57 protein-coding genes and 1 tRNA gene (1 of these 58 running past the window's edge) are annotated in these 57671 nt (G+C 46.1%); 4 read left to right on the plus strand and 54 right to left on the minus strand.

Features of this window, described 5'->3' with window-relative positions:
* Positions 1-455: 455 nt before the first annotated feature.
* Complete coding sequence (locus WJQ40_RS00020; protein ID WP_337537499.1) at positions 456-1313, minus strand: Rpn family recombination-promoting nuclease/putative transposase; 858 nt, start codon at positions 1311-1313, stop codon at positions 456-458.
* A gap of 355 nt (positions 1314-1668) precedes the next feature.
* Between WJQ40_RS00020 and WJQ40_RS00025 the strand changes: the two genes are divergently transcribed.
* The 4 genes from WJQ40_RS00025 to WJQ40_RS00040 all read left to right on the plus strand — a co-directional run bounded on the left by WJQ40_RS00025 (position 1669) and on the right by WJQ40_RS00040 (position 6249).
* The gene (locus WJQ40_RS00025; RefSeq protein WP_118797654.1) at positions 1669-3309 is read left to right on the plus strand and encodes an ATP-binding cassette domain-containing protein; all 1641 of its coding nucleotides are present in this window, start codon (positions 1669-1671) and stop codon (positions 3307-3309) included.
* 8 nt (positions 3310-3317) lie between these two features.
* Positions 3318-4997 carry a Cof-type HAD-IIB family hydrolase gene (locus tag WJQ40_RS00030; protein WP_337537500.1) on the plus strand — a complete coding sequence of 560 codons (1680 nt, stop codon included), beginning with the start codon at positions 3318-3320 and terminating at the stop codon, positions 4995-4997.
* A gap of 120 nt (positions 4998-5117) precedes the next feature.
* Positions 5118-5189, plus strand: a tRNA-Glu gene (locus WJQ40_RS00035).
* A gap of 172 nt (positions 5190-5361) precedes the next feature.
* Positions 5362-6249, plus strand: coding sequence for a DegV family protein (locus WJQ40_RS00040; RefSeq protein WP_337537501.1), 888 nt, complete (start codon positions 5362-5364; stop codon positions 6247-6249).
* Positions 6250-6299: 50 nt separating this feature from the next.
* Here WJQ40_RS00040 and WJQ40_RS00045 read toward each other — a convergent pair whose 3' ends face one another.
* The 53 genes from WJQ40_RS00045 to fliJ form a co-directional block, all read right to left on the minus strand.
* Positions 6300-6854: a manganese efflux pump MntP family protein gene (locus WJQ40_RS00045; RefSeq protein ID WP_337537502.1), complete on the minus strand. Its 555-nt coding sequence runs from the start codon at positions 6852-6854 to the stop codon at positions 6300-6302.
* Between the two features lie 41 nt (positions 6855-6895).
* Positions 6896-11464, minus strand: a complete 4569-nt coding sequence (locus WJQ40_RS00050) for a PolC-type DNA polymerase III (protein WP_337537503.1) — start codon at positions 11462-11464, stop codon at positions 6896-6898.
* Positions 11465-11481: 17 nt separating this feature from the next.
* The gene (gene ispG, locus WJQ40_RS00055; protein ID WP_118797650.1) at positions 11482-12540 is read right to left on the minus strand and encodes a flavodoxin-dependent (E)-4-hydroxy-3-methylbut-2-enyl-diphosphate synthase; all 1059 of its coding nucleotides are present in this window, start codon (positions 12538-12540) and stop codon (positions 11482-11484) included.
* Positions 12541-12588: 48 nt separating this feature from the next.
* Positions 12589-13962 (minus strand): serine/threonine-protein kinase, encoded by a 1374-nt coding sequence (locus WJQ40_RS00060; protein WP_337537504.1) that lies wholly within the window; start codon positions 13960-13962, stop codon positions 12589-12591.
* Positions 13943-14686 carry a PP2C family serine/threonine-protein phosphatase gene (locus WJQ40_RS00065; protein ID WP_118797648.1) on the minus strand — a complete coding sequence of 248 codons (744 nt, stop codon included), beginning with the start codon at positions 14684-14686 and terminating at the stop codon, positions 13943-13945. The genes WJQ40_RS00060 and WJQ40_RS00065 overlap by 20 nt, the downstream gene beginning before the upstream one ends.
* A gap of 195 nt (positions 14687-14881) precedes the next feature.
* Positions 14882-15940, minus strand: coding sequence for an RIP metalloprotease RseP (rseP, locus tag WJQ40_RS00070; protein WP_337537505.1), 1059 nt, complete (start codon positions 15938-15940; stop codon positions 14882-14884).
* 6 nt (positions 15941-15946) lie between these two features.
* A complete protein-coding gene (dxr, locus tag WJQ40_RS00075) occupies positions 15947-17095 on the minus strand; it encodes a 1-deoxy-D-xylulose-5-phosphate reductoisomerase (RefSeq protein WP_337537524.1) in 1149 nt (382 codons plus the stop codon).
* 55 nt (positions 17096-17150) lie between these two features.
* Positions 17151-17975 (minus strand): phosphatidate cytidylyltransferase, encoded by an 825-nt coding sequence (locus tag WJQ40_RS00080; RefSeq protein ID WP_337537506.1) that lies wholly within the window; start codon positions 17973-17975, stop codon positions 17151-17153.
* A gap of 3 nt (positions 17976-17978) precedes the next feature.
* Positions 17979-18704: an isoprenyl transferase gene (locus WJQ40_RS00085; protein WP_118797645.1), complete on the minus strand. Its 726-nt coding sequence runs from the start codon at positions 18702-18704 to the stop codon at positions 17979-17981.
* Between the two features lie 80 nt (positions 18705-18784).
* Positions 18785-19333: a ribosome recycling factor gene (gene frr, locus WJQ40_RS00090; RefSeq protein ID WP_262573441.1), complete on the minus strand. Its 549-nt coding sequence runs from the start codon at positions 19331-19333 to the stop codon at positions 18785-18787.
* A gap of 14 nt (positions 19334-19347) precedes the next feature.
* Positions 19348-20043 (minus strand): UMP kinase, encoded by a 696-nt coding sequence (gene pyrH, locus WJQ40_RS00095; RefSeq protein WP_262573443.1) that lies wholly within the window; start codon positions 20041-20043, stop codon positions 19348-19350.
* Between the two features lie 12 nt (positions 20044-20055).
* Positions 20056-20817, minus strand: coding sequence for a polymer-forming cytoskeletal protein (locus WJQ40_RS00100; RefSeq protein ID WP_337402982.1), 762 nt, complete (start codon positions 20815-20817; stop codon positions 20056-20058).
* A 50-nt stretch (positions 20818-20867) separates the two neighbouring features.
* Positions 20868-21806, minus strand: a complete 939-nt coding sequence (locus WJQ40_RS00105) for a polysaccharide deacetylase family protein (RefSeq protein ID WP_118797641.1) — start codon at positions 21804-21806, stop codon at positions 20868-20870.
* 123 nt (positions 21807-21929) lie between these two features.
* On the minus strand, positions 21930-23618 hold the full coding sequence (locus tag WJQ40_RS00110) for a peptide ABC transporter substrate-binding protein (RefSeq protein WP_262573446.1): 1689 nt from the start codon (positions 23616-23618) through the stop codon (positions 21930-21932).
* Positions 23619-23665: 47 nt separating this feature from the next.
* Complete coding sequence (locus WJQ40_RS00115) at positions 23666-24655, minus strand: ABC transporter ATP-binding protein (RefSeq protein WP_337402978.1); 990 nt, start codon at positions 24653-24655, stop codon at positions 23666-23668.
* Entirely contained in the window at positions 24648-25649 is a 1002-nt protein-coding gene (locus WJQ40_RS00120; protein WP_118797638.1) for an ABC transporter ATP-binding protein, read from the minus strand. The genes WJQ40_RS00115 and WJQ40_RS00120 overlap by 8 nt, the downstream gene beginning before the upstream one ends.
* Positions 25650-25666: 17 nt before the next feature.
* Positions 25667-26713, minus strand: a complete 1047-nt coding sequence (locus WJQ40_RS00125) for an ABC transporter permease (protein ID WP_337537507.1) — start codon at positions 26711-26713, stop codon at positions 25667-25669.
* 12 nt (positions 26714-26725) lie between these two features.
* A complete protein-coding gene (locus WJQ40_RS00130) occupies positions 26726-27643 on the minus strand; it encodes an ABC transporter permease (protein ID WP_337537508.1) in 918 nt (305 codons plus the stop codon).
* A 119-nt stretch (positions 27644-27762) separates the two neighbouring features.
* A complete protein-coding gene (gene tsf / locus WJQ40_RS00135) occupies positions 27763-28701 on the minus strand; it encodes a translation elongation factor Ts (RefSeq protein WP_118797635.1) in 939 nt (312 codons plus the stop codon).
* 31 nt (positions 28702-28732) lie between these two features.
* Positions 28733-29497 (minus strand): 30S ribosomal protein S2, encoded by a 765-nt coding sequence (gene rpsB, locus WJQ40_RS00140; RefSeq protein WP_118797634.1) that lies wholly within the window; start codon positions 29495-29497, stop codon positions 28733-28735.
* A 198-nt stretch (positions 29498-29695) separates the two neighbouring features.
* Positions 29696-30280 carry a hypothetical protein gene (locus tag WJQ40_RS00145; protein ID WP_337537509.1) on the minus strand — a complete coding sequence of 195 codons (585 nt, stop codon included), beginning with the start codon at positions 30278-30280 and terminating at the stop codon, positions 29696-29698.
* A gap of 22 nt (positions 30281-30302) precedes the next feature.
* Entirely contained in the window at positions 30303-31148 is an 846-nt protein-coding gene (locus tag WJQ40_RS00150; RefSeq protein ID WP_337537510.1) for a DUF6115 domain-containing protein, read from the minus strand.
* A gap of 16 nt (positions 31149-31164) precedes the next feature.
* On the minus strand, positions 31165-31476 hold the full coding sequence (locus WJQ40_RS00155; RefSeq protein WP_118797632.1) for a hypothetical protein: 312 nt from the start codon (positions 31474-31476) through the stop codon (positions 31165-31167).
* A gap of 18 nt (positions 31477-31494) precedes the next feature.
* Entirely contained in the window at positions 31495-33096 is a 1602-nt protein-coding gene (locus WJQ40_RS00160) for a FapA family protein (protein ID WP_337537511.1), read from the minus strand.
* Positions 33097-33157: 61 nt separating this feature from the next.
* Positions 33158-33922, minus strand: a complete 765-nt coding sequence (locus tag WJQ40_RS00165) for a FliA/WhiG family RNA polymerase sigma factor (protein ID WP_118797630.1) — start codon at positions 33920-33922, stop codon at positions 33158-33160.
* A gap of 35 nt (positions 33923-33957) precedes the next feature.
* The gene (locus tag WJQ40_RS00170; protein ID WP_337402803.1) at positions 33958-34233 is read right to left on the minus strand and encodes a hypothetical protein; all 276 of its coding nucleotides are present in this window, start codon (positions 34231-34233) and stop codon (positions 33958-33960) included.
* Entirely contained in the window at positions 34230-34715 is a 486-nt protein-coding gene (locus WJQ40_RS00175; protein WP_118797628.1) for a chemotaxis protein CheD, read from the minus strand. Before WJQ40_RS00175 ends, WJQ40_RS00170 begins: the two co-directional genes overlap by 4 nt.
* A gap of 21 nt (positions 34716-34736) precedes the next feature.
* Positions 34737-35372 (minus strand): chemotaxis protein CheC, encoded by a 636-nt coding sequence (locus WJQ40_RS00180; protein ID WP_118797627.1) that lies wholly within the window; start codon positions 35370-35372, stop codon positions 34737-34739.
* Positions 35373-35396: 24 nt separating this feature from the next.
* Positions 35397-35867, minus strand: a complete 471-nt coding sequence (locus WJQ40_RS00185) for a chemotaxis protein CheW (protein WP_337537512.1) — start codon at positions 35865-35867, stop codon at positions 35397-35399.
* Between the two features lie 18 nt (positions 35868-35885).
* Complete coding sequence (locus WJQ40_RS00190; RefSeq protein WP_337537513.1) at positions 35886-37958, minus strand: chemotaxis protein CheA; 2073 nt, start codon at positions 37956-37958, stop codon at positions 35886-35888.
* 1 nt (position 37959) lies between these two features.
* Positions 37960-38562, minus strand: coding sequence for a CheB methylesterase domain-containing protein (locus tag WJQ40_RS00195; RefSeq protein ID WP_118797624.1), 603 nt, complete (start codon positions 38560-38562; stop codon positions 37960-37962).
* A gap of 71 nt (positions 38563-38633) precedes the next feature.
* Positions 38634-39362, minus strand: a complete 729-nt coding sequence (locus WJQ40_RS00200) for a flagellar brake protein (RefSeq protein WP_118797623.1) — start codon at positions 39360-39362, stop codon at positions 38634-38636.
* Positions 39362-40258 carry a MinD/ParA family protein gene (locus tag WJQ40_RS00205; RefSeq protein WP_118797622.1) on the minus strand — a complete coding sequence of 299 codons (897 nt, stop codon included), beginning with the start codon at positions 40256-40258 and terminating at the stop codon, positions 39362-39364. Before WJQ40_RS00205 ends, WJQ40_RS00200 begins: the two co-directional genes overlap by 1 nt.
* Positions 40259-40297: 39 nt before the next feature.
* Positions 40298-41530: a flagellar biosynthesis protein FlhF gene (flhF, locus tag WJQ40_RS00210; protein WP_262573460.1), complete on the minus strand. Its 1233-nt coding sequence runs from the start codon at positions 41528-41530 to the stop codon at positions 40298-40300.
* Positions 41527-43560 (minus strand): flagellar biosynthesis protein FlhA, encoded by a 2034-nt coding sequence (gene flhA, locus WJQ40_RS00215; protein WP_337537514.1) that lies wholly within the window; start codon positions 43558-43560, stop codon positions 41527-41529. Before flhA ends, flhF begins: the two co-directional genes overlap by 4 nt.
* A 22-nt stretch (positions 43561-43582) precedes the next feature.
* On the minus strand, positions 43583-44695 hold the full coding sequence (gene flhB, locus WJQ40_RS00220; RefSeq protein WP_337537515.1) for a flagellar biosynthesis protein FlhB: 1113 nt from the start codon (positions 44693-44695) through the stop codon (positions 43583-43585).
* A gap of 12 nt (positions 44696-44707) precedes the next feature.
* On the minus strand, positions 44708-45490 hold the full coding sequence (fliR, locus tag WJQ40_RS00225) for a flagellar biosynthetic protein FliR (RefSeq protein WP_118797618.1): 783 nt from the start codon (positions 45488-45490) through the stop codon (positions 44708-44710).
* Positions 45491-45493: 3 nt separating this feature from the next.
* Entirely contained in the window at positions 45494-45763 is a 270-nt protein-coding gene (fliQ, locus tag WJQ40_RS00230; protein WP_118797617.1) for a flagellar biosynthesis protein FliQ, read from the minus strand.
* Between the two features lie 17 nt (positions 45764-45780).
* A complete protein-coding gene (fliP, locus tag WJQ40_RS00235; RefSeq protein WP_337402819.1) occupies positions 45781-46620 on the minus strand; it encodes a flagellar type III secretion system pore protein FliP in 840 nt (279 codons plus the stop codon).
* A 42-nt stretch (positions 46621-46662) separates the two neighbouring features.
* Positions 46663-47031, minus strand: a complete 369-nt coding sequence (locus WJQ40_RS00240; RefSeq protein ID WP_118797615.1) for a flagellar biosynthetic protein FliO — start codon at positions 47029-47031, stop codon at positions 46663-46665.
* 1 nt (position 47032) lies between these two features.
* Positions 47033-47395, minus strand: a complete 363-nt coding sequence (locus WJQ40_RS00245) for a response regulator (protein ID WP_118797614.1) — start codon at positions 47393-47395, stop codon at positions 47033-47035.
* A 20-nt stretch (positions 47396-47415) separates the two neighbouring features.
* Positions 47416-48765: a flagellar motor switch phosphatase FliY gene (gene fliY, locus WJQ40_RS00250; RefSeq protein WP_337537516.1), complete on the minus strand. Its 1350-nt coding sequence runs from the start codon at positions 48763-48765 to the stop codon at positions 47416-47418.
* 6 nt (positions 48766-48771) lie between these two features.
* Positions 48772-49752, minus strand: coding sequence for a flagellar motor switch protein FliM (fliM, locus tag WJQ40_RS00255; protein WP_118797612.1), 981 nt, complete (start codon positions 49750-49752; stop codon positions 48772-48774).
* Between the two features lie 45 nt (positions 49753-49797).
* Positions 49798-50310, minus strand: a complete 513-nt coding sequence (locus WJQ40_RS00260) for a flagellar basal body-associated FliL family protein (protein WP_118797611.1) — start codon at positions 50308-50310, stop codon at positions 49798-49800.
* Between the two features lie 20 nt (positions 50311-50330).
* Positions 50331-51137, minus strand: coding sequence for a flagellar motor protein MotB (locus tag WJQ40_RS00265; protein ID WP_118797610.1), 807 nt, complete (start codon positions 51135-51137; stop codon positions 50331-50333).
* Positions 51130-51927, minus strand: a complete 798-nt coding sequence (locus WJQ40_RS00270; protein WP_337537517.1) for a motility protein A — start codon at positions 51925-51927, stop codon at positions 51130-51132. Before WJQ40_RS00270 ends, WJQ40_RS00265 begins: the two co-directional genes overlap by 8 nt.
* A gap of 20 nt (positions 51928-51947) precedes the next feature.
* The gene (locus WJQ40_RS00275; RefSeq protein WP_118797609.1) at positions 51948-52133 is read right to left on the minus strand and encodes a flagellar FlbD family protein; all 186 of its coding nucleotides are present in this window, start codon (positions 52131-52133) and stop codon (positions 51948-51950) included.
* 115 nt (positions 52134-52248) lie between these two features.
* Complete coding sequence (locus WJQ40_RS00280; RefSeq protein WP_337537518.1) at positions 52249-53604, minus strand: flagellar hook-basal body complex protein; 1356 nt, start codon at positions 53602-53604, stop codon at positions 52249-52251.
* Between the two features lie 82 nt (positions 53605-53686).
* Positions 53687-54082, minus strand: a complete 396-nt coding sequence (locus tag WJQ40_RS00285; protein ID WP_262573470.1) for a TIGR02530 family flagellar biosynthesis protein — start codon at positions 54080-54082, stop codon at positions 53687-53689.
* Positions 54083-54117: 35 nt separating this feature from the next.
* Complete coding sequence (locus tag WJQ40_RS00290; protein WP_337537519.1) at positions 54118-54840, minus strand: flagellar hook capping FlgD N-terminal domain-containing protein; 723 nt, start codon at positions 54838-54840, stop codon at positions 54118-54120.
* A gap of 26 nt (positions 54841-54866) precedes the next feature.
* The gene (locus WJQ40_RS00295; RefSeq protein WP_337537520.1) at positions 54867-56258 is read right to left on the minus strand and encodes a flagellar hook-length control protein FliK; all 1392 of its coding nucleotides are present in this window, start codon (positions 56256-56258) and stop codon (positions 54867-54869) included.
* Between the two features lie 81 nt (positions 56259-56339).
* Positions 56340-57221, minus strand: a complete 882-nt coding sequence (locus WJQ40_RS00300; RefSeq protein WP_262573474.1) for a hypothetical protein — start codon at positions 57219-57221, stop codon at positions 56340-56342.
* Positions 57222-57224: 3 nt separating this feature from the next.
* Positions 57225-57671 carry the 3' portion of a flagellar export protein FliJ gene (gene fliJ / locus WJQ40_RS00305; RefSeq protein WP_337404010.1) on the minus strand. 9 nt of this gene lie beyond the right edge of the window, so 447 of the gene's 456 nt are visible here — the last part of the coding sequence; its start codon lies off the right edge, out of view — the gene reads right to left on this strand; its stop codon occupies positions 57225-57227.

Here is a 57671-nt window from a genome sequence, read left to right on the forward strand (position 1 = left end):
GGCATAAAATGTATCTATTTTGATGTATTTCCTGCCATTCCATTTTGCCTTATACCCTAACTGTCTTGTCAGCTCATACCATGAAACATCAATTATAGACCATGTTCCCATAACGCAAGTATAGCACAAGCCACCACTTTAGGCTACCTTAACCCACCGTCTAAAGCCAGTGGGTTAAGGTAGCCCTATTTCAAGCTGTTTTTCTTACTGGTGAAATTATCCAGTATAATCTGCAGGATCTTTTTCAGTCTCTTCCACAATTTCAGATATTGCCCTCTGATCCTGTCCTCTCTTCCAAGCTGAAAGTTGATCAGGGTGGCTACGGCATATCATGATCGGATGATCTGGATTTCGATGCAGAAACCATCTGGGAAAATGAAAATCTCATTTATCTCTAAATAAAGAAAAGGAAAGTCTCACCTTTGTGTGACTTTCCCTCTTTACCTAATTCATGGTCATTCCTTCCAGTATTTTTCTACATAATTCCTTGCTGTTTCCTCAGACAGTTCAAACTTCTTCATAATAGAAGAAACTGTCTCTTCTTTCGTGTGTTCAAACTCATGGCAGGTCTCAATTAATGCTATGATGCCCTGTTCTATACCCTGTTTGCGTCCAAGTTCCATTCCCCGCTGAATTCCTACGTCCAGAATATCCATCTTTACTGCCTCCCACTCTTCCGATTCTTTCACTTCATTCACAATCCGATCCAGTTCCAACAGTCTTTCATCTTTCACTTCAATCTCCGGATTATCTATATCCATATTTTTCATATATTGTAACAGACTGATCAGCTCCGGGGAACCTTTTTTACTGGTCATGTTCAGAAATATTTTAGTGATGCCATCATCCAGTTTCAGTCCTGCCACTTCTTCGCATTGCTCTGTAAATGTGTATCTGGCTAAATCCTTTTGAAAAATATCTTCCTGCGTAATAAAAATAATCGTTGTAGATGGCAAATCCCTGTATCTGGTACGTTTCCCTGATCTGAGAAGCGGCCTGTCCAGCATTCCCTGATAATACCGGGATCTCTTTGGCATAGAATCCTGATGTCCCTCATTCTGCATTTCCATATCAAAAATCCTCTGATCTTTTGTTTTTGCCCATGCATCCAGACGGATTGCCCTCTTACCACTTTTATTCAAAATAACTTCTTCCACCTTGACCTGTTCAATCTCAATTTCCGGCTCATCCATGATAATACTCAGTGTATTTCTATAGGCCTCCCTATTCTTCATAACAGTCAGAAACAGAGCAAAATCACTGAGATTGGAAACAACCTCCTCTGCATTAATTCTTTGTTTTTCTTTTGTCATATACCTTCCCTTCTGCAGGAAGTCTGCCAAAAGATTCTTCACACTTCCTGCCCTATTCATGATAAAAATATGTGTAATGCGACAGAAACTGCCAAGTGTGCGATATGCACAGTTAAAAGTAAAAAGATAAACAGATTCTTTTATGTTTACAGATTATCAAAATACAGGTTGTCTGTCAACTCTTTTTTCCTCTTGCATAACCATTTTATCTTAGTGCAGAAAAATCGCTCTGTCCTGTCTGGAACAGAAAAGAAAAATTCCCTCCAGTGCTTATTTTCCTTGAAAATCCGGCATTTTTATGTATAATGAATAAGGTGACTTTATCAACAGTTATGAAAGAAAATGAGGTTTTGACATGATACAGGCAATCAATGTAACCTACAGAGTTGGAAAAAAAGCATTATTTGAAGATGTAAACATCAAATTTACCGAAGGCAACTGCTACGGACTGATCGGTGCCAATGGTGCCGGAAAATCTACCTTTTTAAAGATCCTCTCCGGACAGCTTGAAACTACAAACGGTGAAATCGTGATCACACCAGGGCAGCGTCTCTCCGTTCTTGAGCAGGATCACTTTAAATATGACGAATATCCTGTTATGGATGTTGTTATCATGGGAAATGAACGCCTTTATGAGATCATGAAAGAAAAGGATGCCATCTATGCCAAGGAAGATTTCTCCGATGAGGACGGTATCCGTGCCAGCGAGCTGGAGGCTGAATTTGCAGAAATGGACGGCTGGGAGGCAGAATCCAATGCCGCTACCCTGTTAAACGGTCTTGGCATTGATCCAGAGTACCACTACTCCCTGATGAAGGATCTGAATGGTAATGAAAAGGTAAAGGTTCTCCTTGCAAGAGCCCTCTTCGGAAATCCGGATATCCTTCTTCTCGACGAGCCTACAAACCACCTGGATCTGGATGCGATTGCATGGCTGGAGGAATTCCTGATCAATTTCGAGAATACAGTCATTGTTGTATCCCATGACCGTTACTTCTTAAATAAGGTATGTACCCATACCGCAGACATCGACTATGGCAAGATCCAGCTCTATGCCGGAAACTACGATTTCTGGTATGAATCCAGCCAGCTGCTGATCAAGCAGATGAAGGAAGCCAACAAGAAAAAGGAAGAAAAAATCAAGGAGCTGCAGGAATTTATTTCCCGTTTCTCCGCAAATGCAAGTAAATCCAAGCAGGCTACCAGCCGTAAGCGTGCACTGGAAAAAATTGAGCTGGATGAGATCAGACCCTCCAGCAGAAAATATCCTTATATTGATTTCCGTCCGGAACGTGAAATCGGAAATGAAGTTCTTTCCGTTGACAATCTGACCAAGACCATCAATGGTGAAAAGGTACTGGATCACATTTCCTTTATCCTCGGACACGATGACAAGGTCGCTTTTGTAGGCGGAAATGAACAGGCCAAAACCGTTCTTTTCAAGATCCTTATGGGTGAAATGGAGCCGGATGAAGGTACCTACAAATGGGGAGTTACCACTTCCCAGGCTTACTTCCCCAAGGACAACACAGAAGAATTTGACAATGATTATACGATCGTAGACTGGCTTACCGGCTACTCTCCCATCAAGGACGTTACCTATGTCCGTGGGTTCCTGGGACGTATGCTTTTTGCCGGAGAAGACGGTGTGAAAAAGGTAAAGGTTCTATCCGGAGGTGAGAAGGTAAGATGTCTTCTTTCCAAAATGATGATCAGCGGTGCCAACTGCCTGATCCTGGATGAGCCCACTAACCACCTCGACATGGAATCCATCACTGCCCTGAACAACGGACTGATCAAATTCCCCGGCGTGGCTCTTTTCTCCTGTCATGACCACCAGTTTGTCGAGACAACCGCAAACCGTATTATGGAGATCCTTCCAAACGGAACCCTGATCGACAAGATCACTACCTACGACGAATATCTGGCAAGTGATGAAATGGCCAGAAAGAGAACCGTTTATACCAAACAGGACGAAGACGAAGAGGATAACTAAAAGCTTTTATGAATATTGTAGATTTACATGTACATTCCACCAAATCCGATGGCAGCTATACCCCTTCCGAGCTGGTTGAACATGCCATAGAAAAGGGACTTTCTGCCTTTGCTCTGACAGATCACGACACCACCGCCGGTATTGATGAAGCCATTGCGGCTGCGGCAGGCAAACCCATTGAAGTAATTCCCGGCATCGAATTTTCTTCTGAATATGAGGGACGGGATATCCACATCATAGGCCTGTATCTGGACTATAAGAGTGACTTCTTTCAAAGAAGGCTGGTGAACTTTGTCAATGGCAGGATCATGCGGAATCAGGAAATGTGCAGGCGGCTTCAGGAGCATGGAGTTGCCATTACTTATGAAGAACTGGTTGCAGAATTTCCGGGCAGTGTCATTACCAGAGCCCATTACGCCAGATATCTGCTTTCCCACGGCTATGTTAAAAGCCTGAAGGAGGCCTTTGACCGCTATGTTGGTGACAACGCCCCCTGCTTTGTTCCAAGGAAAAAGATCACACCCATGCGGGCTGTGGAAATCATCCTGAAGGCAGGCGGTATTCCCATACTGGCGCATCCAATTCTGTATCATATGAGCAGCGCCCGCCTTGATAAGCTCGTTGCTTCCCTGAAGGAAGTCGGTCTTATCGGGATCGAGGCCATTTACAGTACCTATGCTCCCAGCGAGGAAAGGGAAATACGCCGGCTGGCTGAAAGGTATGATCTCTGTATCAGCGGTGGCTCCGATTTTCACGGCAGTGCCAAGCCCGGCCTTGATCTGGCTACCGGTTATGGCAGGCTGTTTATCCCGGAGGAGGTTCTTGTGAACCTGAAAAAGAAACACGCAGAAATGAAAGCCCATCCGGAAGCTTTCCACAGAAATAAAATACTCTTTACCGATCTGGACGGTACCTTTTTAAATAAGGAAAAACAGATCGGCGATTATACCAGGGAGGTCATGGATACCTTTACAAAAGCCGGCAACAAGCTTGTGCTCTGCTCCGGTCGGGATATCAACAGTGTCCGCAGCGTAAAGGAATATCTGCACCTAGATTACCCGGGAATGTATCTGATCGGCTATAACGGCGGTCAGATCGTGGAATGTGATACTGGAAAGACCCTTTACCGGGTTGCTCTTACCTATGAACAGGTATGCCACATCCGGGAAGCTGCCAGCCAGCATGGTCTCCACTTCCATACCTACAGCGATACCAATATCCTCTCTCCCTGCGATGATGAGGAGCTGCACTTTTATCAGCGTACGATCAAGACCCCTGTCATCTTCAGCCAGGATCTCCATGAGATCAGGGACTGTGGTGCCTGCAAGTGTCTTGTGATCGCCATTGACAGACATGAAGAGCTGGAAGCCTTTGTCAGGGATCTTTCGTCGTGGGCTGAGCAGGAACAGATCACCATGGTATTTTCCAATAATAACTACCTGGAGATTTTCCCCTCTGCTTCAGGCAAGGGAGCTGCTGTCAGAAAGCTCTGCGAGCTTTTAAATATCAGTCCGCTGCTGTCTATTGCTGCAGGGGATGCGGAAAATGATATTTCCATGATCGAGGCAGCCGGGATCGGTATCGCCATGTACAATGCCTCTGATGATGTCAAAGCAGCTGCTACCATGGTCACTGCTTTGGATAATAACCACGATGGCCTTGCCCGGGAGCTGCTTGATTTGGTCTAATTATTATATTTTTCCTGTTAATTTGTGAGATTCAAAAAATTTTATATTTTTTTGTAATTTCCTCTTGCATTATTCTTCTAAGTATAGTAATATAAGCAAGTACGGTACGTGAGTACCTGTGGCTCGTTGGTCAAGCGGTTAAGACGCTGCCCTCTCACGGCAGAATCAGCGGTTCGATTCCGCTACGAGCTGCTAAAGCACTGAAAGAGATTTCAGTGTTTTTTTTGTGTAACAATACAGACAGACTGATCTGCTGTTTTTCCCCTCAGAGTTTCTACTCAGATTTTCATCTACTGTTTGCGATGTACCAGGGAATATGTTACACTTTATGTGTTAATGTAACTGAAAGGAGCTTACTTAGACTATGGCTGATTACGTACTGAGCTGCTGTTCCACAGCAGATTTATCAAAAGAATACTTTACCGCACGTGATATTAAATATGTCTGCTTCCATTTTGAACTTGGAGGCACTGAATATCTCGATGATCTTGGAATTTCCGTTCCCCCGGCAGAGCTATACCGCCGCATGGTTGCCGGTGAAGGCACGAAAACCTCTCAGGTTCCCGTCAAGGAATATGAAGATTTGTTTGAAGAATCCCTTTCCCAGGGAAAAGATGTGATCCATCTTACCCTCTCCTCCGGTATTTCCGGAAGCTACAATTCTGCCTGTATCGCCAGGGACGAAATGCAGGAGAAATATCCGGACAGGAAGATTTATGTAATCGACTCTCTTGCTGCTTCCAGCGGTTATGGTCTTTTAGTTGACGCCGCTGCTGACAGACGTGACGAAGGAATGAGCATTGATGACCTGTATGCATGGATTGAAGAAAACAAGCTTCGTGTCCACCACTGGTTCTTCTCCACTGATCTGACCTTCTATATCAGGGGCGGCCGTGTTTCCAAAACAGCCGGTTTTATCGGAACGATCATGAACATATGTCCTCTCTTAAATGTGAGTAATGAAGGAAAGCTGATCCCCAGGGAAAAGATCCGTACCAAGAAAAAGGTGATCAGACGGATCGTTGATCTGATGAGAGAAAATGCAGATAACGGTACTGACTATTCCGGCAAATGCTTTATCAGCCAGTCCGAGTGCGTGGACGATGCCAGAGCTGTTGCTGATCTCATTGAAGCCGAATTTCCAAAGCTTGACGGCAAGGTGCAGATCTACCCTATCGGTGCTACGATCGGCAGCCACACAGGTCCCGGAACTGTCGCACTGTTCTTCTTTGGTAAAAAGAGAGAAAATTAGAAGTAAAAGGCATAGCCGCACTAGTGACTATGCCTTTTTCCAGATTCTGTTTATAAAATTCCAAGTCCTTCCAGCAGGATCTTCGCTCCGATCACGATCAGGATGATTCCTCCGCAGACCTCCGCCTTTGCCTTATATTTCAGTCCAAACAGGCTTCCGATCTTGACTCCGGCCGCTGAACACAAGAAGGTGATCGTTCCAATGAACAGAACCGCATAAATGATATTTACCTCAAGAAAAGCAAAGGTAACACCTACCGCCAGTGCATCGATGCTGGTTGCAATTGCAAGAAGCAGCATTGACTTCACAGTCATGGAATTGTCTACCTTTTCCTCACTCTTTGACTCCCGGATCATATTCACACCGATAAATGCCAGCAGCACAAAGGCAATCCAGTGTGCGTACTTTGTAACCATGTCTGTGAAAAAGCTTCCCAGAAAATACCCGGTCAGCGGCATCAGTGCCTGAAAGCCGCCAAACCATGCGCCTGCAATGCACATGTGCTTCCAGCTGATTTTCCCCAGTGACAAGCCCTTACAGATCGATACAGCAAATGCATCCATTGACAATCCGATTGCCAGTACAAACAACTCTGTAATTCCCATTTTCAATTCCTCACAATCCACGGACAGCAGCTGAACCGTCATCATACAAAATCAAACAGACTGATCTGATTGGACTCCGGCAGCTTGCCGAGAAGGTTCAGGGAATCCATCAGCTCCACAATCGTCTTGGACACCTTGGTCCGTTGTCTGAAATCATCCTTTGACAGGAATGGGCCGTCCTTGGCAGCTTCCACGATCGCATCTGCCGCAGCTTCTCCGAGCCCATCAATACTGTTTAAGGAAGGCATCAGCTTACCATCTACGATCTGAAAGCTTCTGGACTTGGCTGAAAAAATATCGATCGGAATAAAGTCATAGCCTCTGGCATACATTTCCAAAACGATCTTCATATCCTTTAAAGACGCCTGTTCCTTTTGGGAAAGGGTATCCTCTCTCTTCTTGTAATCCGCCATGACATTTTTCAGATGCTGCATGCCCTGGCACATCAGCTCATAGGAGAAGGCCTTGGCACGTATGGAGAAAAAGGCTGCATAATATGCCAGCGGATAATTGATCTTACAGTATGCGATCCTCCATGCCATCATAACATAGGCCGCCGCATGAGCCTTAGGGAACATGTACTTGATCTTCTTACAGGAAGCAATATACCAGTCCGGCACATCCTTTTCCTTCATGGCTGACTCGAATTCAGGCTTTAAGCCCTTACCCTTTCTTACACTCTCCATAATGGTAAAGGAAAGGGCACTGTCTACCCCCTTATTGATCAGATAGATCATAATATCATCACGGCAGCAGATGCAATGGGAAATATCTGCTGTTCCTTCCAGGATCAGTGTCTGGGCATTGCCAAGCCATACATCCGTACCATGACCAAGTCCTGAAATACGGATCAGGTCAGAGAAGCATTTGGGCTTGGTATCAAGGAGCATCTGGATAACAAAATCTGTACCAAACTCCGGAATTCCAAGGGATCCCACAGGGCATCCGTCAATATCGTCCGGTGTGATCCTAAGGGCACTGGTATTCTGAAACAGAGACATGACACCCGGATCATCCAGTGGGATCGTGGTCGGATCGATCCCGGTCAGATCCTGCAGCATACGGATCATGGTAGGATCATCATGGCCGAGAATATCAAGCTTTAACAGGTTATGGTCAATGGAGTGATAATCAAAATGAGTCGTGACAATATCTGTCGTCATATCATTTGCCGGATGCTGCACCGGCGTAAAGGAATTGATATCCTCTCCCACAGGCAGCACGATAATACCGCCTGGATGCTGACCGGTACTTCTCCTGACACCGGTACATCCAAGCACGATCCGGTTGATTTCACAGGAACGTTTCCTCTTTCCCCTTTCCTCATAATAATTTTTCACATAACCATAAGCCGTCTTATCTGCCAGGGTTCCTACTGTACCGGCACGATATGTCTGTCCGGCGCCAAAAATAACCTCTGTATATTTATGAGCCTTACTCTGATACTCTCCAGAGAAATTCAGGTCAATATCCGGCTCCTTGTCTCCCTTGAATCCAAGAAAAGTCTCAAAGGGAATATCAAATCCATCCTTTACAAGGGGTTTTCCGCATACCGGACAGATCTTATCCGGCATATCGCACCCGGCATTTCCGGCAAAGGCCTTTACCTCCGGGGAATCAAAATCATAATAGTGGCAATTCGGACACCGGTAATGGGCGCTCAGGGAATTAACCTCTGTAATACCAGCCATGAATGCCACAAGAGAGGATCCTACCGATCCTCTGGAGCCTACCAGATAACCATCCTCCACAGACTTCCACACCAGCTTCTGGGCAATGATATACATAACTGCAAATCCGTTGCTGATAATGGAGTGCAGCTCCTTGTCCAGACGATCCTTTACGATAGCTGGCAGCTCCTCGCCATACAGCTCGTGTGCTTTATTGTAACAGATCTCCGTCAGTGTCTTATCACTGTCCGGAATGACAGGCGGACACTTATCCGGTCTTACCGGACTCATGACATCGATTCTGTCGGCAATCTTATTGGTATTGGTGATCACCACTTCCCTTGCCTTGTCACTGCCAAGGTATTCAAACTCCTTCAGCATTTCCTCTGTTGTCCTAAGATACAGCGGCGCCTGGTTATCAGCATCATCAAAGCCCTTTCCTGCCATGATGATCCTCCGGTAGACCTCATCCTCCGGATCCAGGAAATGGACATCACAGGTTGCCACCACAGGCTTGTTGAACTCTTCTCCAAGTGCTACGATTCTGCGGTTAAAGTCCATGATATCCTCTTCACTGTTTACTGCAGGAACCTTGGGAGAATCAATCATAAAATGATTATTGCCAAGAGGCTGGATCTCCAGATAGTCATAAAAGTTCACGATCCTGGCAATCTCCTCCTCTGCCTTGCCATCCAGAAGCGCCCTGTACAGCTCGCCGGCCTCACAGGCACTGCCAAGGATAAGACCCTCCCTGTATTTCAAAAGAAGGCTCTTTGGCACCCTGGGATGTCTGTTAAAATACTGAAGATGGGAAGCCGAAACCAGCCTGTACAGATTTTCCCTCCCGATATTATTCTCTGCCAGGATGATCGCATGATAACTGGTCAGCTTTTTGATGATATCCGGACTGGATTCCCCAAGGGCATTGATTCTGGAAAGAGTGTCCGCTCCCCGTTCTCTCAGCATGGCTGAAAACTTCAAAAAAATATGAGCCGTACACTCTGCATCATCCACAGCACGGTGATGATTCTCCAGCGAGATGGAAAGTGTCTTTGCTACTGCATCCAGTGTATGCTTGGCCTGGTGTGTCAGAAGCACTCTGGCAATTCCCAGTGTATCCACGAAGGTAAACTTACGTGAAAGCCCCTGTCTTTTGGCATTTTCCATGATAAAGCTCATATCAAAATTGGCATTATGCGCTACCAGTACAGCATCCTGACAGAAATCCAGGAACTGTGGCAGTATCACCTCAATGGGAGGGGCATCCATGACCATGGAATCATTGATGCTGGTCAGCTTTTCTATTTCAAAGGGGATCGGCACCCCCGGGTTCACGAAAACAGAAAACCGGTCTGTGATCTCACCCTGCCGGATCTTAACCGCACCGATCTCTATGATCTTATTATTCACCGGAGAAAATCCCGTTGTCTCGATATCAAATACGACAAAATCTGCATTCAGATCCTGTCCCTCATCTCCGGTAACGATCTCCTTGAGATCATCTACCAGATAGGCTTCCATTCCATATATGACCTTAAAGAAATCCTGCTTATCCGGACTCTGGTCACCTGCTTCGATCCGCTTTGCCTTTTCTGCCTTCCACAGATCCTCCCACACATGATTGGCATCCGGGAAGGACTGCACAACCCCATGATCCGTAATGGCAATCGCCGGGTGTCCCCATTTATAGGCACGTTTTACAATATCCTTGGCTTCGGATACGCCATCCATATCACTCATCTTGGTGTGGCAGTGAAGCTCCACCCTCTTCTGCACACTGGTATCACTTCTTGATGTTGTAAAGTCCGGGATCTTCTTAATACCGGCTATAGATCCAATAGTCAGCTCATTATCAAACCGGTCGATCATGGTCACACCCTTCAGCTTGACAAAGGCTCCTGCCTTCATCTCTGCTGTGATCTCCTTCACCTGATCATTTCTGGCAAACATCTTGATCGTCATGGTATCGGTAAAATCTGTCACATCAAACATCAGAATGGTCTTCTCATTCTTGATCTCACGGCTGTCATAACGGATGATCTTACCACGGATCACTATCTCTCCCATATCTCCGATAATTTCTTCAATGGGTACCGCCTCTTCTTCAAAGTCACGTCCATAGATCACATCCGGATTATCAGAACGCTTTACAGACCGGTTAAAATCACCCTTCTTAAAGTCACCTTTTTTGAATTCACCCTTTTTAAACTCCTGTTTTCCGGGTGCACCTTCGGAAGGTCTTCCAGATGCTTTCATCTCCGGTGTCCCTGCTTTCACTTCCACATCTCCTGGCTTACCTTCTGTGCCGGTGCCTGTCATCACTGGCTGCATATCTCCTTTAGACAGTCCGTCTTTACTGCCGTAAACTCTCGCCGTGATCTCTGCTACCTGTCTGGCGATCTGAAGCTCATCCTCTTCCTTATATTTACCGGTCTTCTTTGCCTTATAAGCTGCTGTAATATGAACTGCAAATCCACACCTCTCATTAAGGATCTTCTGCAGGATACGGATCAGTTCATCCTTCCGGCTTCTTGCCGGAACCGTATCATCAATGGTCAGATGGATCTCCCTCTCGTCAGGATAGGAAATATCTGCCCCTTTGAAAATATTATATTCTACCGGACTGTAATTCTTCAGTTCAAGCAGAATGCTGTCCCTGTACAGCTCCATCAGCTTCTCCGGCGTATACTGACCTGAAAGCTGGAACCTTTCATACAGCTTTACCCTGACTGTATAATCCTGGAAAAACTGCTTTTTTATCTCGTTTTCAACCTTCAGGACATTTTCCTTCTGGATCAGATGACGGGAAAGAAAGGTGACCCTGATAAGCTCCCTGCTCTTTGTCGTGGTCACCTTTTCGATCTCAGTCTGTTCAAACAGATCCTGATTTTTCTGATCTAATTTCAGTTTAGGAAATACCTCAAAAAACTGTTTTCCCATACCTTACCTCTGTTTCTTTAGTTCTGCCAATGATCCAGCTCATCCTTAAGCGCCGCCAGAAGCTCCTTCTCCGGTACCTTCCTGATGATCTCACCCTTTTTGATCAGAAGACCTTCAGAAAGTCCTCCTGCTATACCAAGATCCGCCTCTTTCGCTTCACCAGGGCCATTTACCGCACAGCCCATGACAGCTACCTTGATATCCAGTGGGTAATCTGCTACCAGTTTTTCTACCTGATTGGCCAGTCCGATCAGATCGATCCTGGTTCTTCCACAGGTGGGACAGGAAACAACCTCGATTCCGCCTTTGCGAAGTCCAAGTGTCCGGAGGATCAGCTTTGCTGACTTGATCTCCTCCACCGGATCACCGGTCAGGGAAACACGGATCGTATCACCGATCCCCTTGCTTAAGATCAGTGCCAATCCGATGCTGGACTTGATATTTCCGCTGATCAGGGTTCCTGACTCTGTGATTCCCACATGAAGGGGATGATCTGTTTTCTCTGAAAGCAGCTCATGTGCCCTGACACACTTAAGGACATCTGATGATTTTATACTGATCACCAGATTGTCATAATCCATATCTTCGATCATATGTACCTTATCAAGAGCACTTTCCACGATCCCCTCTGCAGTAACACCATGGTATTTCTCCACCAGCTCCTTTTCGAGAGATCCACTGTTTACACCTACGCGGATCGGAATATTCCGCTCCTTTGCAGTCTCTACCACAGCTCTTACTTTTTCTTCTGAACCGATATTTCCGGGGTTAATCCTGATCTTGTCGGCTCCGTTCTCCATAGCAGCAATTGCCATCTTATAATCAAAATGAATGTCTGCTACCAATGGAATGGTAATCTGTTTTTTGATTTCACGGATTGCCTGCGCTGCTTCCAGCGTCGGTACGGTGCAGCGGATGATCTCACAGCCAGCCCTGGTCAGTTCCTTTATCTGGGCAACAGTAGCTGCCACATCTTCAGTTCTTGTATTTGTCATGGACTGGATTAGAATAGGATTTCCTCCTCCTATGATCCTGTCTCCTATTGCTACGGTTTTTGTCTGCTCTCTGGTGAACATAATGACCTCCCACGTGATTAAATCTCTTCTTCCATGATATGTGATATGCTAAACATTTTCAAGAAGAAAAATCCGGCTTCTGCGTATCTGTCCATCTGCTTCTGTTGCCAAAAGCTGCAGAGAAACCGTTCCTTCCGGGAGGTTCTCACCTGAAATTTCAAATCGGACTCTTTTTTCTACCGGCAGACTGGCACCCTCCTGTAAAAGCAGCTTTCTTCCCTTTTCATCCCTCATCTCAACAAAAAGCTCTCCTGTGTCTTCGCCGTCTGCATGCACCATCTGCGTCGTCCGTTCTTTCTGTGCTGCCTGCACTGTCATCACCGTACTCTCATATCCCGGCTGGAAACAGACACCCAGAAGGAAGGCCAGAAGAAAACCCGCCACATACATTCCTGAAAATGGTTTCTCGCTCAGAAGAATACTCTTTTCCCTCTTCCTGATAAATTGCTTCCTCCCTGACTTTCCAAATGCGATCCGGTGATACAGTATATCCGCTGCCAGAAAAATGCATGGTCTTTGCAGAAATGGAAACGGGAATTCTGTTTCTGGCACACCTTTAAGCAGTGGCAGAACTGCAGATGCTGCCACAAGACAGGTAAACACCATGGCAATTCCTTTTTTTAACGGGAAATGGTATCTTTGCCCTCTTCCTTCCCTGCAGGAAAGAAGTGCTTCTTTCAGTTCCTCCGTGCTCTGGTACCTGTCCCCCGGACGCTTCTTCAGGCAGATTTCTGTAACACGCTGCAATCCCTCCGATATTCCTTTGTCATACTCCCTGACTGGATATCTCTCCTTTTCATATGCCCCGGCTCTGACACCCGTCAGCATTTCATGCAGAACAGCACCCATACTGTAAATATCCGCTGCCTTTCCCGTACGGCCATGCATCCACTGTTCGGGTGCACTGTATCCGAGGGTTCCCAGCATAAACTGCTCCTTCCCATTTCCGCTCCCAAACAGGAACGCTCCTCCAAAGTCAATGAGCCTTAGATGCCCGTCCGGCTGTATTATGATATTGGCAGGCTTCAGATCACGGTAAATAACAGGTGGATTCTGGGAATGCAGGTAATACATGACGTCGCATAGAGCCAGCATCCAGTTCACTGCCATCTCCTCCCTGACCGCTCCAAATTTACGGATATATTGCTCTAGTGTGATTCCTTCCACATATTCCATGACAATACAGAAATTTCCTTTTTCCTCAAAGAAGTCCAGAATAGCAGGAAGACCCGGATGTGTCAGACGCTTCAGCAGCTCTTTTTCTGCAATAGCAAATGACCTTTTCTGTTCTTCTCTTCCCTTACTGACCTTCACCGCACAAAGCCTGTTCAGGTGAAGATCCTTTACCAGATAAACACATCCCATGCCGCCTTCTGCAATCGTCCGCAATACCTCATATTTATTACAAAGAATTTCCCTCAAATCCTTCTTCCTCCCTTTTCAAAAGTACATAAATGGCTGAGAGATTGTCCCTCTCCCCCTGTCTCTTTCCATAGCTTCCAATTTCAGAAAGCCGCTTCTGAATCTGTTCCTCTGTAAGGATCTCAGATGGATCCAGCATTTCCCGGAGCAGCTCCTCTGCTGCCCTGCCCCAGAATCCATCACTGCATAAAAGAAACCCTGTTTTTTTATGATATCTCCCAAATCTGACATATACCTCTGACATGGGAAAGCTTCCCATACATCTTGTCAGAATATTTCCTTCCCCTCTGTGATCCTCCGTCAACTGTCTGATCCTCTTTTTTCTGATCTCATAGATCCTGCTGTCCCCCACATGCAGGATCAGATACCTTCTTTTCATAAGCAGAAGCACAGAAAGCGTTGCCCCAAGGGATATCTCCCGGCTGTCAGCGTATTTCTGCAGCATCCCCACGGTTTCATAAAGACACCTGAAAAAACTATGTCTGATTTTCTTAGAGCTTTTCCCTTTCCTGATCAGAGGAAGGATCTCTTCATAAAAATGCTGCTGAAGCCGTTCCATCAGGAATCCGCTTGCAACCTCTCCTGCCGGCAATCCACCGATCCCATCACTGACGGCTGCCAGCAGAATCCGCCCCTTTCCTGTATTAACCTGCTCAACAAGGACAGAGTCCTGGTTAATTTCCTTTTTTCCGCTATCCCAGTAAAACCCGGACATAACCTCCATAAAACGACCTCTTTCCCTGGAAAATTACCTGAATGCTGTCTGAACCCAGCGTTCCTGTAGAATAAAAGAATAAAAAGATTCTTCAGATGTGATCCAGTATAGTACAGAATAAAAAAAGAATCCATTGTACAAAACAGCCAAAAAGTACATTTTGGTAATTCTGTACAGGATTCTTTTTGTTTTTCGTTATTTTATCTACAACAGTTTTGATATATCATTTACCAGAACAAAGACCATCAGGATCATAAGTGCGATCATTCCGCCTAAATGCACTAATCCTTCCTTTTCCGGCGGTACCGGCTTCCCACGTACCATCTCTACCAGCAAAAATACCAAACGTCCGCCATCAAGTGCCGGAAGCGGCAGAAGATTCATAACACCAAGGCTGATAGAAAGCATCATGGCGATATTCACCATATTGATGATTACATTGGACATTCCATAATCCTTTACCGCATCGTAGGTCTGATCCACGTATTGTACCATTCCCACCGGACCTGATACTGCGTCTGCAGACAGCTGTCCCCTTACCAGCATAACAAGACTCTTAGCTGTAGCCTTAACAGTATACTCAAGTACATAAAAGCCATACTGGAAGGTCTCCGGAACTGTACAGATTTTCAGATCTGTGCCTCCCATAATTCCAATGTACCACGTATCTCCATTTTCATCATAAACAGGATTCAGGATCACTTCACCCTTTTCCCCCTGTCTCTCATACTCAATGGTCATGGAGCCGCCCTGTCCGGTCAGCGCTGCCAGGCGGATATCTTCCCACATATGGATCTTCTCTCCGTTGATCCGTGTGATCACATCCCCCTCCTGAAGTCCTGCTGACTCAGCGGCACCACCTTCTGTAACACTGCTTATAGTCGGCATCATGACACCACAGAACCATACAATGATCAGCGCAAAAAGATATGCGATCACAAAGTTTGCCACAGGACCTGCCAGCACCGTGGCGAATCTGGCACCTACACTGGCCTTCTGGAAAGAACCTTCTCCTTCTTCACTCTGCTCCTCTCCCATGTTCTGCCCGTCTTCTCCTTCAAAAACACAGGCACCACCAATAGGCAATAGCTTCAGGGAATACTTCGTTCCTCCCTTTTCGAAGGAAATCAGGGAAGGTCCCATTCCAATGAAAAATTCTACCACGTGGATCCCATTTTTCCTGGCGATCAGGAAATGTCCAAGCTCATGGGAAACAACAAGCACGCAGAATATGATAATAAATAAAATAATAGAAACGATCAACTTAAATTATGTCCTCCTGTGACTTTCTACAAATGCATGTGCCTCTGTTTCTGCCTCAAGGATCTGCTCCACGCTGGGATTCTCTACAACCTTATGATTTTCCATAGCTCCCTGGATCAGATCATAGATCGTCAGGAAACGGATCTTCTTATCAAGGAAAAGAGCCACTGCCTTCTCATTGGCTGCGTTAAACACGGTAGGCATGCTTCCGCCTGCATGAATGGCTCTATAGGCCAGCGGAAGTCCCAGAAACGTATCCGTATCCGGCTTTTCGAAGGTAATACTCTTCATTTCATAAAAATCAAGTCTCTTTCCCGGCAGAGGCCTTCTGTCAGGATAAAACAGTGCATACTGGATCGGCAGCTTCATATCCGGTGTGCCAAGCTGTGCCATGATACCGCCATCCTCGTACTCTACCATGGAATGGATCACACTCTGCGGCTGTACAACAACCTGGATATTCTCCGGCTCCACATTAAAAAGCCATTTGGCCTCGATCACCTCAAGTCCCTTATTGACAAGGGTGGAAGAATCCACTGTGATCTTTCTTCCCATGGACCAGTTAGGGTGCTTTAAGGCATCCTCTACCGTAATATCTGCAAGCTCTTCTCTCTTCTTTCCGCGGAAGGGTCCACCGGAGGCTGTCAGCAGGATCTTACTGACACGCTTTCTGTTTTCTCCGTTCATGGACTGGAAGATTGCACTGTGTTCGCTGTCTACCGGCAGGATCGGAACCTTTTTTTCTGCGGCAAGAGGCATGATGATATGTCCTGCTGTGACTAGTGTCTCTTTGTTGGCAAGGGCAATGGTCTTCCCTGCAGAAATAGCGGCAATGGTAGGACGGATACCGATCATTCCCACGATCGCTGTTACCAGAATATCCATATCCTCCATGGCAGCAAGGGTAAGGAGCCCATCCATGCCGCAGAGCACCTTCACCGGAAGATCTGCCACTCTCTCCTTTAAGTCCCGGGCTGCCTCTTCTGTCCACATAACAGCAAGCTGTGGCAGAAATTCACGGATCTGCTGTTCCATAAGGGTGACACTGGTTCCCGCTGCCAGGGCAGTAACCTGCAGATCCTTATTATTTCTTACGATTTCAAGCGTCTGGGTTCCGATAGAACCGGTAGAACCCAGTACTCCTATCCTTTTTATCTTATCCATTTTATTTCCTCTTTATCAGGTATTCAACAGAATTACCGATAGCTTATCAGACATTCAGCAGAACTTCCAGCAGCAGATAGATCATGGGCGCTGTGAAGATCACACTGTCAAAGCGGTCCATAACGCCGCCATGCCCCGGAATCAGCTTGCCATAATCCTTGATATCATGATTTCTCTTAATCGCGGAAGCAGCCAGATCCCCAATCTGGGAGATCACTGCACCTGCTGCACTGATCAATACAAAGACCCATGTCACATTCTGCTCCGTGATCACCGGCTCTACCACAAAGTACCCATAAAGCCCGCCTACGATCGCGGCACCAAGGACACCTCCAATGGCTCCTTCTATAGATTTCTTGGGACTCAGCTTTGGCACCATCTTATGCTTACCGATCACGATCCCCACAGCATAAGCACAGGTATCACAGATCCAGGAGCTGATAAAGATCATCCATACGGAATAATTTCCATAGGGAAGCGTCCTTACCAGATATATGCAGGACAGCATGACCGGCGCATAGACCACGTTGAAAAAGGAGCTCATGATCTGATCTGCGTGGAACTTCGGAAAAGTAAGCACATACAGAAACATAAAGGCAATCAGTATCATGATCAGAACAAGAAGAAGCATTTCTTCCTCCTGCTTTGTAAAAACCATTACGAGATAATAAGCCACAATTCCTGTATAACCAATGATCTCCAGACCGGAAGGCTTTCCCTTTTCCGTAAGACCGCAGGCCTTCATCAGTTCACGGTATGCAGTAAGGGAAAGGAATAGCAGTACAGCTGCCAGAAGATAGCCGCCCGTCAGTATTACCACAAGGGCAAGCACTACCAGCACGATACTGCTGATCAAACGTGTTTTAAACATGGACTACTCCTCCTCTATCCTGCCGTATCTTCTGTCTCTATGATTATATGCTTCCACTGCCTTTTGCAATTCTTCTTTTGAAAAATCGGGCCATGCCACCGGTGTAAAGTAAAACTCCGTATAGGCTAATTCCCATAAAAGGAAATTGGAAATTCTCTGCTCATTACAGGTACGGATCAGCAGATCCGGATCCGGGATCCCTCCCATGTCAAGTGCGTCTCCGATCTGCTCCTCTGTAATTTTCAAAGGATCCAGTTCTCCACTTTTCACCTTTTCTGCGATCTTCTGACAGGCTCTCCGTATCTCGTCCCTGCCACCATAATTCAGGGCGATCTGAAAATGCAGACCGTCATTTTCCTTCGTAGATTCCTCCAGCTCCTCTATCCGCCTCCGGATATCCGGATCCAGTCTGGTCTTATCCCCAATGATCCTGACACACATCCTGTTCTTCTTTGCAGTAGTCAGACAGGTTTTCAAATAATTACGAAGAAGCTTCATCAGGGCATCCACCTCGTCCTTTGGCCTGTTCCAGTTTTCTGTACTGAAAGCATAAACCGTCAGATAGGAAATCCCCATTTTGTAGGCTTCCTCACAGATTGTTTCCACAGTCTTGGCTCCCTGCACATGTCCGTAGTTTCTCGGCATTCCCTTGCTCTTTGCCCATCTGCCATTGCCATCCAGAATGATTGCCACATGAGTTGGCATTTTTAGATTTTGCTGCTCTGCCATATTTCCTCCTGCTTAAAAAACAGAGCCCGGAAAACGGACTCCATTTTATGTTTGTTCATTTTGCTGCCAGCCTGACCGGCTTATACCGTAAGGATTTCTGCTGATTTGGCTTCTGTCAGCTTATCTACTTCCTTGATATACTTATCCGTGATCTTCTGCAGTTCTTCTTCTAACTGCTTTACTTCATCCTCGGAAATTTCTTTAGCGATCTTCTTGAATGCTTCATTACCGTCTCTTCTGATATTTCTGACAGCAACCTTGCACTCCTCTGCCTTCTTCTTAACTTCCTTTACCAGATCCTTTCTGCGTTCCTCAGTCAGCTCCGGGAATACCAGACGGATCACAGAGCCATCATTGGAAGGTGTAATACCGATATCAGATGCAAGGATCGCTTTTTCAATCTCTTTGATCAGGCTCTTTTCCCAGGGTGCGATCTGGATCATCCTCGCTTCCGGAATGGTTACATTTCCTACCTGCTGGATCGGAGTAGGTGTTCCGTAATAATCAACCCTCAGTCTGTCAAGTACGTGAGGATTGGCACGTCCTGCACGGATTCCCTGATAATCTGCTTCCAGATGATCGATTGTTTTCTGCATTTTCTCATCATATATTTTGATCTTTTCGTTCATGGTTTTTGTCCTCCCTATACGGTTACTCTGGTTCCTGTAAATTTGCCGTTTACAGTATTCACAATGCTGTTTTCTTCATTTAATCCAAACACCCACATGGGCATTTTGTTGTCTCTTGCCAGAATGGAAGCTGTCATATCTACCACCTGCAGATTCTTCTCGATCACCTCATCGATTGTGATGCTGTCATACTTCTTTGCATCCTGACTTGTCTTGGGATCCTTATCGTATACACCGTCGATAGACTTGGCAAGCAGAATGACCTCTGCCTCTACTTCAATGGCTCTCAGTACAACACCAGTATCAGTAGAGAAATATGGATGTCCGGTACCGCCTGCAAAGAACACGACCATTCCCCTGCTGAAATATTTATTGGCTCTGTCCTTGGAGAAAAGCTTGGTAAAGGATCCGCACTCAAAGGGTGTCAGCACGGCTGTCTTCATACCAACACTTCTGAAGATCTCAGAAACATAAATACAGTTCATGACAGTCGCCAGCATCCCGATCTGGTCAGCCTTGGTTCTGTCAATATTTTCACTCGTACGGCCTCTCCAGAAATTACCGCCACCGGTTACGATACCCACTTCAATCCCACTGTCTGTCAGCTCTTTAACCTGAAGTGCCACCTTTCTTACTGTTTCTTCATCAAAGCCAGTTTTTTTGTCACCAGCAAGGGCTTCACCACTCAGCTTAAGCAAAATTCTCTTCATACCAGTCACCGCCTATTTCATTTTCTTGATCTCTTCAAAGAAGGAGGTCGGATTTACTTCTGCATAGCACTGTGAACACATACCTTCGATCACGGCACCATTGTTGATCTGTACAGATTTGGATTTGATATCCCCCATGACGATAGCAGAAGAATCCAGGACAACGGGTCCCTTCACATCAATATCACCCTTGATCGCACCTGCGATCACAGCACTGTTTGCATACAGGTTTCCGATGATGACTGTACTCTGTCCTACCTTGATAGAGCCACTGCTCTTCAGTTCTCCTGTGATCTTGGCTCCTTCTGCATAGATCTCTGCTGCCTGGGAATTTCCCTGGATGGTACCTGTAATATTCAGTTTACCAAGAGCCTCCACATTACCAACAATGCTTCCTCTGACATCCAGTGCACCCTCGGTTGCAATATTACCATTGATGATCATGCTCTCAGTCAGTGTGGAAACCTCATCACTGGGTCTCTTTCCGGAGGAAGACGGCATCTCTGCTTTCTCTGCCGGCTGTGTATAAGCAGACTCCTTCGTAGCAGAAAGATTATCCACATTATCAAGCATTGCCCCGAGATCCGCATCAAAACCGTTCACTGTACTGCTTTCCTCTGCTTTTTCTGTTTCCCGGACTGCATCTGCGCCATCATCGGCCGCCTCTCCTGCTTCCGCGTTTTTCTTTGCTTCTGCCTCTTCAGCTCCCTCTTCCGGCATCAGCTCATTGACTGCCTGTGATAAATCATCCTTTAAATCTGAGAAAAATCCCATTGGTAAGTCCTCCATTCGCTTCTTTGTATCTTCATGATTCGTAACTGAAATCAATTACTTTCTTCTGTCTGTGCTTTAATAGTATGCTGCACAGGTACCGTGTCATCTGTAATAGGCAGAAAAACAGCATCCTCCTGCAGACGGATTTCTGAAATGATCTCCGGCAGGGCTTCCACCGTCGTATCTTTATTTGCTGCATCATGCATAAGTACCACACAGCTCTGCTGATTTCTGATGCCTGCAAGACAGTTCGCCAGAAGTGTCTCTGCCGGAAGCTCCCTGCTTACTGCATCCCCCGATGCCACATTCCAGTCAAAATAAGTGACCCCCTGATCCGTCAGCCAGTCTGCCAGCTTCTGCATATCTATATTACTCACGGTATTGGAGCTTCCTCCCGGAAAACGGTAAAATCTTGGCCATACACCGGTCAGTTCATACAGATATTCCTGCAGCTTTTTCATATCAGTCTGAAAATCTTCCTCAGAATCATAAATATCCGCATAAGAATGACTGTAGGAATGCATGCCAAGCGTGTGTCCCTCTTCTACGATCCTTCTGTATGCCTTTTTGGAAGCTTCATCCGTCTTCCCTACTACAAAAAAGGTTGCCTTCACATCGTAGGCCTTCAGGATATCCAGGATCTCATCCGTATTACTGCTCGGTCCGTCATCAAAGGTAAGGTAAATCTTTTTTTGACCCTCTTCTTCCTCTCCGGCTGCCGGTGTCCCTGCGTCCTGCTCTTCCTGCAAAGCTTCTCTTTCGGATTCTTCTATCGTTTCTGTCAAGAAAGCTCCTGCCAGATTTTTATTTTCGTCCTCCAGCTCCTGGATAACAGCTTCCTGCTGTCTGATCCTGTCGGATAGCTGATGCGCCCGGACACTCAGTATAATACTCGCTGTCACAGGAATAAGTACAGCCATCATAACTCCGCCAAGGATCATCTTCTTCAGGCGGTTGATCCGCTTTCTGCGGGTGGCCGACTCTTCCATATGCCATCTGCTCCTTTAACACGATTTGCTTATAGTTTAACACAAAAAGAGAGCAGACTCAAGTAACCATTTGAGTCTGCCCTCAGAATTATCTTACCTTATCTGTAAGCCTGTAAGTCTGCCTTATTCTGTGATATCTGCGTACATGAAGTACCAGTATCCGTAAGGTGAATGCCAGGATCCTGTGATCTTGTCACTCTGTAACCAGAAATCGTTGTAATATGCAACAGGGATACATCCAGCTTCCTCCATCAGAATGTCTTCTGCTGTATGGAGAGCCTGTGAACGCTCGTCAGCATCCAGTGTTGTTCTGGAAAGATCGATAGCTGCATCGTAGTCTGCATTGGTGAACTTACCATCATTGTTACCATTGGTTGAGTAGAACAGATCCAGCATATTGGAAGGATCACTGTAGTCTCCTACCCAGCCGTTACGTGCAACATCAAAATCACCGTTACGACGCATAGGTGTGAAGGAAGCCCACTCAACGATATCTACCTGAAGGTCGATACCAATCTCTGCCCACGCCTGCTGTAAATATTCAGCAACTACCTTGTGGTAACCGGCATCGTTGGTTGTATATGTGATGGTCGGGAAGCCTTCCCCATTCGGATAACCGGCATCAGCCAGAAGCTGCTTGGCTTCTTCCAGATTTGCTTCATAGTTGGTAACATCGATATAAGACTTACCACCGTTTGCATTATCCTTGAACTGCTTTCCGTCCATATCGATCCAGCCGGTTCCTAGAAGATTGTCTGCAGGTGAATAGGTTCCCTGCATCAGGGTATTTGCAACATAATCACGGTCAATAGCAAGGCTTAATGCCTTACGTACCTTTGCATCCTTGAATGCATCTCTTTCAAGGTTCATGCTGAGGTAATAGGTACCAATGATAGGATCTACATAGAAATCAGCACTGTCCTTTAAGGTAGGGATCTCTTCTGTAGGAACATCCTTGATCATCTGGACTTCACCTGTCTGGTATGCACTGTATGCAGCGTTGGAATCCTCGATCAGGTTCCACTTGATACCATCAAGCTTGATTGCATCAGCATTCCAGTAGTAAGGGTTCTTAGTCATCATGATATAAGATCCGGGAACCCACTCAGATACATAGAAAGGTCCATTGCTGATGTATGTCTCAGCACTTGTTGCCCATGCATCACCATTTGCTTCTACAGTTGCCTGCTGAACAGGGCTTAAGGTAGCAAATGCTGCAAGGCTTCCGAAGTAGGAGCAGGGAGTGTTCAGAGTAACAACCAAAGTGTTGTCATCAGAAGCAACTACCTGAAGGGCGTCAAGATCACCCTCAATTGCCTTGTCATAGCCTTCTACCATGGAAAGTACAGTTTCAGCATAGGGAGCAGCTACCATAGGATCGCATACTCTCTTCCAGCTGTAAACAAAATCATTTGCATTTAAATCAGAACCATCTGACCATTTAAGACCCTCTCTTAAATGGAATGTCCAGGTAAGTCCGTCTTCGGATACTTCATAGGACTCTGCCTGTCCGGGTATCAGCTGACCATCTTCATCAACTGCCAGAAGGCATTCAAAAGAATGTAATAACATGTTACCACCATCAACAGCGCTGTTTAAAGCAGGATCAATGGTTTCAGGATTAGGTCCTACCTGTACGGATAAGATCTTCTCACCTGTTGCAGAAGCAGGGGCTTCTGCCTCTGTCTCTGTTCCAGCTGTCTGTCCGTCTGCTGCAGAATCAGTTGCTGCTCCATTGGAGCTTCCGCCGCAGGCTGTTAAGCCAAGAACCATGGCAGCTGTGAGAACGAGTGCAAGTGCTCTCTTTTTCATAATACTTCCTCCTATAATAAATAATAACTCTTATATTGTTACCATATTTAGTTACACTTGTCAATATGATGGCAGGCGGCAAAATGTCCTTTTTCGATTTCTTTCCACTCGGGAGCAGCCGCAGCACAGGTTTCATCCGCATAGGGACATCTGGTACGGAACCGGCATCCTGAAGGGGGATTTAAAGGACTTGGAACATCTCCTTCAAGCACGATACGTCTGCTTTCCCTGGCCTTTCCCGGGTCGGCAATAGGGATTGCGGAGATCAGGCTCTTTGTATAGGGATGAAGAGGTCTTGTGATCAGCTCATAGCTGTCAGCCAGCTCCACCATTCTTCCCAGATACATAACGCCGATCCGGTTGGAGATATGCTTTACTGCAGAAAGATCATGGGCAATAAACAGGTAAGTCAGCCCCATCTGCTCCTGCAGATCCTCAAACATATTGATGACCTGTGCCTGAATGGAAACATCCAGTGCAGAGATCGGTTCATCACAGACAATGAATTCCGGATTCACTGCCAGTGCCCTCGCAATACCGACTCTCTGGCGCTGACCACCAGAAAACTCGTGCGGATAACGGTTTGCATGCTCAGAATTCAATCCGACCCTGCGAAGCATTTCTATAATAATGTCATATCTCTCTTTTTTGTTTGCCGCCATCTTGTGTACGTCAATGGCTTCCCCGATGATATCACCGACTGTCATTCTGGGATCCAGACTGGCATAAGGATCCTGGAAAACGATCTGCATTCTCTTACGGTAAGGCAGCATATCCACCTTGATCTTCTTTTCTACATCAAAGATCACATCACCGTCATAAATAAACCGTCCACCGGTAGGCTCATAAAGCCTAAGGAGAGTACGTCCTGTAGTGGTCTTGCCACAGCCTGACTCACCAACAAGTCCCAGCGTTTCTCCCCTCTCAATGGTGAAGGAAACATCATCTACCGCCTGGATATATTTTTTATTTTTGCCGTATCCCCCTGCCGGAAAATACTGCTGTAAATGTTCTACCTGAACTAATGTATCACTCATTGGCTGCTCCCTTCTCCATCTCTTCCTTCTGATTCAGCCAGCACTGGGTATAATGCACCTCATCAAAGTTTGTTACCGGAGGCATTTCACGAAGACAGATCTTCATACATGCTTCGCATCTCGGTGCAAACGGGCATCCTGCAGGCGGGTTCAGAAGGTCAACGGGTGTTCCTTCAATGGGAACCAGTCTTTCATGTTCCTTTGTGTCAATTCTCGGAATGGAACGGATCAGTCCCCTGGTATACTGATGCTTCGGATTGTAGAAGATATCCTCTGTAGTACCGTATTCCACGATCCTGCCGGCATACATAACTGCGATCCTCTCGCACATGCTGGCAACCACGCCAAGGTCATGGGTGATCATGATGATCGCCATGCCAAGCTTGTCCTTCAGTTCCATCATCAGCTCCAGGATCTGTGCCTGTATGGTCACATCAAGTGCTGTTGTCGGCTCATCTGCGATCAGGAGCTTTGGTTCGCAGGCAAGTGCCATAGCGATCATGACTCTCTGTCTCATACCACCGGACAGCTCATGAGGATACTGCTTTAATCTCTTATCAGGCTCATTGATACCAACAAGGGTAAGCAGCTCTTTGGCTCTTTCCCTGGCCTGCTTTCTGTTCTTATCTGTATGGAGAAGAATCACTTCCATGATCTGATTGCCTACGGTATATACCGGATTCAGACTGGTCATTGGATCCTGGAAAATAATGGATACTTCATTTCCACGGATCCTTCTCATTTCCTTCTCACTCATTTTCTCGATCTCATGTCCATTAAACTGCAGACTACCGCCGATCAGCTTACCGGGATATGCCGTCAGCCCCATCAGACTGTAGGCTGTTACAGACTTACCGGAACCACTTTCTCCTACAATGCCAAGCACCTCGCCTTCCTTCAGATGAATGGACACATCATTTAATGCCTTTACTTCACCAGCAGGTGTGAAAAAGGAAAGTCTTTCATTTTTAATATCTACCAGATATTCTGCCATTTTCTCTCCCTCCTGCATTAATTTTTCAGCTTGGGATCAAATGCATCCCGAAGACCATCACCGAAAAGGTTAAAGCTCAGAATGATCAAGCTGATCAAAAGAGCCGGAATAAACAAAAGATACGGATACGTATTCATACCGTTGATTGCATCACTGGCAAGGGAGCCAAGGGACGGAAGCGGTACGGCAACACCCATACCAAGGAAGCTTAAGAAGCTTTCTGTAAAAATGGATGAGGGGATCTGCAGTGTAGTGGTAACGATCAAAGTACCGATACAGTTGGTCAGCAGATGCTTTCTGATGATCTTTCCATTGCTTACGCCGAGTGCCCTTGCTGCTGTTACATATTCACTTTCCTTCAGCATCAGAACCTGGCTTCTGACCATTCTCGCCATACCTACCCAGTATAAAAGGGCAAATACAACAAAAATACTGATCAGGTTTTCACCTACCACACCTACCCAGGCAAAGCCTGCTACATTCTTCAGCCGGGACAGGGGATCCTTTAGTGCAAAGGATAACAGTACGATCAGCAGGATATCCGGAATCGTGTATATAATATCAACAATACGCATCATGACCAGATCCACCCAGCCTCCAAAGAAGGCTGCCACAGATCCGTAAATGGATCCGATGATCAGGATGATCCCTGTTGCGATCAGACCAACTAACAGAGAAATACGGCTTCCCATCATGACACGGATGGCGTAATCACGTCCCATCTTGTCTGTGCCAAAGACATGAGGGAATACCTTTTCACCGGCATCGATCCTTGCCTGCTCCTCTGCAGAATACTGCATGGGGCGCAGGTTGTTTGCTCCCTTGATCTGCTCCTTATAGGAATAAGGATAAAAGGAAGGAACCACAAAGGAAAAGATCATGATGATAATGATCACTACAAGGCTTACCATAGCCACCTTATTTTTGCGCAGACGACGTCCGCCATCCTTCCAGAAGCTGACACTCTCACGCATGATCACCTGACTCTGCTTTTCTTCCTCTGTTGCCGGGAGAAAATCTTCAGGCTTTAATTTTAACTGAAAACTGATTGGATTTTCTTTCATGGGGTCTGCTCCTTACTTTAATTTAATTCTGGGATCTACGAGCTTGTAAACAATATCTACCACAACATTCATAAGAATAATGAGTGTGGCAAGAAAGATCGTTGTCCCCATGATCAGTGTATAATCTCGTCCGTTAATGGCTGCGATAAACTCACCGCCAAGTCCCGGGATCGTAAAAATCTTCTCTACTACAAAGCTTCCTGTTACCGTATAAGCCAGAAGAGGACCCACATAGGTAATAACCGGAAGAATCGCATTACGGAGTGCGTGCTTGAAAAGGATCTTGCCTCCCGCAAGTCCCTTGGCCTTTGCAGTCCGCATATAGTCCTGCCCCAGTACGTCCAGCATGGATGAACGCATCAGACGCATAATATAGGCTGTTGGATAAAAAGCCAGTGCCATGACCGGCATCACATAATGCTTTGCTGTTGTCAGTCCCATGGTGGGAAGGACCTGCAGCTTAACTCCGAAGAAATACAGCAGCAGTGTACAGATAACAAAGCTGGGAACCGCAATACCACAGGTTGCCACCACACTGATCAGACTGTCTGCAAACTTCCCTCTCTTCAGGGCAGCAATACAGCCAAGCGGCACTCCAAGGATCAGGGATACCAGTACAGATACGCCGCCGACTCTTGCAGACACTGGAAACTTCATCTTAATGATATCCATAACAGTACGGCCTCTCTGCTTTAAGCTGTCACCAAAATCTCCATGCAGTGCATCTGTGATATATGTCAGATACTGCTGGAAGAGCGGCTTATCCAGTCCATACTTTGCTTCCAACGCTGCTGTTGCCTGGGGACTGATTGCCTTTTCAGAAAGGAACGGACCACCGGGAACCAGATTCATCAGAAAGAAGGTGATGGTTGCCACCGCCCAGATTGTCACGATTGCAAGACCAATTCGTTTTGCAATATATTTTACCATAATCAAAAACTCCTTACCTTGACTAAAAAGAAAGAAGCCCGGTTATTCCACAGACAGGGGAAAACACTATCTATGAAACTCCCGGGCCTCATCACTGTTCTTCTTTTATTCAGAACGGATTACATACCTGCCTGTGCAGCAACCTCTGCTGCGAAATCGTCAACTTTCTTTTCAAGACCTTCACCTGTTTCGAAACGAACAAATTTCTTAACAGAAAGATTAGCGCCTGTTTCCTTGGAAACCTGTGCAAGGTACTGTGCTACAGTCTGCTTGCCATCTTCAGCTTTAACGTAAGGCTGCTCGAGGAGACAAACCTCCTTCAGTTCCTTGTTAAGACGTCCGACAACAGCACCCTCGATAACCTTCTCAGGCTTTCCAGCCATCTTGGGATCGTTAGCGATCTGTGCCATCAGGATCTCTTTCTCATGAGCCTTGTATTCTTCAGATACATCTGCTGTAGATACATACTTGGGAGAAAGTGCTGCGATCTGCATAGCTACGTTGGTAAGTGCTTCCTTAACAGCATCATTTACAACGTCTGTCTGTGCTTCTACAACAACACCGATTCTTCCGCCACCGTGTACATAAGATACGACACAGCCGTTATCAGCAACGATCTTCTCAAATCTTCTGATATTTAAGTTCTCACCGATCTTGGCAACCTTGGCAACCAGAGCTTCCTTAACAGTGATAGAAGGATCTGCATTCCACTTTTCTGCCATAAATGCTTCCATGTCATCTGCGTCAGAGTTAACTGCCTGCTCTGCAACTGCCTTTACAAATGTCTGGAACTCTTCATTCTTTGCAACGAAATCTGTCTCAGAGTTAACTTCAACAACTGCTGCTGTCTTGTCATCCTTTAAGGTTACACAGCAAAGACCTTCTGCTGCGATTCTTCCTGCCTTCTTCTCTGCCTTAGCCTGTCCGTTCTTTCTTAAGAACTCAACGGCTGCGTCCATATCCCCATCGGTTTCATTAAGAGCCTTCTTGCAGTCCATCATACCTGCTCCGGTAGCTTCTCTTAACTCTTTTACCATAGCTGCTGTAATGTTAGCCATCGTTATTTCCTCCTGAATCTGTTTGCTTTAATTATTCTGCATCTGCCACTTCTTCGATATCAGTAGCTTCTGTTCCCTCTGCTGCCTGAGCAAGCTCCTCTGTAACAGCTTCCTCACCCTGATTTGCCTCGATAACAGCATCAGCCATCTTGGAAACGATCAGCTTAACAGCTCTGATAGCATCATCATTACCAGGAATAATGTAATCCAGCTCTTCAGGATCACAGTTGGTATCACCAATACCTATCAGTGTAATTCCCAGTGTATGAGCTTCCTGTACGCAGATTCTTTCCTTCTTGGGATCTACTACGAAAATAGCATCGGGAATTCTTGTCATGGTCTTGATACCGCCAAGGTTCTTCTCCAGCTTCTCCCACTCTTTCTTAAGAGCGATAACTTCCTTCTTGGGAAGAACATCAAAAGTACCGTCCTCAGACATGGTCTCGATTGCCTTTAATCTGTCAATTCTGCTCTGGATAGTCTTGAAGTTGGTAAGCATACCGCCAAGCCATCTCTCGTTTACATAGTACATACCACAACGCTCAGCTTCTGTCTTAACAGCGTCCTGAGCCTGCTTCTTGGTACCTACGAAAAGAATGGTTCCGCCCTGTGCAGCGATCTCAAATACTGCTCTGTAAGCCTCATCAACCTTTCCTACAGACTTCTGCAGGTCGATAATGTGGATACCATTTCTCTCTGTGAAGATATAAGGAGCCATCTTGGGGTTCCATCTTCTTGTCTGATGTCCGAAATGAACACCTGCCTCTAATAACTGCTTCATTGAAATAACGCTCATGTCTTTACCTCCATTTGGTTGCGCTTCTGCGTATCTTCCGCTCAGCTGCCTACCCTGCGTCAAGGGCACCGGCAGGAAATTGATACACATGCTTTATAGTCATACTGGCACAGTATAGCACTAAAACCCTCTTTTTTCAAGAGGGTTTTCGCAAATTCAGCCAGATTTTCCGCATTTTTATTTTCCTTTATCTTCCAGTTATCTGCCACACAGGATCTCACTGATCTCCTCTTCCGTTGCCGTTTCCGGAATTTCATATGATCCTGTTTTGAGTTTTCTGTCATATCCTTTGGAGCACAGATAATTATCAAAGTCCCTGGCATCTGCCACAAGTCCTGCCTGCTGCAGTCTGTAAGCCACCTGATAGGAGCTGTCCCCCGCCTGGATCTCAAATGTATAAGAGCTTCCTTCCTCTTCCTCTGCAGGCTTCTGCGTCGGTCTGGCCGTCACCTCCGGTGTCTCTGTCGCTGCCGGTGCTTCCGTTGCTGCCGGTGTTTCTGCTGCCTCCGGTGTCTCTGTTGCTGCCGGTGTTTCTGCCGCTTCCGGTATCTCTGTTGCTGCTGGTGTTTCTGCCGCTTCTGGTATCTCTGTTGCTGCTGGTGTTTCTGCCGCTTCCAGATCAGCCAGGGAATTTCCAGGCTCCACCATACCAAGGGCGGCTGCCCTTTCCCTGATCTCCCGGTCTGACAGTGTTTCCTTTCTGCTTCCCTGCGTAACACCCATGATAACAGCAGTTACCAGAATACCAATGCCAAGTCCTCTCAGATAGTATTTTAATTTCATGTAAAACTTCTCCTTTGTGCCTTTACGTATCTGCGAACAGATCCAGCACCAGCTTCACTTCCCCAATACCTAGTCCAAGCTCTTTGGCAATTGCCATATTGGACTTACCTGCCTTATGAAGCTCCCTGATCTTTTCATTATTATTTCTGCTGCCATTCTTACCGGCTGCTGCCATACTCACATCTACATGCTTTGCAGTCTCTTTTCTGTCAGCCTGATTCTCTGACTGTGCGGCTTCCTCTGCTTTGGTCTTTGCAGATGAGGGCTTCCGTTTTCTTGCCGGCTCCTTTGCTGCCCCATCTGCACTCTTCCTTTTTCTGGCATTTCCTGCTTCAGCGCCTGTTTCTGCCATACCGGAGGCTGCAAGTGCCACTGCCCCTGCTCCACTCTCTGCAGTCAGATCCGGAAGCACCGTAACCCGTTCCGCCTGTATGGGACTGAATTTCGCCTGCTCCAGTTCTTCTTTCAGTTTCCCTTCTACTGTCATGGCCTCACTGACTGTATTTTTCAGCTTATCATGCTTGTCATTCAGCATATCATAAAGGAAAACGGCCTCTTTATGGTTTTTGCCGATCTGCTCCAGAACCGTGTTTGAAAATTCATTAATTGCCATGATCTTTTCATTGCTTGTTTTCTCCATGACACGTTCTGTCTTTTCCATGGAATATTTCACAGTTTCCTCTACAATATCATTTATCTTCTGCTGGGCTTCCCTGACTTCACCCTCAATTTTCTCCCGAAGCTCTTCTTCCGGTATCCTGACCTCTACCCCCTCCTCTTTTTTCTCCTTCTTTCCTGTAGGAATTAAAAAGCTGATGGTAAATACCAGTGCACCTGCAATCAGCAAAATCAGTTCTGTTGTATTCATGTTCTCACCTGTATCTTTAAATTTTTATGTCAAAGCCGCCGTAGCCGCCTGCAGACGGCTTTTTCTTTTCTTCCTGCTTTTTGCGCTTTTTGCCGCCATCTCCATAATAATGGCCGTTTCCACTATCCTTGGCATCAAATCGTTTTCCCTCATTCTCAGCCTTGTCGCCATGCTGTACCTGACGAGCCTTCACTTCAACCTTCTGCTCTGTTTTCTGATGGATATTGGCCTGCTCAACAAACCCTCTGCTGTCTTCCTGATGTTTGATTGCTGTAAAATCCTGGGCTCTGGTGATCTGCCCCTGCAGTTCTACTCTGCTGATCGTCATAGGCACTCCTTCTGTCCCCTATAAAGCAGACATTTTTACATCGCCCTGCTCTTTTTTAAACTTGCAGTGACGCATACTTTCCTTAACAACAAGAGAAACGTCCGAAATACATATCTTCGTTCCAGCATATACCTCGCCAGATACCTCTACCTTTGCACCGCTGCTCTCCTGCAGGACAGACTGTAAGCCTGTCAGTTCCTCATTATTATTAGCTACGATCTCCTTAAGCTGCTTTTCCTGCTGCACCATTTCCTGAAAACCCTTCAGCTGATCCGGCCGAAGCTTTACACCCTGTGCCATCTTCTTTGACAATGCTGCCAGAACCGGTTGGATCTGTGCGATCATCCTGCTGCTTTCTGTCACCTGCTTCTGAAGCTCCTGCAGTCTTGCCTTCTTGAGTGGATCCATTCCCACCTCTACAATCGTATCCGTCCCCATGGGAGACCCGAGCGTCTTGACCTGAATCAGGCTGGTAGCACATACTTTTCCTCCGGTAATAAATCCTCTCTTACCTGTAACTACGATCTGTGTTCCTGCAGTTACCCTGCTGTGAAGGATCGATTCTGTGGAAACGCTGCCGCCCGCTGATACCCTGGCATTTTCAAGGAACTTGGCTACAATGTTTCCACCGGCCTGAAGCTCTCCTTTTGCCATGCCGTTCATACCTCTTGCTATGATGATATTACCACCTGCAAACAGTCCGGCTCCCTCTACGATACCTGCTACTTCTATGTCTCCCCGTGCCCTGACCTCGAAATTGGCACAGACATTTCCATTGATCTTGACACTGCCTTCATAATCCAGATTTCCGGTAGAGGTGTCCACATTTTCCACCTCAAGTACATCTGATACAAAGACAGAGCCTTCTACCAGCATGACATGCCCGTCTGTCTCTGCCGTCAGCACTGTCTTATCTTCGGAAATGGAAATATTTCTCCCATAATGAAGGACACCCGCCTTTACTTCTCTTGGCGGAATCTTTTCTCCATATACAGTAGATCCTGCCTCTCCCCGGTCTTCCGGATAGAGTCTTGCAAGGACATCTCCTTTTTTGCAGTGATTAATTGTATTCAGATGAAAGAAATCTACACTCCCGTCTTCTTTCAGTGTGGGTCTTGCCTTTTTGTCTGTCTGGAAATAATATTCTATCCTTGCATCAGATCCGTTTCTAGGTGCTTTTCCAGCAGCAGCCTGCAGGTCTGTACAGTATCTGACATGCGAAAGGAAGTCAAAAATCTCATTCCTGCGCACACCATAAGTGATCCTTTTAAAAGTAAGATCCCGGATCAGCTCCTGCGGCTTCAGGCTCTCTCCATTCTCAGATGCCGGATAAAATCTGACAATCACGCTCATGCGGTCTTCACTTGCAAGCAGGATGTAGCTTTCATTTACCTCTTTGCAGGCTTCCCTGTTCAGCATAAGCAGATATATCTCCTGTCTTGATGCAGCTGCATTCTGTAACCCCTTTGAAAGCGCAGGCGTATCATAAGGAATCTGGTTTCTCGTCAGATACTCCATAACCTCTTTCACATTGACAGCTTCCCCACCGTCCTTTGGTGCAAAGACCTTAAGTCCTGTTCCCTGCGGTCCACACACCAGCTGGAAATACCCATTTTTCATAGCAATACCCGTCCCCTCTCACTACCTCTGTATCAGCTCTCCTGAAAATGCTAAGCCTCTGCTACCGGGAAAAGATCCCCATATAATTTCCCATTTTAGCTTTCATTTTCTGCAGTGCACGTGTATGCAGCTGCGAAATTCTGGACTCTGATACCGCAAGGATATTACTGATCTCCTTTAATGTCAGATCCTCATAATAATAAAGAAGGATCACCTTCTTTTCTTTTTCTGTCAGAAGCTCCAGTGCCTCTGCCAGCTTCTTTTTCAGTTCATCCTTTTCGATCACGTCTTCCGGCTCGTCATAGCGATGCTGGGTACTCTGCAGGGAAGGAACCTCACTTCCCCCCTCCAGGAATTCATCCAGCGATACCACCCCTGTTATCTTCATCTGTGACTGCCAGCCAGTATATTCGTCCGCTGAAATACCAAGCTCCCCGGCAATTTCCTCATCTGTTGCCGCTCTGCCCTTTTCAGCTTCAATGGCCTTCATGGCCGCATCTATTTTTTTCTGTTTCTGACGGATCGTTCTCGGGATCCAGTCCATTTTCCGAATCTGATCCAGTATTGCTCCCCTGATCCGGAGGCTGGCATAGGTTTCAAATTTGACAGCCTTCATATTGTCATATTTATCTATGGCATCTATCAGACCAAATACCCCATATCCAACCAGATCATCATATTCTACATTGTATCCAAGATACATACTGAGCCGTCCTGCCACCAGCTTTACAAGCGGAGCATATTCCAGTATGATCTGTTCCCGTATTTCTGGTGACCTGTTTTTGGCATAGTCTTCAAAAAGCCTGTTTCTTGCTGCTTCGTCCATGGTAACCTCCGATACAGTTCTTCCTTAGCCATAGACTATTTCTCTTCCTTTTCAGCCTCTTCCTTCTTAGCCTCTTTTTCTATGACTTCTCCTTCTTCTGCCTTCTGTGTCTCTTCCTTTTTCTGGATCTCATCCAAAAACTTTACCATTTTCTTCTGGATAAAAAGGCCCGCGCAATAAAAGAACAGCATTGACAGAAGCAATATGGTAAGCCGCTGTGTCATGTCATAATCACTCAAGAACATGACAATGGATACCACTGCCCCTGCAAGCAGCATCAGAAAAGGAGCAAACAGCTTTTTATTACTCATATTGTTTTCTCCGGCTTACCGATTGCCCGAATCACATAATCCCCCGTTTTAGGATAGAAAATAACTGTCCGGCCATAATTCTCTCCGGTATCCTCTGAAAGGAGCGGGATTTTCAGTTCACTCAGCTTCTTCCGGCTGGCCGCTGCGTTTCTGTCCCCTACTCTCATGGCTTCATTACCGCTGCCAAAGGAGAACATCTGTGCGCCGCCGGCGATCTTGGCTACCAGACGGTTCCTGTTTCCACCCTTTTTCACAATTGCATCTACCAGGTCTTCAATTCCGGTATCTGCAAATTTGGGTCTGTTGGTATTATTTCTGATTTCTTTACTGTCAGGCAGCATAATATGTACCAATCCGCCAACTCCTGTCCCCGGATCCCGGATCGCAATTCCGATGCATGAACCAAGCCCAAGCGTGGTAACAGCATCATCTCCACTGCAGACTGCCATATCCGCCATTCCTACCTTATATACTTCACCCATAGCAAAAGAATCTCCTTTACCCTACATCACACCAAGTGCTGTCAAAATCTTTTCATAAGATTCCATATCGGGTATCAGTATAAAATAACCATCCAGCTCTACTGCATCTGAGAACTGTGTCTGCACAAGAAGAATCTTATCGGCATATAATCCAAACTCAACTGCAGGCACGCTTAAAAGCGCCCCTGCCATGTCTATTCCAAGCTGTGGTACAGAAGGATAGATCTTCAGCCCTGTCAGGGAAGAGAGTGCATTTAAATATGCACCGGTAATGATATTACCTACTTCCTTGATCGCAGAGCATTCCATTTCGCCAAATTCATGGCTGGTAATCTCATCTTCTGTAACACCCAGCATGCCACACATCAGCTTATTAACAAGATGGGCTGCAGAGACCTTCTTCTGGATGAACATCATGCTTCCTTCAATATCGCCCTCTACCTGGAGATAAATACCTACCATCAGTTCATCTTCACCGCCAACCAGTTCTCCAAGCTTATTAAAATCAAGCAGCTGAACCTTGGGAACAGACATATCTACCTTGCATCCGATCATCTGTGCAAGTGCGGTCGTAGCATTTCCTGCACCGATGTTGCCAAGCTCTTTCAGCACATCGTAGTACTGGTTCGTTAATTCGTCCATATTAAGATTTTTCATGAAACTCTCCTAACTGATTATGCTTTATTTTTCAAGTAAGACCGAATTCAGATCCAGTAAGGAAATCAGCTCTTCTCCGTTTTTTCCAATGCCGGAAATAAAATGACTCTTATTCTCATTTCCATCATACGCCATTTTTTCAATACAGTCAGTAGTAAGTGTTACCACTTCCTTTACTTCATCCACAATGATGCCGATTGTTCCATGCTGCTCATGCTTCAGGATAATAATCCTTGTAGATTTGACCTCAACATCCTCAGGAAGACCCATCTTTAACCGGATGCTCATCACAGGGATCACTTCTCCACGAAGATTGATTACTCCCCTGATATAGGATGCTACCTTGGGAACTCTTGTAATATGCTGCATACGGACAATATTATCCACATATCGTATATCAATACCATACTGCTCTTCGCCAAGCCGCACAACGATATACTGTGCTGCTGCTTCTTCTGCTGCTTCAGCTGTTTCTATTGTTTTTAACTGATCCATCTTCTAAATCCCCCTGTTCTAAATGAGTGCGTTGGCATCCAAAATCAGTGCTACCTCGCCGTCACCGAGAATGGTTGCACCGCTGATGATCTTGCACTTGTTAATATATTTGCCAAGTGATTTAATAACGATCTCCTGCTGTCCGATCAGCTCATCCACAACCAGCCCCGCCAGCTTCTCGCCCTTCTTCACAATAACGACTACCATATTTTCTTCCGGAGACTTCTGACTCTCAATATCAAGTTCTTTGCTCAGTCTGACAAGTGGGATCACATTTCCTCTCAGGTTGATCACTTCGTTATTTCCAACCAGCTTGATCTCAGCCGGATTGATGTCCTCAATTGTCTGGATACTGCCTAGAGAGATCGCATACTTCTCACCACCGACAATAACCATCAGTGCCTGGATGATAGCAAGGGTCAGCGGCAGTCTGATGATCCATGTGCTTCCTTCTCCAAGCTTGGATTTTACCTCTACCTCACCGCTTAAGGATTCGATCTTGGACTTCACGACATCAAGCCCGACACCTCTTCCAGATATATCGGTGACCTTCTGGGATGTAGAAAAGCCTGCATGGAAAAGCAATCCAATGATATCCTTCTCGCTCATGCTATCGGCCTGCTCCGGTGTGATCACTCCTCTTTCGATCGCCTTCTGTTTGACAGCCTCTGTATCAATACCATTACCGTCATCTCTTACTTCGATGACTACATTGTTGCCATCCTGATAAGCATCCAGGAAAATAGAACCAACCTCCGGCTTTCCTCTCTTTGCACGTACCTCTGCTGATTCCAGTCCATGATCTGCGCTGTTACGGAGCAGATGCATCAGAGGATCCCCGATCTCATCCACCACAGTACGATCCAGCTCTGTTTCCTCACCTGTCATGTACAGTTCCATCTTCTTATCCAGCTTCTTGGACAGCTCACGGATCATTCTCGGGAACTTGCTGACTACGCTTTCAATGGGAACCATCCGGACCTTCATGACAGACTCATGCAGGTTCGTGGTTACACTTTCCAGATATTCAATCTGCTCATTAAAGCCTGCACCTGTCGCTCCTTCTGTGCTGGAGGCAGATACCAGTGAGTTTTTGGCTATGATCAGCTCACTGACAAGGTTCATCAGCACATCCAGCTTCTCAATATCAACGCGGACAGTCCTGTTCACTACCGGCTTTCCACCCTTTTTATCTGTCTGCTGCTTAACTGGTGCGCTGTTCTGTGGTGCCGCTGCAGGCTTGGTTTCCGGCTTTCCTGCCACTACAGCCGGTTTTTCCTCCGGCTCCTCTTTCACTGATGTATCAATATTGATCACATCGCCGACAACAGAAGCAATCTCTGATACATTCTCCGCAGCCTTGATGATCTCTTCAAGCGGCTGGTCGGAGATTATGATCAGGCTGAACTCCAGGTCAAACTTTTCATCCTCTATATCCTGCGCAGAAGGATTGCAGACAATGATCTCTGCCTTTTCCTCCACTGCCTTATAAACAAGAAATGCTCTTGCAGCCTTTAGGATACAGGTTTCCTGTATACGGATCGTCAGACCATAGACCTGCTTTCCCTGTTCCTTTGCCGTGGCAATCACATGCTTTTCCGGATCTCCAAGTGAGATCTGCTCCCAGCTGCGGCCGGTACCCTCTTCTGCCTTTGTCGCCTCTTCCTTCGTTTCCTTCTTCTGCTCTTCCATCTGGGCATCAGATTTGCCCTCCTTCAGGAACGCATTCAGCTGTTCTATAAGAGTCTTGTTATCATTCGTCCCCTCATCTGATGTTTCCTGAATATTATTGGTATACTCGTCCAGCGCATCCAGACACTGGAACAGAATATCTATCAGGTTGGAATTGACCTTCAGGGATCCGTTTCTGATCTCTGTAAAAACATTCTCCATATCATGAGTCAAATTCTGCATCCTCTTATAACCCATGGTGCCTGCCATTCCCTTCAGGGAATGTGCTGCACGGAAGATCTCATTGATCGTATCTGCATCCTCCGGGTTCTGCTCCAGATTCATGATCTGTGTGTTCAGGCTTTCCAGATGCTCTCTTGATTCATCCAGGAAAATACCAAGGTACTGATTAACATCCATTTTAAATTACCCCCACGTTCTTTGTAATCTCACCGGCAATCTGTGTCAGTGGCAATATTTTATCCGCCAATTGTGCCTGGACAACGCTTTTTGGCATACCATACACCGTACACGTTTCCTCATCCTGTGCAATCACGGTAACTTTCTTTTTTTCTTTGAGATGTCTGATCCCCTCTGTGCCATCTGCTCCCATTCCGGTAAGCACCACACAGATAATCTCATCATAATTACTATCCATCAGGGATTCATACATATAATTGGCACAGGGCCTCACCCCTTCTCTTGGCGGTTCGTCCATGTAATGGAGCGTTTCTTTTCCTGCTTTTTTTCTGATCTCCATATGTCTTCCGCCTCTGGCAAGATAAGCATGTCCTTTCTCGGCGGTATCACCCTCTGCTGCCTCCTTGACAGAAAGTCCTGAAAGCTGGTCAAGCCGGATAGACAATGCCTCTGTAAAACCTGCAGGCATATGCTGTACAATAAATACAGGAGCATCTAACTCTGCCGGAAGAAACGGGATCAGACTCTGCAGCGCTTTGGGTCCACCGGTAGAACTGGCTATGGCTACTGCCTTGCTGCCGGTACTCTTTACACTCATTCTCATCTTTTTTCTCTTTCCTGTTGATTATTGCTTATATTATATCACGCCAATTGCTTCACATGGGTGCAAAGTGATCATTCTATGTTTTTTTCTCTTTTTCTGTGCTTTCTTTCCTCTTCAAAGATAAACCGTATGATCTCTTCTCTTTCCATGGTATCGATATTGATATACTGGGCACGGTGCTCGTATAGCCCCCGGTGCTCATCCAGCTCCCTGACAGCGATCACTTTTGCGATCAGTGTGTACTCTTTATCTTTTCCGTCGATCAGGAGATGATATTTGCAGCAGATCAGGCTTCCCTGTTCATAAGCATAGTCTCCTACGAACCGGATTCCACCGCCACTGATATCAACAATAATGCTGCGGGTCAGCGGAAGTCCCGGTACCAGATAGTTATTATTCTGTTCAACTGCCTCTATCTCCTCTTTCTGCAGACTCCTTGCATTCATTTCCAGTGCACAGCTGAGACGGTAATATTCTCTGCGCTGGAATCTTCTTAAGTTACTGGTCAGCTCCAGCAGAAGAAGATATTTATTGTCTGTCTTGTATCTGTCTATAATTTTTGCAAAGCACTGATACAGTCCGTTTGTTGTATAAAAATACAGATCAAATTCTTCATCTACCGGAAGCAGGATCAGCTTTGATTTTTCCATAGGCATATAGATCTCCAGACGATCCTCTGATACCACATCATATACAGTAGTCTGATAAACCTTCTTTTTTTCTGTTTCTCCTGTGAATTTTACCCGTCCGGCGGACTGAATCTCCACTCTGTTTCCCGGAACCACATATTTTGACAGCATCAGTTCTCCCCCTGACCTCTATTTTTCTTGTTGCCTATCATATGTGCAAAAAAGGCTGCCATGCCACGTCTTGCCACATTTCTGTTCAGTTCCACATTCATCAGCCTTGCTGCGATCTCCTCATAAGCAAGTGCTGAAGGCGCTCCCGGATTCTGCAGGGAAACCGGCATCTGCTGCATGACCGCCCTGCTTAAATGGGTATCGTTCGGCACTGCTCCCAGGTATTCCATAGAAAGGCTTAAGTATCTGGTCACAACGGAATTTAATTTGTCATACAGGATCCTTCCCTCCTCCTGTCCGGACACTTTATTAGCGACCATCTTGATCCTGACTGCCTGTTCTTCAAAGTCAGGATGTCTTCTCAGTGCTTTCAGCAGGGAATAGGAATCCGTAATAGAAGTGGGCTCCGGTGTCGTCACCAGCAGGATCTCTCCGCTGGCTACCAGGAATTCCAGCACGGAATCGGAGATCCCCGCTCCTGTATCTATAATGATCACATCTGCAATAGAATCTAACTCCCTCAGGTTTCCGATGATATAAGTCAGATATTCCTTACCCAGGTTGGAAAGTCCCGCTATTCCGGAGCCCCCTGAAACAAATCCCACATCCATAGGACCCCAGGTGATAATTTCCTTCATGCTCTTTCCCTGATATATCATATCACAGAAATTGTGCTTGGGAACTGTTCCAAACATGATCTCTATATTGGCAAGTCCGAAATCCGCATCAAGGATCACCACCTTCTTATCCATTTTACGAAACTGGATCGCCAGGTTAATTGCCGTATTGGATTTTCCCACACCGCCCTTACCACTGGTCACTGTGATCACTCTTGCTTCAGGCTTTGCTATATTATTCGCCTTTATGATATTTCTTAACTGCTGTGCCTGATCCATTCCTTACCTCTCATTCAATTCATACCATTTCCGGGCTCATTACTTTCTTGCGTCTTTTCTGCCGCCAAGCAGCAGCTTTACTGTTTTCTGTGGATTAAAGCTTTCCAAATCATCCGGTACATTCTGTCCGCAGGTAACGTAGCAGATCTCTGCTCCTGTATAAAGCCTGATATTGAACATATTACCCCGTTCCTCTGTTTCGTCCAGCTTGGTAAAGATCAGTCTGTAATCAGTTACCTCCCGGTAAGCATCCACGATCTTCTTCAGGTCATTATATTTTGTTGTAGCAGAAAGAACCAGGAATACATCTGTATCTGTCAGTCCATCTGCTGCATGGATCAGTCCCTTTATGATCTCTCTCTGATCTTCATTCTGGTGGGCATGTCCTGCTGTATCCACCATGATATAATCATAATCCTGGAAATCGCGGACTGCCTGGCTGATCTCTTCTGCGGAATAAATGACTCTGAAGGGTACCTCCAGAATACCGGCATACGTCCGAAGCTGTTCAGCCGCAGCGATCCTGTATGTATCTGCTGTCAGAAGAGCTACCTTCTTTTTTTTATCAAGCTGATATTCTGCTGCGATCTTGGCAATGGTTGTTGTCTTGCCAACACCGGTCGGTCCGATAAAGAACACAACTTTTGGTCCCTTCTGGCTTTCTGTCAGTTCCTGTGAATTTCCAAATTTCAGTATCATTTTCTGATAGACATCCGCCAGCGCATGATCAAACGGTGTTCCCGGCTTGTTGTTCTTCTCCATCTCATCAATGATCAGGTTTGCATATTTTTCATCCACTTCATTATCCAGCATGGTATTGTATACCAGTTTGATAAATCGGGACATTTCATCTTCCTTTATCTCTTCTTCTGGCGCTTCTTCTGTTTCTTCCTCAGGCTTTTTCAGCTGCTGCTCCAGAAGACTGTGCAGACTGTCCAGCTTCTCTTCGATCACACTGTTTTCCAGCTGCTTTTCAAAATCCTTCTGTCCCTGAGGATCTCCTTCCGCCACATGCCGGCTCTCTGCTGTTTTCTCTGCTTTTACAGCATTACCATTCTGGGTGTCTGTATTCTTTCGCAGTGACTGCACCTTCTGTTCGCTTTCTTCTTCAAGAGCCACCGTGACCTCTGTCAGCTGTGGAAGCAGGAATCCAAAAGGTCCTTTCCGTTTTACCTTGCGCACATTCATGATCACGACTGCGCTTCCCAGTTCTTTTTTTGCAGCTTCTACTGCATCATTTTCTGTTTTTGCCTGAAATTTCTTTATTATCATGCTGTCACCATTCCTACCGACTGCAGTTCAACATTATTCTCTATCTCATTATAGGATACTACGATCAGATCCCTGTAATAATCCTCAGTCAGACGCTTAAAGTACATTCTTACAATGGGAGATGTTACAATGATCGGATTCTTGCCCAGGTTTTCCAGCTTGGCAATCTCATCCCCAACACTCTTCATGATCGCCTTCGTTTTTTCGGGATCCAGCGTCAGATATGCACCGTTCTCTGACTGCTTTACGCTTGCCATGATCTCCTGCTCCAGCTTCGGATCCAGCGTCACTACACTGGTGGTTTCATTAGCTGGGAAGAACTTGCTGGAGATTGCTCTCTTCAGGCTCTGTCTCACATACTCTGTCAAAATATCTGTATCCCTTGTAGAAGGTGCATAGTCCGCCAGTGTTTCAAATATAGTGAGCAGATCCCTGATGGAAATTCCCTCCTTTAAGAGATTCTGCAGCACCTTCTGGATCTCGCCAAGGCCAAGCAGCTTTGGTGTCAGCTCTTCAACCAGTGAAGGATTGGTATCCTTCAGGTTATTAACAAGATTCTGTACATCCTGTCTGGTAAGGAGCTCTGAAATATGCTGTCTGATGATCTCTGTCAGATGCGTTGCTATAATGGACGGCGGATCTACTACGGTATAGCCAAGACTCTCTGCTCTTTCCCGCTGTCCCTCTGTGATCCAGATAGCCGGCAGATGGAAGGATGGCTCGAAGGTAGGGATACCTGTGATCTCTTCCTCTACATAACCGGGATTCATGGCCATATAATGATCAAACAGGATCTCACCTTCACTAACCTGGATTCCCTTGATCTTGATAATATACTGGTTCGGGTTCAGCTGGATATTGTCACGCAGTCTGATGATCGGCACTACAGTACCAAGCTCAAGTGCGATCTGTCTTCTGATCATGACTACACGGTCAAGCAGATCACCACCCTGATTCACATCAGCAAGGGGGATGATGCCATACCCAAATTCCAGCTCAATAGGATCTACCTGCAGCAGACTGTTGACATTTTCAGGCTGCCTGATCTCCTCTGCTGCGATCTCCTCCTCGTCTACCTCATTCTCAATCCTGGCTGTTTCAATCTCTCCGGCGATCACACGGCCACAGACAATGAATACCAGTCCGAGAGTCAGGAAGATCAGTGTCGGGAAAGGAGTCACGATACCAAGGGTACAGATAATGATCCCTACTATATATAATGCCTTGGGTATTCCAAACACCTGTCTGATCAGCACTGCACCAAAATCGGCATCCTTTGAGCCCTTTGTTACCAGAATACCTGTTGACAGAGAGATCAGCAGAGACGGGATCTGGCTGACCAGACCATCACCGATTGTCAGGATCGTATAGGTATTTAACGCATTGTTAAAGTCCATTCCACGTCTCAGGACTCCCATGGCAATACCGCCCACAATATTGACTGCAGTAATAATAAGACCTGCCGTGGCATCTCCCTTTACATACTTCACAGCACCATCCATGGAGCCAAAGAAGCTTGCCTCCTCCTGGATCTTATCTCTTCTTCTCTTGGCCTCTGCATCATTGATTGCACCGGTATTCAGATCCGCATCGATCGCCATCTGCTTACCGGGCATGGCATCCAGAGTAAAACGTGCTGTTACTTCAGCCACACGTTCAGAACCTTTATTGATGATCATAAACTGGACAATGATAAGGATCAGGAAAACGATCGCACCTACGATCAGGTCACCGCCTCCGACATAATTACCGAAGGTCTGGACCACTTCACCAGGATCCCCCGTTGTCAGAATCAGTCTTGTGGAAGAAATATTCAGGGCGATCCTGAATATCGTGGTGAAAAGAAGGATGGTCGGAAAGAATGACATATCCAGAACCTCCTTGGCAAACATTGCCGTAAACAGGATCGTAAAACCAAGAGCTATATTACAGGCAAGGAGAATATCGAGAAGCCAGCTCGGGATTTGTATGATCATCATTACAAAGGCTGCAACCAGATATGCTGCAACTGCCAGATCCTGTTTCTTCATCTTTTTTCTCCTTTCCTTTTATTTATGCTTTACCCTTCAGATGATATACAAACGCAAGTACTTCTGCCACCGACTGATAAAGCTCCGGTGGGATCAGTCCCCCAATATCCACATTAGCATACAGCATTCTGGCAAGCGGCTTATTCTCTACGATCTCCACATCATGCTCTCTGGCGATCTCCTTGATCTTCTGTGCCAGAAAATCCTCTCCTTTAGCTATGACATAAGGCGCATCGTATTTATCAGGATCATATTTGATCGCCACCGCATAATGAGTCGGATTGGTAATGACCACATCTGCTTCCGGAAGCTGCTGCATCATACGTCTTCTGGACGCTTCCTGCATCCTCTGCTTCTGTTTACCCTTGACCTGTGGATCTCCCTCCTGATTCTTATACTCATCCTTGACTTCCTGCTTGGTCATCTTCATGTCTTCTTTAAACTTATGCTTCTGATATGCATAATCCAGAAAAGCGATCACCATATAGACAGCAGAGATCCTGATCCCCACATCAATGGCAGTTTCTCCCACCAGCGAAATCGCCTGATTGAGGCTCATATCATACAGTAGAAAAACACCTGCTATTTTATCCTTCATGTAGCTGTAGACAACATAACATATAATGCCGATCTTAGCTATGGATTTCAGAAGCTCGATCAGTGCATTTGCTGAAAAAATACGTTTAAATCCAGATATGGGATTGAGCTTGCTGAACTTTGGCTGCAGAGGCTTGCTGGTAGGCTTCCACTTAACCTGTACCACATCACATACAACTGCAACTACTACTCCAATCAGAAAAACAGGAGCCAGCATCAGAAGCATCTTCAGGATGACCGTATGGAGCAGGACAAAAAGCGCTGCTACCGGGATCTTTCCTCCATACATGGTGATTGCATCCGGGATCTGGTTGTAAATACCGGAGAAACAGTCTACCATATTTTCCCCGAGACTTCCCACATATACCTTTAGCAGTATGAACATGGCAAGCAGTCCAAAAGCATTTCCTATCTCCTTACTTTTGGCTACCTGTCCTTCTTTTCTGGCATCCTCCAGTTTTTTGGCGGTAGGCTCTTCTGTCTTTTCCCCGCCTGGTCCATCCTTTGCAAAAAACTGCAGATTATATTCTAAAACCATAGAGCTTTCCTTTTATGCACTCATTACCCTGACAAAGCTGACAACCATACGCTTCATCTGTTCGTAAATGAAGCCTGCCGCATCCGGCAGCATCGCCGTTGTTACAAAAAGCACACAGAAACCCACCAGCACCTTCATCTGGATACCAACTGCAAACATATTCAGCTGCGGTGACACCTTGGCAAGAATGCCAAGCACAGCATTCAGGATAATCATCACTGCAAAGATCGGCAGACAGATCCTGAAGCCTACGATAATATAATCTCCCATAAAGGTGATCAGTGCCTGCAGCAGTGCATCGTCATGGAACACCGCTCCATTAATGGGAATCAGTTCATAAGTCTCAGCAAGTGCTTTCAGCAGATATCTGTGCATGCCGGAGATCATGAGCAGAAGCAATACCATATAATTGTAATATACACCGGTAATCGTCGTCTGCTGTTTGGTAGCAGGGTCAAACAGACTGGCCATGGAAAGCCCCATCTCCATATCTGCAATCTGCCCCGCAAAGGATACTACCGCCGTGCAGAGGTTGGCTCCAAAGCCTATCAGGAATCCGGTTACTGCCTCTTTCATAACAATAATGGTATATCCTGTCAGTGTATCATATGCAGCCTCCTGCTCCGGTCCTGTCTGATATAACAGAACCGATATAAAAAAAGCAAGTCCCACACGCACTCTTGACGGCGTATTACTCATGCTGAAGAATGGTGCAATATAGACAAAGCTGGCAACCCTGACAAAAATAAGAAGAAATAATTCAAGATCACCATAGCTGAAACTGTAATCTATCATATCCTACCTGGTATACAGACTGAAATTAGACCACAGTCTGTTCATAAATTCTGTTATCTGCGTAAGCATCCAGTTTCCCAGCACGATAATGGACAGAAAGACTGCCAGTATCTTGGGTACAAAGGTCAGTGTCTGTTCCTGGATCGATGTTACTGTCTGAAAGATACTGATCAGAAGCCCCACGATCAAAGACACCAGAAGAATCGGCGCTGATACCTTGATCACAAGAAACAGGGCATCGCTGGCAATTGCCGTAACGTCATCAATACTCATTGCTTATGCTCCTTCCATCATTTGAATGTCCTAACCAGATTCACTATGATCAGATTCCATCCGTCTGCGAGTACAAACAGCAGGATCTTGAACGGCATGGATATCGTTGTAGGCGGCAGCATCATCATACCCATACTCATCAATGCTGATGATACCACCATATCGATCACGATAAACGGTATATAAATAATAAAGCCAATGATAAACGCTTCCCTTAGCTGCCCCACCATAAAGGCCGGTGCCAGCACTGATAACGGAATATCATCCAGCGCCCCGCTCTCCCAGCTGTCACCGCTGATATCCATAAATACATCCACATCCTCTGTCTGTGTCTGCTTATACATAAATTCCCTGAGTGGCTGGATCCCTCTTTCCAAAAATTCCTGCTGGTCGATCTCCCCCTGCTCCATGGGGACAACCGCTTCCTCATAGATCTGTGTCATGTAAGGACGCATAATAAAAAAGGTCAGAAATAAAGCTAACCCAATCAACACCTGATTCGGAGGCGCTGTCTGGGTATTTAAAGCCGACCTTGTAAAATGCAGAACGATCAGTACCTTCGTAAAAGAGGTAAGCATGATCAGAAGGGTTGGTGCCAGTGCGATCAGCGTCAGTGTGATCAGAATCCTTAAGGATCCACTCACCTGTCCGTTTCCATTATTATAGGTAACTGTCATCGTATTGGCAATATTCAGTTCCGAAAGCTCGTCAGGAGTGCTGGCCGTTCCCGGTTCTTCAATATTCGTCCTTTCCTCTGTACTGCCCGTAAGGTGGGAATCCACCTCTGTTGCATATACACTGGAAGAAGGGATAATAGACAATATGCCCACCGTCAGCAGCAGGCATATGATTTTCATTATTCTGTTTGCATGGAAAAACTTTTTCATGCGGTTCAAAACTCAGTCATCCTCTTTTGCGTTCTGTTTTTTAAACTTTTCCAGTATGTCACCAAAATTCAGATTCTGTCCGTTACCATTTTCATGGAACTGGATCTCTTCTCTGGACAATTCAGCCAGCATATGAATTTCATCTTTTCCCACTGCAATGACCAGATATCTTTCACCTGCACGTACAATCTGCAGATATTTATTTCCGGTAACCCGCATGGTCTCAATCACTTCAAGATTACACCCTGCTGCCTTTGTCTTCTGGTACCCTGCGATCCATCTCGTAGTCAGCCAGGTGACCGCAAGGACAAAGACGAACAGGATCAGTACTGTCATAAACTGTAAAAACCCATCCGTTCTGTCCATACCTGTCAGAAGCATATTATCCTACTACCTTCTTTACTGCCTCCAGTACACGATCTGCCTGGAACGGCTTTACAATAAAGTCTTTGGCTCCACTCTGGATAGCCTCAATAACCATTGCCTGCTGACCCATTGCTGAACACATGATAACCTGTGCAGAAGGATCTGCTGCCTTGATATTTTTCAGTGCCTGAATGCCATCTACCTCCGGCATCGTGATATCCATCAGAACAAGATCGGGCTTCAGCTCGTTGTATTTTTCAAGAGCCTTTGCTCCATTCTCTGCTTCTCCGGCAACATTATAACCATTTTTGGTCAGAATGTCCTTAATCATCATACGCATGAATGCTGCATCGTCTACAATTAAAATATTCTTTGCCATAACTTTTCTCCTATACTTTTCTATTTAATGATCTCCGTTACGCGGACACCAAAACTCTCTTCGATTACTACTACTTCACCTTTAGCTACAAATTTTCCATTTACCAGCACATCTACCGGCTCTCCGGCGATCTTGTCCAGTTCGATGATCGTACCCGGTACAAAATCCAGAATCTCGGCAATGGATTTCTTCGTCCTTCCAAGCTCTACGGTAACCTCCAGCGGTACATCCATGATCAGGCCGATATTCTCCTGACCTGGCATCTGCCCCTGTCCTGTGGCACTGGAAAAGTTCTGGAACTGTGCAGGCTGAATATTCATGCTCTGCTGCTGGCTCATATCCATCTGTGGCATTCCATAGCCGGGCATCGTACCCATCTGCGGCATTCCGTAGCCAGGTGCCATGCCCATCTGTGGCATTCCATAGCCAGGTGCCGCACCCATCTGCTGTGTGCCCATCTGTGGATTCACGCTTCCTGCCGGAGCAGCTGCTGTCGGCGGCACATATGGCGCTGGTTCCGGTGCTGCCGGTGCAGTGGCTGGTGCCGGTGCAGTGGCTGGTGCCGGTGCGGAATCCTGCGTGGATATAAATGTTTCATAAAGGCTCTTCGCAAATTCTATCGGATAAAGCTGCATGATCGTACTGTCTACAAGATCTTCGATCTGCATCCGGAAAGAAATCTTTACAAAAGTATGTGAGAGGAAATCTGCAATGTCTCCACCAAATTTAAAATCCTGCAGATCGATCCTGGTTGCTTCCGGGGGACTGATATCGATCATTTTCCCAAGCATCGTTGACATGGAAGTGGCCGCTGATCCCATCATCTGGTTCATCGCCTCGGAAATGGCACTCAGATGTAGCTCTCCGAGTTCACCATCTGTATTACTTCCATCTCCTCCCATCATCAGGTCTGTGATCACCTTAACGTCATGCTCCTTGAGTATCATAATATTGGAGCCATCAAGTCCTGATGTATATCTGATCTGAATAAAGACGCACGGTCTTTGATAATCCCTAGTCACCGTATCCCAGTTTGCAAGTTCAACAACTGGGGTTGTAATATTCACTTTTCTGTTTACCAGCGAATACAGTGTTGTTGCAGAAGACCCCATGCTGATATTGGCGATCTCTCCAATAGCATCCTTCTCTGTATCACTTAACAGGTTTTCATCAATCGGATCTGATTTGATCTCTGATCCCGAAGTACCTGCACCTTCTGTTTTCGTACTGTCATCTGCTGCAGCATTTTCTGCTTCCCCGGCATCTCCTGTCTTTGCAGGATCCGCTGTGGTATCGCCATCTGCACCCTTGGAAAGATCCATCCCACTAAGTAGTGCATTTATTTCATCCTGCGATAACATTCCATCCATGCGTTCCTACTCCTCCTCTCTGATCACCGACATGACCCGAACAGCATATTTATCACCGTTTGAACCAGGAAGTGCCGTGAACTTCTTGATATTTCCTACATATACATCCATTTCTGAAGCAACTCCTGTTCCCAGCCTGATCACATCTCCCAGCTGCAGGTTTATAAAATCATTCACTGATACAAGGCTCTTTCCAAGTACAGCCCTGACAGGAACATCTACCCTTTTCAGCATAGCTTCCAGACTTTCACTGTAATTCTCAGTGCTTTCCTTCTGCATGGTAGAAAACCAGTACTTCGTATTCAGCTTGTCCATGACATCTTCCAGCGTAAAGAAGGGAAGACAGACATTCATATGTCCTTCCACGTCTCCGATCTTGACATTCATCGTTACGATCGCGATCATGTCACTTGGCGCGATCACCTGTGCAAACTGTGCATTGGTCTCAATCCTCTCCATTACCGGATTGATATCAATGACATTCTTCCATGGTTCCCTCATCAGCTGCATACAGACAACCATCAGCTTTTCCAGAATGATCATCTCTATCTCTGAGAAGTCCCTGGCCTTATCAAGCGGCTGTCCCTGTCCGCCAAGCATTCTGTCTATCATGGCAAATCCAAGATTGGATGCCAGTTCTATGATAATATCTCCATTCAGCGGCTGGAAATCTACAATCCCCAAAATGACCGGATTGGAAAGCGAATTAGTAAATTCCGAAAATGTAACAGTCTCAGAGCTGCTCACCGACACCTGTATATTCTTCCGCAGATAAACCGGAAGATTGGTCGACAGCAGTCTTCCATAATGCTCATAAATAATTTCAAGTGTCCGCAGATGCTCCTTGGAGAACTTCGCAGGTCTCTTGAAATCATAGTCCTTAACCTGTTTATCTCCTGTCTCCTGCATCTGGTCAACATCCAGTTCTCCGGTGCTGAGTGCAGCCAGCAGATTGTCTATTTCACTTTGAGACAGTACCTCGCCCACAGAAGCTCACCTCCTTCATCCATTCTTCAGTCCCACATCTGTGTGCTATTGATAAAGTGCACTGCTCAACGTTACATTAAATATGAACTTGGAGTCAAACATCTTCTGTACTCTTTCAAGGATCTGCTGCTCCACCTCGCTGCTGCTGACCTTGATATCCTCCAGCGTATAGGAAGAAACAACATCATTGATCTCACCCTTGATCAGGCTTTCTCTTGTACTCAGATCACCATATGCCTTATAATCCTTGTCCTTCGAATTCATGGAAAAGGTCACAGTAATCACAGCAACATGGTTCGCCGTATCACCATCTGTACTTTCAAGAGGGATCGTCAGATCTGCAATATCATATGTTACAACATCTGACATAGGAACTGTTTCCTGTTCTTCTTCACTGCCATCCTCTCCAAGATCTATGGAGATCGCTGCTGCGATATCTCCCACAAGTGCTGCCGTTTTCTTATTGGTTCCGGTCACACTTATCAGTGTCACAGCGGAAAGCACGACATTTACAATCAGAAGTGCAAGAATTACGATAGATATCAGATTTTTTTTCATTGTTTATAGTCCCCTTTATATCAGTAAGAGCTGAGTTCATTATAAATCTTGATCTCGACCCGTCTGTTTTTCGCTCTTCCTTCTGCGGTAGAGTTATCAGCAACAGGATCATATTCCCCTCTGCCAGAGTGCTTGATCATCGCCGGATCCAGTGTGGTGTTCTGCACCAGATAATAAAATACCGAAAGTGCACGTCCATCACTAAGCTCATCATTATTGGAGTATTTCGCTCCGGACATCGGCACATTGTCCGTATGTCCTTCTATTTCAATCACACCAGGACTGTACTTCTGCAAAATAAGTCCCACCTGGTTCATGATAGGAAGTGCTTCCTCCTTAAGCTTGACACTTCCGGAGTCAAAGAGTATCGCTCCATTCAGTGTCAGCTGCACATACTGGGATGTAAATTCCACATCGATCTCACTATTTAGGTTCTTTTCCTGAAGCGTCTCGCTGATCTTCTCTGCAAGCTCCTCAGAAGCTTCCAGCTTCGCCTGTTCCATGGCATCTGCTGCTGATTCCAGATCATCCGGGATCACATTTCCTTCCGCATCCCTGCCAGTGCTGTTAATATAATTATCCAGCTCATTCAGCTGGCTGACACCATTTGAGATCAGAAGTCCGTCACCAATTGCAGATGCACCTGCCGAAAATATGCTGAACGTCTGATTAAAGGACGCTGCCAGCAGTTCAAATTTCTGGGCATCCATGGTAGACATGGAAAACAGCATTACAAAGAAGCACAGCAAAAGATTCATCAGATCACCAAAGGTCGACGTCCACGCAGGGGCGCCCTTGGGCGGTTCTTCCTGCTTCCTCTTAGCCATTCTCTTCACCTCCGTTGTCACCCTCCTGCATGATCCTGTCACCAGGTGAAAGGAAGGACTTCAACTTCTCTTCTATGACTCTCGGGTTCTCTCCTGCCTGAATAGAAAGAAGACCTTCGATCATGATCTCCTTCATCATGATCTCTCCCGAGTTATTTGTCTTAAGCTTGCTTGCAACAGGTGTACAGATCCAGTTTGCAAGCAGGGATCCATACAATGTCGTGATAAGTGCTACCGCCATGGACGGTCCGATAGCTGAAGGATCATCCATTTCATAAAGCATGTTTACAAGACCGATCAGGGTACCGATCATACCCCAGGCAGGACCCATGGCTCCAAGATCCTCCCAGAAGGAAATATTCTTCTTATGGCGGTCTTCAATACTGATCAGCTCCGTTTCCATAATTCCTCTTACAAGATCCGGATCAGTACCATCCACAATAAGCAGGATGCCCTTTTTCATGAAATCATCATCCAGATCCCCTGCTGCCTCCTCCAGGGAAAGCAATCCCTCCTTACGGGCAACATTGGAAAGATCTATGATCTTCTGTATCATGGACTTCGCATCCAGATCAGGAGCCTTGAAGATCAGGGTAAAGCTCTTCAGTCCGCCGATATAATCCTTCAGTGTCGATCCCATCAGGATCGCAAAGAATGAACCGCCAAATGTGATGATCATTGACGGCAGATCCAGATAACGGTTAATATGTGCAAGGCCGGCACTCTGTATCATACCGAAGGCACACATTCCAAAACATAATAACAGCCCTAAGAGAGACGCTAAATCCACGATTAATACCTGTTTTTGCGTTAATGTGCAAAAATTTCCTTTCTATAAGATTTTACAAGATTTTTTATCTCTTGTCTACTTTCTTTTATAATTATTTTTCTGCCCGTGGTAAAGAATACCACAGTATCCGGTGTTTCTTCAACAACTTCGATCAGATCCGGATTTACTAATACTTTAGTCCCATTGATCTTAGTTACCTCTATCACTGCTGCTTTTCCTCCAAAACATCTGAAGGAACCGGCTCCCGGTTCCCCCAGAATTTCTGTTTTAAATTTTGCTTTGACAGCTGTCTATGCTGCTGTCAGCCCCTTACTGTCTGTCTTATCGTTTCAGGTTGGTCAGCTCCTCGAGTAATGTATCTGATACGGTGATGATACGGCTGTTTGCCTGGAAACCACGCTGGGTTGTGATCATTTCCGTAAACTCAGAAGAAAGATCCACATTACTCATCTCAAGGACACCGGTATTCATATAGCCGCCGCCCGTTGTGATATCTGTTCCGATACCATCGAAATCACCAGAGTTCTGTGTTGCAGAATAGAGGTTATCCCCTTCCTTGGCAAGACCGGACGCATTTGCGAAGGTTGCTACTGCGATCTGTCCAAGAAGTCTGGAGCAGCCATTATCATAGTTTGCATAGATCATTCCATCCTTCTGGATTTCGATCCCGCTCATTTCCCCTACCTTACGTCCGGCGCCATTTCCCTTGGCATCTCCGCGGATCGGAGAAACAGTGGAGGAACCGTTGTTGTTCAGATTGGAGCATTTTGAAAAATCAATAGTGATATCAGTAAAGCTCGGGAAGGTTCCCGTATCAAAGTGCAGCGTCAGTGTGCTTTCTGTTCCTCCTGCTGTTCCCACATTTTTAAAGGAACCGTTTGTGGTATTGAACTCCAGAAAAGTATCAGTAAGATTTGCGCCTTTCTGCTGCAGGCTTGCCTTTGTCTTGTCAGCCAGCACCGTCTTTCCCTTGGAATCCAGGATATCATCCAGCTGTACTGTAAAGGTTCCATCTGTTGTTGTGGAGTGCACACTCAGCTTTGCTGTATATTTGTAGCCCTGATTATCATAGAACTCCAGGTTCATGATCTTTCCGGCTTTGGCATTGATATTAGTATCATTCTTATCAATGATACCGGAAATCCTTGCTGACTTGGTCGCCTCCGGAGGATATGTCATGTTTTCTGTTGTCATGACCCGGAGAGCAGATACGGTATCCTGCTTGATCGCAGATGCATCGTTAGGATCTACCTGCCAGCCCATAACATTGTATCCGGTACTGGTCATTGCCAGATTTCCAGCGCCATCCACGTAGAAGGAACCGTCTCTGGTGAAATAATTGTTCTGTCCGTTGTTTACAATGAAGAATGAATCCCCGGTGATCATGATATCAAAGGGATCGTTTGTTGTCTGGGAAGCACCCTGGGTTGTGATCGCTGTCTTGATCGCGCTTGTCTTGGCACCAAGACCGATCTGCCTTGCGTTGGTACCGCCTACTCCGGTTGTCGGATTGGCACCGGATGCAGCCTGTGTGGTCTGATACATCAGATCACTGAATGTCATAGACTGTGATTTGTAAGCTGTGGTATTTACGTTTGCAATATTATTACCAATTACGTCCATTCTGGTCTGATGGGTCTTAAGACCCGCAACACCAGAATATAATGATCTCATCATAGGAAAAATGACCTCCTTTAGTGTAAGCCGCTTCTGTTCCCTCTGTCAGTCAGGAACATCAGCCCCCGTAAGGTCCGGCTGTTTAAATAATAACGGCTCCATCAATATTTGTAAAAATGTTTTCTGTGGCATCCTGTCTGTCCATGGCAGTCACTACGGTGCTGCTCGGAACATTAACAATAAATGCCAGCTGGTCTACCAGCACTAATGACTCCTTAATTCCCTTCTGCTGTGCTTTTTCAGTTCCCTCCTGCAGTCTGTCAAGCTGCCCTCTGGAAAGCTCGATCTGACGATCTGCCAGCCTGCTTGCCGCATGCTTGGAAAATCTGACTGTCTGTGTTTCCTCCTGCTTGTTATTCAGGATATCCTGAAAGGAAACACCGTTCCTTTCCTGCCCCTTCTTTAACTGTCCGGTTCCGGAAAGGTACTGATCCTGCACCTGTCTGAGGGAAAGGAATCCACTATCCTGCACTTTCATCCTGTTCTCCTCCATGAGTGGAATCTGCATCCTTGTTATTCGGTTTTCTCAGTATCCTTGCCTGCAGGATCCTTTCCTTCAGACCCTTCTCCGCCTTCTGTCTTATCGCCGTTCTCAGTCTTATTCTCTTCTTTAAGTGCCGTGATCCTGTCTATATAGCTCTGCAATTTTTTCACATCACTTTCCGGGATAAAGCTCTTCTGGTAATCTGTCATGGCATTATAAGCCTTCTGGAGAGTCTCAACCTTGTCCTTATGCTCCAGCGTGAGCTCAGAAACATCCGGCAGGTCATACAGTGTCTTAATAAACAGCTGTGCCAGATCAACTGCATCCTGATAATCCTGGCCTATCACTGCAGACACATCATCGATAGAATATAAGGTACCATCAATAGAAACATATGCCTTGTTGTTTTCATACTTCACGTACTCAACCATGCCCTGTACTTCCTTGGTATTTCCGGCAGAATCCGTTGTCTTAATCAGTACCTGCTTTCCTACCATGGAAGATGCCCTTGATAATTCCAGTGTAGCTGACATATTCTGCATCTGCTCTACCTGTGAGAAGGTTGCATACTGGGAAATATATTCCGTGTTTGAGGTAGGCTCCAGGGGATCCTGATATTTCATCTGTGCTACCAGAAGCTGTAAGAACGCTTCCTTATCCATTCCATTCTTGGATGTGGTGGCCTGCTTGACGGAAGACTGGGATGCGGTTTCCTGGATCTCACCATTTTTAACTACTGCGCTGACGCCCATCTGTTATGTACTCCTTTCTGCACGTCCTATGCGGTATAATCTACCGTCGTGCCATTTGCTTTCATCATGCTTGCTGCCAGACGCTCCTCTTCCTCTGCCGTCTCCTCGAAATCATCCGATAAGGCATTCAGATTCAGACGTCTTCTTGCTTTTTTCTTATCCTGATAGAGGTTTTCATTTCCTCTGTCCTGTCCCTTGTACAGATTGCTTTCAAATGCGTGGCTCTCTACAGTCACCTCTACAGCTTCTATCCTCACACCCTGTTCTTCAAGGGTATTCTTAAGAACTGTCATCTGGCTTTCAATCGCTGCCCTTACACTTTCATTCTGTACCTGGAAATGTGCGGTCACTTCACCGCCCTTTGACACAAGCTGGATCTTCAGTGTTCCCAGTGTTTCCGGATGAAGCTGCATTTCCAGCTGATCCATTTCCGGCTTTAACTGCACCTTCATGTAATCCATGATCTGATCCATGATCTCCTGTGTCTGCGTACTGCTTTCCGCATACGCTGCACTTTCCTGCATCTGCAGGGGTGCTTCTGTTTCCTTCTGCAAAAGAACATTATTATGCACCGGGGCTGCTTCTCCCATGTGCTGTCCTCTGCTTCCAGTCTCCTGTTTTCCATCCTCGTGGGATGTATGTTCTCCGGTATGCTTTTCAGAAACTGCTTCTTCTGTCATACCTTCCTTCTGAATGGTTATAGTCCCATCCATTCTGGCGCTTTCTTCCGGAACATCTGCAGTCCGTACATTTTCTTCCGGCACTGCGTTTTCTGTGTTCTTCATTCCTGTGACATTTTCTGTCACCTGTTCAGGTATCTCCTGCAATTCTGCAAGGCTCTGCGTAAGCTCCTGCGGACTTAAGGAAAATTCCTCCATCAGTCCCTCCTTCACATCGGAAAGCTGCATCAGAAGATTCTGTACGTTATCATACAGACCTTCATCTGTCAGAAGAGCCATGGAGTCATCTGCCCCTGAAAGTGCTACTATAAGCTCAGTCAGGTTCTCTGCATTTAACAGATCTGCCGGTGTAAGAGAAAGTTCGTCCATGGCAGCCTCAACATCTGCCTCTGATACGTTCATCTCCCTGGCCACACTGGCTGCCAGCTCCTGTCCTGCCTTTGTCACTGCATCTTCCAGAGCACCGGTGTCCTTTTCTTCCTTTACACCATTCTTTGGCTTCAGTGTCTGTGTGCTCTTACCGGCTGATCCAAGTTTGTCCCTGATGGACTCTCCCGTATTTCCGGTTTTCTTCACATTCTGCGCTGCAGCAGCTGTTTCATCGCTGCCAGATGTCTTTCCCATGACATCACCAAAGCTTGTGCCTCCTGCATTTTTGATACCTGAGAATGTTGTCTGCGCTGTCTTTCCCACAAGATTCATCAGAGAGTCTGAGCTTCTTACAGGTGTGCTTGTCATTCACATTCCTCCATTCTCTATTAGTCCCTTCAGACTTTTTATCAAGGTACAAAAAATATATCGGTAAAAACAGGCGTTTTCTTAAGATTCAGGATCCATGATCTTGGTCAGCTTAGCTGCCACTTCAGGATCCATGACGCCAAGGATCTTTCCTCTGTCTTCCGCTTCCATGGCATTCAGGATGCGGGCAGCCAGATCCAGATTATCCGTCATTGCCTCAAAGATAGCTGCCGCTTCCTTGGGCTTCATGGACGAATAGGCCATGGCATAATTCTTGACTTCGTCTGTTTCTTCCGTCTGCTGTACGACCTGCTTATACAGGTACTCTGCGGCTGCAGGATCGATTTCCTCGTAATACTTCTTATACTCCTCGATCCCCGGTCCTTTATCCGAATAAACTACTTCTTCGTAAAACTCTGTTTTGATCCGCTGGAACTCTACCTGGCTGTCCTCAAAGGTCTTCAGTCTGTCTACCTCAGCCTGAAGCTCCTTTACTTCATCTGTGCTGGTCGTCTCTGCCGACTTGGCACGTTCCAGCTCCAGCTCCAGCTCCTTGATATAATCTACGGCGTCCTTCAGGTTGTCGTAGCCTCCGTAAGAGCCGCTGTCGCTCTCATCCACGGCAACATCTGTATTCTTTGGCAGGATCAGATTTAAGACCGGCACATCCTTTAAAACCGGTGTCAGCACGTTGCTTCCGAATCCGCCAAAATCAAGCTTGACGATCAGGCACAGGATCGCTACCCAGATCAGCACGATCACAAAGGTAACTGCAAATACAGATCCCTGGTTTCCATCATCGTCCTCTTCAAGCTCAGCCTCACGTCCTGCAATTTCCTTCGCCTTCTGCCTGGCCAGCTTTTTCTGCTCCTTCTGCTCGTTTTTCAGTTTTTTCTTTTCATCCTTCAGACGCTTTTTTTCAGTTTTGGCGTCATCCGGTGTCATTTCATCATCCAACGGCATATTTTATTCTCCACTGTTTCTTTTCTGTCCATAGGTGTAGCTTACCAGTTCATCAATTTCCTTGGATTCTCTGGCATTTTCTTCTTTCATAAAGCTTTCAAAGGCCTTTTCCTTCAGTTTCTCCTGGGTTTTGCTTTCCTTCATTGCTTCCGTCAGCTTTTCCCTGGCCTCCTCTAGCACCTTTTCCGCCTTTTCCACAGCCCTCTGCTGGGCTGTGATAAGCCTCTTCATATTCTCTATGGCATCCCGGTTTTCCAGGATATCTCTTACATTCAGTCCACTTTCCTGAAGTTTTCTTCCTTCTTCCACATAAGCATCTTTTCTTTCCTTCAGCTTCTGCAGCTTATCTTCCTCCAGCGTCAGCTGCAGTCTTGCCTTTGCAAATTCATTTTTGGCCTGTTCTTCCAGCTTCTGTTTGATGTCCAGGATGCTCTGCATCCGGTAAATAAA

It is taken from the genome of Suilimivivens sp., assembly GCF_037359455.1.
Taxonomy (GTDB): Bacteria; Bacillota; Clostridia; order Lachnospirales; family Lachnospiraceae; genus Suilimivivens; species Suilimivivens aceti.

Bases quoted from the DNA above. Each gene is read 5' to 3' on its own strand.
- WJQ40_RS00020 (WP_337537499.1), bottom strand. From the start codon at position 1,313: ATGACAAAAGAAAAACAAAGAATTAATGCAGAGGAGGTTGTTTCCAAT.
- WJQ40_RS00025 (WP_118797654.1), top strand. From the start codon at position 1,669: ATGATACAGGCAATCAATGTAACCTACAGAGTTGGAAAAAAAGCATTA.
- WJQ40_RS00030 (WP_337537500.1), top strand. From the start codon at position 3,318: ATGAATATTGTAGATTTACATGTACATTCCACCAAATCCGATGGCAGC.
- WJQ40_RS00040 (WP_337537501.1), top strand. From the start codon at position 5,362: ATGGCTGATTACGTACTGAGCTGCTGTTCCACAGCAGATTTATCAAAA.
- WJQ40_RS00045 (WP_337537502.1), bottom strand. From the start codon at position 6,854: ATGGGAATTACAGAGTTGTTTGTACTGGCAATCGGATTGTCAATGGAT.
- WJQ40_RS00050 (WP_337537503.1), bottom strand. From the start codon at position 11,464: ATGGGAAAACAGTTTTTTGAGGTATTTCCTAAACTGAAATTAGATCAG.
- ispG (WP_118797650.1), bottom strand. From the start codon at position 12,540: ATGTTCACCAGAGAGCAGACAAAAACCGTAGCAATAGGAGACAGGATC.
- WJQ40_RS00065 (WP_118797648.1), bottom strand. From the start codon at position 14,686: ATGGAGGTTATGTCCGGGTTTTACTGGGATAGCGGAAAAAAGGAAATT.
- WJQ40_RS00080 (WP_337537506.1), bottom strand. From the start codon at position 17,975: ATGTTTAAAACACGTTTGATCAGCAGTATCGTGCTGGTAGTGCTTGCC.
- WJQ40_RS00085 (WP_118797645.1), bottom strand. From the start codon at position 18,704: ATGGCAGAGCAGCAAAATCTAAAAATGCCAACTCATGTGGCAATCATT.
- frr (WP_262573441.1), bottom strand. From the start codon at position 19,333: ATGAACGAAAAGATCAAAATATATGATGAGAAAATGCAGAAAACAATC.
- pyrH (WP_262573443.1), bottom strand. From the start codon at position 20,043: ATGAAGAGAATTTTGCTTAAGCTGAGTGGTGAAGCCCTTGCTGGTGAC.
- WJQ40_RS00100 (WP_337402982.1), bottom strand. From the start codon at position 20,817: ATGGGATTTTTCTCAGATTTAAAGGATGATTTATCACAGGCAGTCAAT.
- WJQ40_RS00105 (WP_118797641.1), bottom strand. From the start codon at position 21,806: ATGGAAGAGTCGGCCACCCGCAGAAAGCGGATCAACCGCCTGAAGAAG.
- WJQ40_RS00110 (WP_262573446.1), bottom strand. From the start codon at position 23,618: ATGAAAAAGAGAGCACTTGCACTCGTTCTCACAGCTGCCATGGTTCTT.
- WJQ40_RS00115 (WP_337402978.1), bottom strand. From the start codon at position 24,655: ATGAGTGATACATTAGTTCAGGTAGAACATTTACAGCAGTATTTTCCG.
- WJQ40_RS00120 (WP_118797638.1), bottom strand. From the start codon at position 25,649: ATGGCAGAATATCTGGTAGATATTAAAAATGAAAGACTTTCCTTTTTC.
- WJQ40_RS00125 (WP_337537507.1), bottom strand. From the start codon at position 26,713: ATGAAAGAAAATCCAATCAGTTTTCAGTTAAAATTAAAGCCTGAAGAT.
- WJQ40_RS00130 (WP_337537508.1), bottom strand. From the start codon at position 27,643: ATGGTAAAATATATTGCAAAACGAATTGGTCTTGCAATCGTGACAATC.
- tsf (WP_118797635.1), bottom strand. From the start codon at position 28,701: ATGGCTAACATTACAGCAGCTATGGTAAAAGAGTTAAGAGAAGCTACC.
- rpsB (WP_118797634.1), bottom strand. From the start codon at position 29,497: ATGAGCGTTATTTCAATGAAGCAGTTATTAGAGGCAGGTGTTCATTTC.
- WJQ40_RS00145 (WP_337537509.1), bottom strand. From the start codon at position 30,280: ATGAAATTAAAATACTATCTGAGAGGACTTGGCATTGGTATTCTGGTA.
- WJQ40_RS00150 (WP_337537510.1), bottom strand. From the start codon at position 31,148: ATGAATACAACAGAACTGATTTTGCTGATTGCAGGTGCACTGGTATTT.
- WJQ40_RS00155 (WP_118797632.1), bottom strand. From the start codon at position 31,476: ATGACGATCAGCAGAGTAGAACTGCAGGGGCAGATCACCAGAGCCCAG.
- WJQ40_RS00160 (WP_337537511.1), bottom strand. From the start codon at position 33,096: ATGAAAAATGGGTATTTCCAGCTGGTGTGTGGACCGCAGGGAACAGGA.
- WJQ40_RS00165 (WP_118797630.1), bottom strand. From the start codon at position 33,922: ATGGACGAAGCAGCAAGAAACAGGCTTTTTGAAGACTATGCCAAAAAC.
- WJQ40_RS00170 (WP_337402803.1), bottom strand. From the start codon at position 34,233: ATGAGTAATAAAAAGCTGTTTGCTCCTTTTCTGATGCTGCTTGCAGGG.
- WJQ40_RS00175 (WP_118797628.1), bottom strand. From the start codon at position 34,715: ATGGGTGAAGTATATAAGGTAGGAATGGCGGATATGGCAGTCTGCAGT.
- WJQ40_RS00180 (WP_118797627.1), bottom strand. From the start codon at position 35,372: ATGAAAAATCTTAATATGGACGAATTAACGAACCAGTACTACGATGTG.
- WJQ40_RS00185 (WP_337537512.1), bottom strand. From the start codon at position 35,867: ATGGATCAGTTAAAAACAATAGAAACAGCTGAAGCAGCAGAAGAAGCA.
- WJQ40_RS00190 (WP_337537513.1), bottom strand. From the start codon at position 37,958: ATGGATGTTAATCAGTACCTTGGTATTTTCCTGGATGAATCAAGAGAG.
- WJQ40_RS00195 (WP_118797624.1), bottom strand. From the start codon at position 38,562: ATGAGAATGAGTGTAAAGAGTACCGGCAGCAAGGCAGTAGCCATAGCC.
- WJQ40_RS00200 (WP_118797623.1), bottom strand. From the start codon at position 39,362: ATGCTGTCAAAATATGTGGTTCCGGGAAACAGAGTGGAGATTCAGTCC.
- WJQ40_RS00205 (WP_118797622.1), bottom strand. From the start codon at position 40,258: ATGGATCAGGCACAGCAGTTAAGAAATATCATAAAGGCGAATAATATA.
- flhF (WP_262573460.1), bottom strand. From the start codon at position 41,530: ATGATAATAAAGAAATTTCAGGCAAAAACAGAAAATGATGCAGTAGAA.
- flhA (WP_337537514.1), bottom strand. From the start codon at position 43,560: ATGAAGAAACAGGATCTGGCAGTTGCAGCATATCTGGTTGCAGCCTTT.
- flhB (WP_337537515.1), bottom strand. From the start codon at position 44,695: ATGGTTTTAGAATATAATCTGCAGTTTTTTGCAAAGGATGGACCAGGC.
- fliR (WP_118797618.1), bottom strand. From the start codon at position 45,490: ATGATAGATTACAGTTTCAGCTATGGTGATCTTGAATTATTTCTTCTT.
- fliQ (WP_118797617.1), bottom strand. From the start codon at position 45,763: ATGAGTATTGATGACGTTACGGCAATTGCCAGCGATGCCCTGTTTCTT.
- fliP (WP_337402819.1), bottom strand. From the start codon at position 46,620: ATGAAAATCATATGCCTGCTGCTGACGGTGGGCATATTGTCTATTATC.
- WJQ40_RS00240 (WP_118797615.1), bottom strand. From the start codon at position 47,031: ATGCTTCTGACAGGTATGGACAGAACGGATGGGTTTTTACAGTTTATG.
- WJQ40_RS00245 (WP_118797614.1), bottom strand. From the start codon at position 47,395: ATGGCAAAGAATATTTTAATTGTAGACGATGCAGCATTCATGCGTATG.
- fliY (WP_337537516.1), bottom strand. From the start codon at position 48,765: ATGGATGGAATGTTATCGCAGGATGAAATAAATGCACTACTTAGTGGG.
- WJQ40_RS00260 (WP_118797611.1), bottom strand. From the start codon at position 50,310: ATGAAAAAAAATCTGATATCTATCGTAATTCTTGCACTTCTGATTGTA.
- WJQ40_RS00265 (WP_118797610.1), bottom strand. From the start codon at position 51,137: ATGGCTAAGAGGAAGCAGGAAGAACCGCCCAAGGGCGCCCCTGCGTGG.
- WJQ40_RS00280 (WP_337537518.1), bottom strand. From the start codon at position 53,604: ATGATGAGATCATTATATTCTGGTGTTGCGGGTCTTAAGACCCATCAG.
- WJQ40_RS00285 (WP_262573470.1), bottom strand. From the start codon at position 54,082: ATGAAAGTGCAGGATAGTGGATTCCTTTCCCTCAGACAGGTGCAGGAT.
- WJQ40_RS00290 (WP_337537519.1), bottom strand. From the start codon at position 54,840: ATGGGCGTCAGCGCAGTAGTTAAAAATGGTGAGATCCAGGAAACCGCA.
- WJQ40_RS00295 (WP_337537520.1), bottom strand. From the start codon at position 56,258: ATGACAAGCACACCTGTAAGAAGCTCAGACTCTCTGATGAATCTTGTG.
- WJQ40_RS00300 (WP_262573474.1), bottom strand. From the start codon at position 57,221: ATGCCGTTGGATGATGAAATGACACCGGATGACGCCAAAACTGAAAAA.